This is a genomic window from Paenibacillus sp. JT22N7, from assembly GCF_059383875.1.
In genome coordinates this window covers 173,014-230,684 of sequence record NZ_JBXENY010000002.1, presented here as the reverse complement: position 1 = coordinate 230,684, position 57,671 = coordinate 173,014, and the positions used below count along the sequence as shown (strand labels likewise).

45 protein-coding genes (2 of these 45 only partly in view) are annotated in these 57,671 nt (G+C 45.1%); 5 read left to right on the top strand and 40 right to left on the bottom strand.

What is annotated here, in order from left to right; all coding sequences use genetic code 11:
- From AC50Y5_RS05690 to AC50Y5_RS05675, 4 genes are all read right to left on the bottom strand, one after another.
- On the bottom strand, positions 1 to 4,244 hold the 5' portion of the coding sequence (locus AC50Y5_RS05690; protein WP_494859085.1) for an Ig-like domain-containing protein. 256 nt of this gene lie to the left of the window's left edge; the window shows 4,244 of its 4,500 coding nt (coding positions 1-4,244); its start codon is at positions 4,242 to 4,244; its stop codon lies beyond the left edge, outside the window.
- A 394-nt stretch (positions 4,245 to 4,638) separates the two neighbouring features.
- Positions 4,639 to 4,779: a hypothetical protein gene (locus tag AC50Y5_RS05685; RefSeq protein WP_155973113.1), complete on the bottom strand. Its 141-nt coding sequence runs from the start codon at positions 4,777 to 4,779 to the stop codon at positions 4,639 to 4,641.
- A gap of 30 nt (positions 4,780 to 4,809) precedes the next feature.
- Positions 4,810 to 6,366 (bottom strand): glycosyltransferase family 39 protein, encoded by a 1,557-nt coding sequence (locus tag AC50Y5_RS05680; protein ID WP_494859083.1) that lies wholly within the window; start codon positions 6,364 to 6,366, stop codon positions 4,810 to 4,812.
- A gap of 162 nt (positions 6,367 to 6,528) precedes the next feature.
- The gene (locus tag AC50Y5_RS05675) at positions 6,529 to 7,689 is read right to left on the bottom strand and encodes a leucine-rich repeat domain-containing protein (RefSeq protein ID WP_494859081.1); all 1,161 of its coding nucleotides are present in this window, start codon (positions 7,687 to 7,689) and stop codon (positions 6,529 to 6,531) included.
- Positions 7,690 to 7,996: 307 nt separating this feature from the next.
- On the opposite strand from AC50Y5_RS05675, the gene AC50Y5_RS05670 reads away from it, so the two are divergent.
- The 3 genes from AC50Y5_RS05670 to AC50Y5_RS05660 are packed head-to-tail and all read left to right on the top strand — an operon-like array spanning position 7,997 to position 9,270.
- Positions 7,997 to 8,392 carry a hypothetical protein gene (locus AC50Y5_RS05670; RefSeq protein WP_494859079.1) on the top strand — a complete coding sequence of 132 codons (396 nt, stop codon included), beginning with the start codon at positions 7,997 to 7,999 and terminating at the stop codon, positions 8,390 to 8,392.
- Between the two features lie 43 nt (positions 8,393 to 8,435).
- Positions 8,436 to 8,831 (top strand): hypothetical protein, encoded by a 396-nt coding sequence (locus AC50Y5_RS05665; protein ID WP_056034578.1) that lies wholly within the window; start codon positions 8,436 to 8,438, stop codon positions 8,829 to 8,831.
- A gap of 43 nt (positions 8,832 to 8,874) precedes the next feature.
- A complete protein-coding gene (locus tag AC50Y5_RS05660; protein ID WP_056034575.1) occupies positions 8,875 to 9,270 on the top strand; it encodes a hypothetical protein in 396 nt (131 codons plus the stop codon).
- 222 nt (positions 9,271 to 9,492) lie between these two features.
- Here the strand turns inward: AC50Y5_RS05660 and AC50Y5_RS05655 are convergent, their stop codons facing one another.
- From AC50Y5_RS05655 to lpdA, 5 genes are all read right to left on the bottom strand, one after another.
- Positions 9,493 to 9,855 carry a hypothetical protein gene (locus AC50Y5_RS05655; RefSeq protein ID WP_056034568.1) on the bottom strand — a complete coding sequence of 121 codons (363 nt, stop codon included), beginning with the start codon at positions 9,853 to 9,855 and terminating at the stop codon, positions 9,493 to 9,495.
- An 80-nt stretch (positions 9,856 to 9,935) separates the two neighbouring features.
- The gene (locus AC50Y5_RS05650; RefSeq protein WP_056034565.1) at positions 9,936 to 10,622 is read right to left on the bottom strand and encodes a nuclease-related domain-containing protein; all 687 of its coding nucleotides are present in this window, start codon (positions 10,620 to 10,622) and stop codon (positions 9,936 to 9,938) included.
- Between the two features lie 370 nt (positions 10,623 to 10,992).
- Positions 10,993 to 12,165: an ABC transporter permease gene (locus AC50Y5_RS05645; RefSeq protein WP_494859070.1), complete on the bottom strand. Its 1,173-nt coding sequence runs from the start codon at positions 12,163 to 12,165 to the stop codon at positions 10,993 to 10,995.
- Complete coding sequence (locus AC50Y5_RS05640) at positions 12,149 to 12,781, bottom strand: biotin/lipoyl-containing protein (protein ID WP_494859068.1); 633 nt, start codon at positions 12,779 to 12,781, stop codon at positions 12,149 to 12,151. Before AC50Y5_RS05640 ends, AC50Y5_RS05645 begins: the two co-directional genes overlap by 17 nt.
- A gap of 42 nt (positions 12,782 to 12,823) precedes the next feature.
- Positions 12,824 to 14,227, bottom strand: a complete 1,404-nt coding sequence (gene lpdA / locus AC50Y5_RS05635) for a dihydrolipoyl dehydrogenase (RefSeq protein WP_494859066.1) — start codon at positions 14,225 to 14,227, stop codon at positions 12,824 to 12,826.
- A 210-nt stretch (positions 14,228 to 14,437) separates the two neighbouring features.
- Here lpdA and AC50Y5_RS05630 point away from each other — a divergent pair, with 210 nt between their 5' ends.
- Complete coding sequence (locus AC50Y5_RS05630) at positions 14,438 to 15,004, top strand: TetR/AcrR family transcriptional regulator (RefSeq protein WP_056034553.1); 567 nt, start codon at positions 14,438 to 14,440, stop codon at positions 15,002 to 15,004.
- 116 nt (positions 15,005 to 15,120) lie between these two features.
- On the opposite strand, the gene AC50Y5_RS05625 is transcribed toward AC50Y5_RS05630, so the two are convergent.
- The 28 genes from AC50Y5_RS05625 to AC50Y5_RS05490 all read right to left on the bottom strand — a co-directional run bounded on the left by AC50Y5_RS05625 (position 15,121) and on the right by AC50Y5_RS05490 (position 52,434).
- The gene (locus AC50Y5_RS05625; RefSeq protein ID WP_494859064.1) at positions 15,121 to 16,065 is read right to left on the bottom strand and encodes a carbohydrate ABC transporter permease; all 945 of its coding nucleotides are present in this window, start codon (positions 16,063 to 16,065) and stop codon (positions 15,121 to 15,123) included.
- Positions 16,066 to 16,081: 16 nt separating this feature from the next.
- Complete coding sequence (locus tag AC50Y5_RS05620) at positions 16,082 to 17,056, bottom strand: ABC transporter permease (protein WP_494859062.1); 975 nt, start codon at positions 17,054 to 17,056, stop codon at positions 16,082 to 16,084.
- 93 nt (positions 17,057 to 17,149) lie between these two features.
- Entirely contained in the window at positions 17,150 to 18,853 is a 1,704-nt protein-coding gene (locus AC50Y5_RS05615) for a type 2 periplasmic-binding domain-containing protein (protein WP_056034550.1), read from the bottom strand.
- 102 nt (positions 18,854 to 18,955) lie between these two features.
- Entirely contained in the window at positions 18,956 to 20,662 is a 1,707-nt protein-coding gene (locus AC50Y5_RS05610) for a sensor histidine kinase (RefSeq protein ID WP_494859059.1), read from the bottom strand.
- Positions 20,663 to 20,722: 60 nt separating this feature from the next.
- A complete protein-coding gene (locus AC50Y5_RS05605) occupies positions 20,723 to 22,288 on the bottom strand; it encodes a response regulator (protein WP_494859057.1) in 1,566 nt (521 codons plus the stop codon).
- Positions 22,289 to 22,636: 348 nt separating this feature from the next.
- A complete protein-coding gene (locus tag AC50Y5_RS05600; RefSeq protein WP_056034540.1) occupies positions 22,637 to 23,536 on the bottom strand; it encodes a formylglycine-generating enzyme family protein in 900 nt (299 codons plus the stop codon).
- A gap of 126 nt (positions 23,537 to 23,662) precedes the next feature.
- Entirely contained in the window at positions 23,663 to 24,304 is a 642-nt protein-coding gene (locus AC50Y5_RS05595) for an endo-1,4-beta-xylanase XynA (protein ID WP_056034536.1), read from the bottom strand.
- A 346-nt stretch (positions 24,305 to 24,650) separates the two neighbouring features.
- Positions 24,651 to 25,364, bottom strand: a complete 714-nt coding sequence (locus AC50Y5_RS05590) for a DUF7832 domain-containing protein (RefSeq protein ID WP_056034532.1) — start codon at positions 25,362 to 25,364, stop codon at positions 24,651 to 24,653.
- A 16-nt stretch (positions 25,365 to 25,380) separates the two neighbouring features.
- Positions 25,381 to 25,905, bottom strand: coding sequence for a DUF3841 domain-containing protein (locus AC50Y5_RS05585; protein WP_494859705.1), 525 nt, complete (start codon positions 25,903 to 25,905; stop codon positions 25,381 to 25,383).
- A 164-nt stretch (positions 25,906 to 26,069) separates the two neighbouring features.
- Positions 26,070 to 26,474 (bottom strand): DUF3224 domain-containing protein, encoded by a 405-nt coding sequence (locus tag AC50Y5_RS05580; RefSeq protein WP_056034526.1) that lies wholly within the window; start codon positions 26,472 to 26,474, stop codon positions 26,070 to 26,072.
- Between the two features lie 71 nt (positions 26,475 to 26,545).
- Complete coding sequence (locus AC50Y5_RS05575) at positions 26,546 to 27,172, bottom strand: type 1 glutamine amidotransferase family protein (RefSeq protein ID WP_494859053.1); 627 nt, start codon at positions 27,170 to 27,172, stop codon at positions 26,546 to 26,548.
- A 117-nt stretch (positions 27,173 to 27,289) separates the two neighbouring features.
- The gene (locus AC50Y5_RS05570; RefSeq protein WP_494859052.1) at positions 27,290 to 28,252 is read right to left on the bottom strand and encodes a helix-turn-helix transcriptional regulator; all 963 of its coding nucleotides are present in this window, start codon (positions 28,250 to 28,252) and stop codon (positions 27,290 to 27,292) included.
- A gap of 258 nt (positions 28,253 to 28,510) precedes the next feature.
- Entirely contained in the window at positions 28,511 to 29,275 is a 765-nt protein-coding gene (locus AC50Y5_RS05565) for an ABC transporter permease (RefSeq protein WP_494859050.1), read from the bottom strand.
- The gene (locus tag AC50Y5_RS05560) at positions 29,268 to 30,194 is read right to left on the bottom strand and encodes an ABC transporter ATP-binding protein (RefSeq protein ID WP_494859048.1); all 927 of its coding nucleotides are present in this window, start codon (positions 30,192 to 30,194) and stop codon (positions 29,268 to 29,270) included. The genes AC50Y5_RS05565 and AC50Y5_RS05560 overlap by 8 nt, the downstream gene beginning before the upstream one ends.
- A 102-nt stretch (positions 30,195 to 30,296) precedes the next feature.
- Entirely contained in the window at positions 30,297 to 30,992 is a 696-nt protein-coding gene (locus AC50Y5_RS05555; protein WP_056034511.1) for a response regulator transcription factor, read from the bottom strand.
- Between the two features lies 1 nt (position 30,993).
- Positions 30,994 to 31,905: a sensor histidine kinase gene (locus AC50Y5_RS05550; protein ID WP_056034507.1), complete on the bottom strand. Its 912-nt coding sequence runs from the start codon at positions 31,903 to 31,905 to the stop codon at positions 30,994 to 30,996.
- A 361-nt stretch (positions 31,906 to 32,266) separates the two neighbouring features.
- A complete protein-coding gene (locus AC50Y5_RS05545; protein WP_494859045.1) occupies positions 32,267 to 32,500 on the bottom strand; it encodes a GNAT family N-acetyltransferase in 234 nt (77 codons plus the stop codon).
- Positions 32,501 to 32,783: 283 nt separating this feature from the next.
- On the bottom strand, positions 32,784 to 37,592 hold the full coding sequence (locus AC50Y5_RS05540) for an Ig-like domain-containing protein (RefSeq protein ID WP_494859043.1): 4,809 nt from the start codon (positions 37,590 to 37,592) through the stop codon (positions 32,784 to 32,786).
- 292 nt (positions 37,593 to 37,884) lie between these two features.
- Positions 37,885 to 40,938, bottom strand: coding sequence for an ATP-binding protein (locus AC50Y5_RS05535; RefSeq protein WP_494859041.1), 3,054 nt, complete (start codon positions 40,936 to 40,938; stop codon positions 37,885 to 37,887).
- Positions 40,935 to 42,083 (bottom strand): response regulator, encoded by a 1,149-nt coding sequence (locus AC50Y5_RS05530; RefSeq protein ID WP_494859039.1) that lies wholly within the window; start codon positions 42,081 to 42,083, stop codon positions 40,935 to 40,937. The genes AC50Y5_RS05535 and AC50Y5_RS05530 overlap by 4 nt, the downstream gene beginning before the upstream one ends.
- Before the next feature lie 103 nt (positions 42,084 to 42,186).
- Entirely contained in the window at positions 42,187 to 42,756 is a 570-nt protein-coding gene (locus AC50Y5_RS05525; RefSeq protein WP_494859037.1) for an SF0329 family protein, read from the bottom strand.
- 431 nt (positions 42,757 to 43,187) lie between these two features.
- On the bottom strand, positions 43,188 to 43,364 hold the full coding sequence (locus AC50Y5_RS05520; protein WP_200931613.1) for a hypothetical protein: 177 nt from the start codon (positions 43,362 to 43,364) through the stop codon (positions 43,188 to 43,190).
- 108 nt (positions 43,365 to 43,472) lie between these two features.
- On the bottom strand, positions 43,473 to 44,051 hold the full coding sequence (locus AC50Y5_RS05515; protein ID WP_494859035.1) for a DUF4256 domain-containing protein: 579 nt from the start codon (positions 44,049 to 44,051) through the stop codon (positions 43,473 to 43,475).
- Between the two features lie 242 nt (positions 44,052 to 44,293).
- Complete coding sequence (locus AC50Y5_RS05510; RefSeq protein WP_494859033.1) at positions 44,294 to 45,001, bottom strand: DNA alkylation repair protein; 708 nt, start codon at positions 44,999 to 45,001, stop codon at positions 44,294 to 44,296.
- A gap of 141 nt (positions 45,002 to 45,142) precedes the next feature.
- Positions 45,143 to 48,634 carry a glycoside hydrolase family 2 TIM barrel-domain containing protein gene (locus AC50Y5_RS05505; RefSeq protein ID WP_494859031.1) on the bottom strand — a complete coding sequence of 1,164 codons (3,492 nt, stop codon included), beginning with the start codon at positions 48,632 to 48,634 and terminating at the stop codon, positions 45,143 to 45,145.
- Between the two features lie 210 nt (positions 48,635 to 48,844).
- Positions 48,845 to 50,524, bottom strand: coding sequence for an ABC transporter substrate-binding protein (locus AC50Y5_RS05500; RefSeq protein WP_494859029.1), 1,680 nt, complete (start codon positions 50,522 to 50,524; stop codon positions 48,845 to 48,847).
- A 77-nt stretch (positions 50,525 to 50,601) separates the two neighbouring features.
- Positions 50,602 to 51,474, bottom strand: coding sequence for a carbohydrate ABC transporter permease (locus AC50Y5_RS05495; protein ID WP_494859027.1), 873 nt, complete (start codon positions 51,472 to 51,474; stop codon positions 50,602 to 50,604).
- 15 nt (positions 51,475 to 51,489) lie between these two features.
- On the bottom strand, positions 51,490 to 52,434 hold the full coding sequence (locus AC50Y5_RS05490; protein ID WP_494859025.1) for an ABC transporter permease: 945 nt from the start codon (positions 52,432 to 52,434) through the stop codon (positions 51,490 to 51,492).
- Between the two features lie 527 nt (positions 52,435 to 52,961).
- Here AC50Y5_RS05490 and AC50Y5_RS05485 point away from each other — a divergent pair.
- Complete coding sequence (locus AC50Y5_RS05485; protein WP_494859023.1) at positions 52,962 to 53,570, top strand: transglutaminase-like domain-containing protein; 609 nt, start codon at positions 52,962 to 52,964, stop codon at positions 53,568 to 53,570.
- Positions 53,571 to 53,647: 77 nt separating this feature from the next.
- On the opposite strand, the gene mutT is transcribed toward AC50Y5_RS05485, so the two are convergent.
- From mutT to AC50Y5_RS05470, 3 genes are all read right to left on the bottom strand, one after another.
- Positions 53,648 to 54,046 carry an 8-oxo-dGTP diphosphatase MutT gene (gene mutT / locus AC50Y5_RS05480; protein WP_494859021.1) on the bottom strand — a complete coding sequence of 133 codons (399 nt, stop codon included), beginning with the start codon at positions 54,044 to 54,046 and terminating at the stop codon, positions 53,648 to 53,650.
- Between the two features lie 15 nt (positions 54,047 to 54,061).
- Complete coding sequence (locus AC50Y5_RS05475) at positions 54,062 to 57,220, bottom strand: DEAD/DEAH box helicase (protein WP_494859019.1); 3,159 nt, start codon at positions 57,218 to 57,220, stop codon at positions 54,062 to 54,064.
- Between the two features lie 84 nt (positions 57,221 to 57,304).
- A protein-coding gene (locus tag AC50Y5_RS05470) for a hypothetical protein (RefSeq protein WP_056034461.1) crosses the window boundary here: on the bottom strand, positions 57,305 to 57,671 show its 3' portion. 20 nt of this gene lie beyond the right edge of the window; the window shows 367 of its 387 coding nt (coding positions 21-387); its start codon lies beyond the right edge, outside the window — the gene reads right to left on this strand; the stop codon is at positions 57,305 to 57,307.

Genomic DNA, 57,671 nt, shown 5'->3' with positions numbered 1-57,671 from the left:
CTATCCTGTGGATGGAATTCATTGCTGCCTGATCCTGTTGCTAAGCCTAGCTGCTTGGCAATGCCCAGCGCTTCATAATAGTAGGCGTCCGAATCTGCATCAGCGAAGTTTTCTTTAAACTCGGTTGTCAGCCCTAACGTCTTCACCAGCAGAACTAGGTAATCGGCCCGAGTGATGTTGGCGGCAGGCATATAGGTCTCAGCCGATGTGCCGCCAATGATCCCCTTGGAGGCCATCACCTCAATTGAGTGCCTAGCCCATTCCACTTTGCCTAAGTCTGCAAAGGTTTTGTGAACATAAGCCACTGCGTAGGAGCTAAAATGCGACGTTTCAAAGGTCACCGTTCCGCTAACCGCATCATAGCGTCCGCTTGGAACAGCGATGGCGTTACCGCTGCCGTCCATATACCAAATGACGATATGCTCTGGATTTTTCAATTCTTCAGCCGTTGGTGCGTAAGGGATCGTGATTTTAACTGGCGCAGCTGGATTGTTCCACGGCGTCGTTACGCCATTCAGCGCCAATGTAAGCTCAATTAGCGGGCGGTCGCCAATCGCTTCAGCCCCTTTAGCGGACAATCCTTTCTTATCGCCAACGCCGATCGTAAGGCTTGCGATTTTCCCATTCGTTTCTGCCATGCCATGCAGCATGTTAGCTGGAATGGCTATACTGCCTACACGAGTTATGAAAATGAGTTCACCAGCGGCTTGCGCCATGGTCAGTGAATCTGCTGGCACTTCGAGCGTGTAAGATTGTATAGCAGGGATATTGGGCACAGTCATAACCGTCGTCTCGCTGCCGGTGAATATCTGTTTCGCCAGCTCGCCAATGGAAATGACTGCGCGCCCTGCTGCTGTATCAACCTTGACCGGCAGCGTTGGAAGCGTCGTTCCCCCGCTTCCTGTAACGGTTACAGAGTATGCCGGTGGCACCGTACTGCCTCCACCGTTACCATTGCCACTATTACCGCCACTACCATTGCTTGGTTGGTTTACCGTCAGTGTCACGGTATAAGTGTCCGCTGAATCTGTAAATCCATCGTTGGCTGTGAAGACCAGCGTCACAGTCCCTGCCAATGTTGGCGTGTACGTGTAATTCTCGGTTGCCGCTACTGCCGCCATACCATCCACCGACACCTTGTACGTCAAGCCATCGCCATCTGCATCTTCAAAAATGTTAGCAAGATCAAGTGTATATGGCGTATTCACTGTCACAATTGCGGTTGCTGTCGCATCCACATCTGCTTGGCGGACAGGCACCGTGTTGACCGTCAGCTCCACCGTATAGGTCTCCACCGAATCGATTGTTCCATCGTTCGCTGTAAAGAGAAGCGTTACTTGGCCTGCTGTTGTCGGCGTGTACATATAATTTTCCGTTGCAGCAACAGCGGCTGCTCCATCTATGGATACCTTGTACGTTATTCCATCGCCGTCTGCATCTTCAAAAATAGCAGCTAGATCGAGCGTATAGGACTCGTTCAGCGTTATAACGGCATTAGACGTCGCTCCAACGCTCGACTGACGTACTGGCATCGTATTAGCTGTAAGCTCCACCGTATAGGTATCTACAGAATCTATCACTCCGTCGTTCGCCGTAAAAACAAGCGTGTATTCGCCTCCCGCTGTCGGCGTATACATGTAATTCTCTGACGCAGCTACTGCCGCCGCACCATCCACCGACACCTTGTACGTCAAGCCATCACCATCCGCATCCTCAAAAATGCTGGCAAGATTAAGTGTATACGGCGTATTCACCGTCACAATGGCTGCTGTCGTTGCAGCTACATCTGCTTGGCGGACAGGCACCGTATTAGCCGTGAGCTTCACCGTGTAGGTGTCCACCGAATCGTTCGTTCCATCGTTCGCTGTAAAAAGAAGCGTTACTTGGCCTGCTGTTGTCGGCGTGTACGTGTAATTTTCAGCCGCTGCTACCGCCGCCGAACCATCCACCGATACCTTGTACGTCAATCCATTTCCGTCGGCATCTGCAAAAATAGTGGCTAGATCGAGCGTAAACGGCGCATTTACTGTCACCGTCGCTTCGACTGTCGCATCCTTATCCGGCTGGCGGACAGGCAGCGTGTTCACCGTCAGCTCTACCGTATACGTGTCCGATGAATCGCTCATGCCATCATTAGCGGTAAAAACGAGCGTAATTTGACCTGCCGCTGCCGGCGTATACGTATAATTCTCTGCTGCTGTTACTGCCGCAGCGCCATCTATGGATACGTCGTAGGTTAATGTATCCGCGTCTGCATCTTCAAAAATAGCGGCTAGATCAAGCGTATACGCTGCATTTAATGATACAGTCGCAGTTGTCGCTGCAGCTACAGCCGCCTGTCGAACAGGCGCTTGATTCACCGCCAACTCCATCGTATACGTATCGTCCGAAATATCTTCGCCATCACTTGCCGTGAAAACAAGCGTTACTGGACCTGCCGTATTTGGCGTGTAGGAGTAGGCTGCGCTTGCTGCTACCGCTGCTGCGCCGTTCACCGCTACGTTATAGCTTAGCGGGTCGCTGTCCACATCTTCAAAGATCGTCGAGAGATCAAGCGTATAAGGCGTGTTTAGCGTTACTTTGGCAGTGTCCGCCGCATTTACATCCGCCTTGCGATTAGGCTTATTGTTAGGCGTCTCTATTACGGTCAAGTTGAAGGACTTTATCCGGGTTTGCCCTCCCGATTTGCTGATTGTAGCTGTCAAAGTAACGGCATGATCATCATCGGTTGCCCTTGTCACTTGGCCTGTGCTTGGATTAATGAGTCCGCTCACCGATGCGCTCCATAGGATAGTTGAACCCGCAGCGCCGTTTGTCGGGAGTTGAAGATCCGCTGTCACATTATTTTCCGAGCTATTGGTTCCCTTAATCAAATCCCAGGTTAAATTCACATAATCCAAAGCTGTGGATTCTTTCGGCGTATAAGTCTGCCACTGGAGAGAAGGATAAGTGTACCCTTCCACTACTCTCCATACATTGTTGAAGTCCCAAGCGGAGTAGGTCGCCTGCTGCATAAGCTCTCCGTCATTTTTAGCTGAGCCTCCGGCCGAGGTGGCAGCACTTATATAATAGTAATAGCTGTTTGTAACATTGCCGCTAGGATTGTAGCCAATCAGACCGCCAGTGGCATCCCTTCCGCCACTTGCAATACCCACGCTGTAGCTGTTGCTGACATCTCCCATATTCATTCCAATGAGACCGCCTACAAAGACCGAGTTATCGCCGCTGGCACTTCCTGTGCTGTAGCTATTGTTAATCGATCCAGCTGACTTATAACCAACCAAACCACCGACCATTCCATCTGTATCGGCGTCTGTATTGCCTGTACTGTAGCTGCCATTGATATTGCCTGCATTTCTGCCGACTAGCCCCCCGGCAACCGAGCTATTTTTGCCACTGGCATTACCGGAGCCGAAGCTGTTATTAATGGTTCCGCTTGATGTATTGGAGCCAATCAGACCGCCCGCTGAAGATGCATCTCCCGTCGTTACCGTACTGCTGCTTTCGCTATCGCTAACGGTTCCCGCGTTCATGCCAACGAGACCGCCAGCATAAGCCTGAAGATGATTTGCATTTACAGAACCGCTGGCGCTGCTGCCCATGATTGATCCAGCATTCACACCGACCAGGCCGCCCGCACTAAAGATATCAGCGCCACTAGTAATGACGCTGTTGCTTGAGCTATTGATGATCGTCCCTGCGTTATTACCAACCAGACCCCCTACCGAGGTAGGATCGGTGAAAGAAAGGAGACCGCTTGCCTTGCTATCCGTAACGGTTGCACTCGATGCGGTGTAGCCGACCAAACCTCCGACATGCGCATTATTTCCTGTAGCCGTAATATTGAAATCGGCCAGCGTCATATTTTTCAGTAAAGCCCCGCTACCTAATTCTGAAAACAAGCCCACAAAGATATCCGCTGAATTCATATTCAGATTATAAATGCCAAAACCATTGCCGTCATAAATACCGCGAAAAGCCCCGAGCGGCGTCCAATTTCCAGTCAAGTGAATATCCCCTGTCTGCTGAAAATAAGCTCCTGCTCCCGGAATATTGACGTTGCTTAATTCCGCCGCGCTTGACACTTTATAGGGATTCGCAAGCGTGCCGTCTCCCCCTGAGAAATTCACCGTATCTTCGGCCGCATACACGACTTGGGGCATCCCCGTCGTCAGCAGCATGCCTGAGAGCATACTGATGACGATAAGCATAACCGCCGCTCTGTTCCATACTCTTTTATCCATTTTATGGCCTCCCGATTGCTTTTTTCTGTTTGTTAAAGAACGCGCCAAGAAATCAGCATCTTAATAGCGACGCCTTAGCGTATCCATATAATTATACTAAGATCCAATAAAAGAATAATAAAAGAATTTAGGGATAAAATGCGAAAAACCGCGGAGCACTAGGCTTTCGCGGTTTTTGTTTAATGGGGGATATTTTATTATTGGCGCTTCCCAGGCCAAATCTCCCCCATTATTTTCTTCTATAGAACTTTTCCCAATCGTAAATAATTTCTACGAGTGAAAATTTCGACTGGTATCGTTCATTTTTTTCCCATTCCCTAATTGCTTGTTTTCTTGTTTGATAAATTTAGCAGCTTGGCGTTTTGCCCAACGCGTTTCTGGAGTCGTATGATCGCTATTGACGCCCGCCATTTCCCCTGGAGCCTGCGTCCGATTGGGTTATCGCTTGAGCGGTAATGGCCTCGCATGAGGCAAGCACCAGGGAGCAGCTGAGCATAACGATAATTAAAGCAAAGCCATATCTTGTACTGCGCATCTTTAGCTCACCTCTTCCAGCTTATAATCGTTATCGGAGGAAATATTTTTTCCACCCATACTCATAAAAATCCTTAAAGCCCATGTAGGATAACACAATCAGCAATGGATACACGGGGTAGATATATCGGGACTTGATTTCCCATAACAAATAAAACCCGATGAATCCTAAAATGACGAGAATTAAAGAGGTTTCTTCGAATCGCTTGCCTTTAATTCCACCAAGCAATCGGATGAAAATCCCGACATACATTAGAAAGCTCATCACATACAGCATCCAAAGCAGCGCCGTTCTATAATTTGAATCAGCTTTAAACAAGTCCGTCGCCCATGTCGTATAGCTGTAGCGCTCCAGATTAAAGCTCCTTCTCCCTCCTGTATCGGACGAGCCATCGTTGCCCATGCCGTACCGCTCCATCTGGTACGTTCCTTCCGTCCACGTCCAAACGATCTTTTTAAAATACATTTTTGTTAAATCGCCTATACTCGCCTCGGAGAGCTTATTGCTAATCGACTCCTTAAACAGCTCTACACTGTCCGCCTTATTATAGCCCGCGTCTCTTTGATAAATATTGTAGCTTTGCCGGCTATCCCAAAACCCAAATGTGTTTTTGTTAATGCCCATATTCAGCCACATGTAGATTGGCGCAGAATTTTCGTTGACCGATTCATCTACGACATTCGCCCCTTGCAATACCGCATTTTGCGTCCAGGCCGGAACATTAAACAGCGCCGCCATTAGGAGCAGCGAGGCGATAGCCTTCTTCACTCCGATTTTCCTTATGTTGAAAATAAGGCTCAGCAGCACAGCGATCAGAAAAATGACGCCGATGCTTCTGAAATAGTTGCCAATGGCCAGCAAAATGGCCGCGAGGATGATCGTCTTAAGCGATTTTGTTCGGATAAACCTCACCGAGAAATATAAGGCGCTGGTCAGAAAAGCGGTAGCGATTACATCGTTATAAATAAAATTGCTCATAAACAGTGCCGGAATATAGGTCGCGCCAAACACTAGAACGCCATAGTCATTTTCCTTGTACTTGCTATTCAGCTCTCTATAGAGCAAGTAAATCATTAGTGTAGTAACGAGCGTAAACATAATGTTAAAGATTTTGATGACCAAATAATTATCTGGAAATAGCTGCAGCAGTGTTTTTAAGTATAGGACGATGGAAAAGTTAAACGGAAACATATACAGATATCCGCCGGTCTGAAAGGTGGAATAATCCTTTTGATACAGCATATTCATCGCCAGAGAAAGCACCGTCTCGGAATCATCCGTAGGCAGGCGGGGAAACAGGAAAATGATCGCGATTTGGAGCGCACACGAAAGCAGCAGCGTGGCAGGAATAACGATTTTCCAGCTGTAATTGTTTAGCTTCAAGCAAAGCTTGTATAGAAAGATGCTTAAGGCGAGGACTGTCCCGATGATCAAAATAAATAAAACCAGCTGCTGCTTTCCCAAGTGTGGCGTATCGCCGTATTCGTAAAAATGATATTCCGCCCTCACAAAAAACGACGACGCGATAAAAAGTCCGATAAAACAAGCAAGCATCACATACAATATTTTTTGAATGCCCTTAACCATGGACAACCTCCTTTACAGCATGAATATAGAAGCATTATAAGTCCCTAATCTGAAAATCTCATGAATAGACAAAATAAAGACGCTCCAGGGGCAAGCTCCCGGGGCGTCTTGTTTGGCAGGTGTATGGAATTTGATTTGTGTTTCGAATTCGAATAATCGTTATTAATAAACTTCATAGATGAGCTCGCTTTCCATTTCAAGCTTATGATTAAAAGCCGCGTAAATGTATAGCTGCCCCGCTGGACTGTCGCCAGCATCGTAGCCTAAACGAAAAGTGCGGTCTCCGGCAAACTCCAGCCCGGACAAAACGAGCTCATTCACATCCTCATCAGGATGCATGTCAGCAATCAGAGCCAGAGCGCTATCACATAACTGGTCAAAGCGCTCCCACGCTTTTTTGATAGTGGACGACAGCCATTTCATGTCCGCTTTGGTGGCGACAGCCACACTTATGGCAAGCTCTTTCTCCTTATATAGAAGCGTGGTGGAATAGGATGTAAGCGAGACGTCGTATACGAAGGTTCCAACTCCTTTGATCGTGTGATCGGGCTCGACAATGAGATTGCTCGAATAATCCAGCCGCGCAAGCTTTGGATTATGGCTCGTATCCAGCTTCGAGATTTTATTTTCCGAGCAATAAAGCTCGGCTAAAAGTGCATTATGGCTAATATCCAAGTCTTTAATATGATTATTAAAGCATCTTAAGCTTTGCAGCGCTGGATTGTGGGTTACATCCAATTCCGTAAGATGATTGTTGTTGCAGCGAATTTCAAGCAGGCTCGGACAGTCCTTTACGTTCAAGCTTATTAAATAATTGTTTCCGCAATCAAGGCGTGAAAGCTGTATATTTTGATCCAAATTTATATTAAAAAGGGCATTGTAGCCGCAGTTTAGCTCCTCTAGCTTCGTGTTCTGATTGATTTGCAATTCCGAGAGGATATTCCAATAACAGTCCAGCTTGACGAGCATGGCGTTGCGGCTAATATCCAGCTCCCGAATTCGGTTGAACCCGCAATCCAGAACTTCCAGCTTCCTATTGCTCGTCAAATTCAAGGCATGAATCTCATTTTTGTTGCAGTTAAGCTTTCTCAGATTTAGATTGCTGCTGATATCTAGCTCCATCAGGTTATTGTATGAGCAATCCAGCTCTTCAAGAGACGTAAAATGTTCAATGCCCTTCAGACTTGAATATGTTTGGCTTGCGAGCTGCAGCGATACGATTTGCTCCACATCGCTCGTCTGAATCCATTCGCGATTTTCACAATAATTTTCTAAAATATATGTTTTGAATCGTTCATCTATAAAATCTTCTGTAATATTCATAGCGCTCCTCCTTGAGGCAAAATCCTAATGAATGTAGTCGATTAGTGGCTGCCAAAACTCCAATAGACAGACTAAATCTATCATAGCATAAATTTGGATATTTCCATTCCCAAAACTCGACAAAACCCGTCATTTGCTCCTTCTTCTCTACCATTTACAACGGTATTTTAATAGGATATATTGGAATGGTTAGAAATGTTAGCGCTAACATTAAGTGAGAGGGGATTGATGCGGACCGCTTCGAAAGGCTTAGTTTGTATCTAACTTAAGCTTTAAAATAATCCTTTTTTGAGAGGACGGACCTTTTATGAAAAAACTAAGCGCAAAATTATTCGTACTTGTTTTGGCAATGTCTCTTATGTTCAGCATGACGGCATCGGCCAGTGCTAATGTCGTAGCCTATGGAATGACCTATTCCGATACGCTCACAGCTGGGCAAACCTCTGCCTATTTTCTTTCTAATGCTAAAACATCTGGTACAAGCGTTAAGGTAACAGCATCGGCAGCAAATGCCATTCAACTGCATTACTACTGGACCTACAACAATACAACATTGGACCTTGGCACATACGTCGTAAACAGCACAAATTACAATGGTGGTGCGGCTTACTACAGCCCTGGCACTTTGACTACAGTAGTAGAGCGCGTTCCAGGATCGACGACTCCTTTACCTTCCGTATCTTACTCCATTACTTTCAATTAATCGCATAAGTTAATAATCCATTTTTTGAGAGGACGGACCATTTATGAAAAAACGAAGCGCAAAATTATTCGTACTTGTTTTGGCAATGTCTCTTATGTTCAGCATGACGGCATCGGCCAACCCTACTATCATAGCCTATGGAATTACCAATTCCTATACGCTCACAGCTGGTCAAAGCTATACCTACATTCTCCCTAATGCTAAAACATCTGGATCAAGCGTTAAGGTAACGGCAACGGCAGCAAATGCCATTCAACTGCATTACTACTGGAGCTACAACAATACAACACAGGACCTTGGCACATCCATCGTAAACAGCACAAATTACAATGGCGGCTCGGGCTACTACAGCCCTGGCACTCTCATTACAGTAGTAGAGCGCGTTCCAGGATCGACGACTGCTTATCCTTCCGTATATTACTCTATTACTTTCAACTAATCGCACAAGTTAGCCATCCATTTTGGGAGAGGACGGACTATTTATGAAAAAACGGAGCACAAAACTATTTGTTCTCGTTTTGGCAATGTCTCTTATGTTCAGCATGACGGCAGCGGCTAATCCTGCTATCGTCGGCTACGGCGGTCTCTATTATAATACCCTTGCTGCTACTCAATCCTATGCCTACATCCTCCCTAATGCTAAAACTACAGGTACAAGTGTCACCGTCACTACAGCCGTTCCTAATGCACTTCAACTGCATTACTACTGGAGCTACAACAATACGACGCTCGATCTAGGAACGACCATCGTTAACAGCACCTATTACAACAGCGGTTCGGCCTACTATAACCCTGGCACTCTAATCACAGTAGTAGAGCGCGTTCCAGGATCGACAACAGCCTATCCGTCCGTATCCTATAGCATTACCTTCAAATAATAGGATTGGACATCGTCATCATTTCTAATTATGCTTGACTTTGTCATTGTAAAATATGGAGTCATACAAATGAACAAGAACACGCGGATACCATTGGGTACCTGCGTGTTCTTGTTTCCCACTCCATGTTCTCTAAATACCATTGTAAATAGAGCTATATCAAACCTCTCCTTTTTTAAGGTGTTGCTCGTATCCTCTGGACTCAAGTCTATCATTTAGGCTCTAAATGATTTCCCCCTTCCAATCAACAACGATTAATCGCTCCTTCTTGTGAAAACACCATTCAATAATTGTCTTTACTAATTCTGGTGTGATAATCGTATCCTCCCAGATTGGAGTCTGTACCCTCATCCAGCCTTGCCAACCGGATCTATCTAATCCTTCAAATTCCCGTCCCTTAATAACGATGTGGGGTGTTTTGGGATTCTTGGACTGACCGACTTCATATGAAACGATCCACTTTTTATCATCTGAAACGATATTTAGCTTTATTTGCCCACAATCGTCATAGTCCGGCTGGACATACCAATAAAATAATCTGGCGTTACATACAATCTTTCTTCTACCTTTTTTATTAATGCCCATTAATCACGCTCCTGTTATTCATGATTTGCTCATAAAGACCTTGCTTCATAGAATACCTCTGATTATTTATAATGAATCTCTTAAGTACTTTTCTTCACCTTTTCAATATGCTCTGCCCTACTATTTAAATCGGTAATGTTTAACCTTCTTACTTTCTCGTAGATAGTTTGTACGCTTTCCTTCGTCACATTCGCTGTCGGATTCTCGGCTTTTAGTCGATTTAATTTCCGGTTAATAAACTCAGATAATTCCACATCATATACAATCAGCTCGTCAGAATGAATTTTGCGCAGCTCGGGATCAATGCTGAATCGACATCTCATGGTAAAAGAAATCACTGAAATATATCTCAATGTTCCATATTCCTCTAAATGCGATTCCAATGCTTTCATATGCCCGTAGTTTTGTCTAAGAGGATTATACATTTTGAAACGATTGCTCACGCTCCAGTGCGTATCATTCCGCCCGCCCTTAATCTCCCCGTTATAGTTTTTCGTTTCAATGACGAATAGTCCATAGGGAGAAATAACGAGATGATCCACCTGGGAATAACCTGAGCGTGACTTAGGATTAGAGATTAGCAAATCACTTAAATACTTGCAGTCTTTTGGCAACTGATCCAATTGAATATTTATTTTATGCTCGCCTAATTCGCCAATACGAGTCGCTTCTATCTTTTTTCGCTGCGGTGGTTTAGACGATTTTCTAGGTACAACGGGCTTTTCAGACGACTTCTTTTTAAAAAAAGCCAAAAACTTATTTAACATTGTACAGCTCCTCTTATATATGACTCTCGGAAATTGACTTTAGGCTTTAAATCATCGATATCCAAGATATGTACATCACTTTATTTCGAAGCGCTAATCCCATTTTTAAAATTCCATTTATATGTATTATATCATCTTGCCTATACAAAGTTTTGTTTGCCTCCTTATACTGTGAGAGATTCTCAATAAGAAAACTGGAGAACGCCTAGAGTGACTCGTAATGTCCATGGAAGCGGTCTAAGCTTTTTAGCGAGTTCAGATGCAAGCTTGTATTAGGAGCAAAAAAAGAGAGGCTCGATACCCCTCTTTACGATTTACTTCAATACATCCCTATTTTATTGTCCTGCTCCACTAGCTGCGCCCTAATTGATTAACCTCTGCTCGGCACAACATCTGAAGTCATCCTCGATTCCCGGCTGGAATCTGTTTTCCCAGCTTCCTGCATTACAAGTAATCCAATTAACAAGGACACAACGCCGATAATGATCAGCAGCGCCCCCAATTCCTGACCGTAGGCTGTTAGCTCCCCCTCGCGAAAAGCCATCCCGCGGATGAGGCGGTTAAGCCAGTTCAAAGGCAATGCCCATGCGAAAATTTGAAAAGGCTCTGGAAACGCAAGCGGAGTCAGCTGAATTCCCGTAGCAAGAAACGATGGATACAACACCAAGCTGGTTCGTAAACTGATTTTGGACTGGTCTTTGGCAGAATAGCCAATCAACATTCCCACGAGTGACAAAGCAAAGGCATAAACAAGCAAGGGGATGATAAAAACATAGGGCTCCGCTTCAAACCGCATGGCCCCCACCTGTTTTAATAATCCATAGCACAGGAGCAGGGATAGGGAGCTCAGAACAGCGTAAGGTACACTGCGCATCCACAGCTGCAAAGGCGACTTTCCGTTGGCGAAGAGCTTTCCCTCCTGACGCAGGCGAGACACAATCGAGCCAGCAGCACTTGTTGTAATCATTAAAACGACTATATTTACAAAGCCAAGCACCATAAAGCCGACATAGCTTGTGGTCGGATTAAACAGCATGCGCTGCTGAAGGGACAACGGTGAAACAAGCCCCTTGGACGTTTCGGCATCCATCCCTTTTTGCAGCAGACGGGTCATGGAAACGGTCGTATTTTCCGTTACGATGACTTCCTGAATCGCGGTTCGGATGCCAGTCAGCCCTGAGGGCATCGTATTATCCATTAAAATGCCGATATTCGTTGATATTCCCTGCAGCTGACGCTGCTCCAACTGTTTGGGAAGCATGATGACCGCTACAGCCTGCTCATTAGCCAGCAATGCTTCTGGGGCCATACGGCTGGCGTACACGTTAGTGACTTTCATGTATGGGGAAGCATTTATTTTGGAAATGATCTGCCGGGAATATGCACTGTGATCCTCATCAATGACGACAATAGGCGATTCACTGATCTGGTTCTGCGAAAACATTAATCCAAAAAAGATGGCCGCAATTATCGGACCGATAAAGATCATGCGAGCATACTTGCTGCCCGCTACGTGCTTCCACTCGTCAATCAGCGAATTCATCAAGTCTCACCTCCGCGGTCATGCCCGGAAGCAAATCAGCATTTGATTCCATAGCTATTCGAACAAGGAACATGCTTAAATCAGCTTGCCCTTTCTCACGACTCATACGCAGGTTGGCAAATTGAGGCGCAGCTGCAATGGAAGCTACAACACCATCGATCTGAACTTGACGCTCCACATATGGAAAATGAACCTCTACCCTTTTATTGACCTCAAGCTTATCCATTTCACTTTCCTGAATGTATAGATCTGTATAGAAGGTATTCTTTTGCAAAATCGCAACTGGCATGCCTTGTGCCAGCTGTTCCCCCGGCTTTACAGCGACTCTGCTGATCAATCCGTCATCCGGCGCAAGCACATCGATTTCCCCTTCGCCAGCTGATTTAACCTTAAAGAGCACATCTCCCTGTTTTACGGAATCGCCTGCAGCTGCATTAACCTTTACAATCATCCCTGGACTCTTGTCATAAAATAGGGTCGTTTGCTCCGCCTCAAGCACACCTTGCTTCCTGCTCTCAGCCTGACTGACAGCATCCTTTCCTTTCATCGCAAGAAGCGAACCTCCCACGATAAGCACCATCGCAATCCCGATATAAAAACCTGCTTTTATTTTCATTGTTGTATCTCTCCCATTTCCATTTCCATTTTCTATTTGCTGTTAAACCTGCTGCTCTTTTTTACTTGTCATCCTCATTTTTCTGACCGCGTTTTCGGCAGCCTCCATAATCACTTCTCCCAATGTAGGATGGGGGTGAATCGTCATAGCCAAGTCTTCCACGGCTGCCCCCATCTCGATCGCAAGGGCAAGCTCCGATATAAGGGTGGATGCCTCCACTCCAACGATTTGCGCACCAATGACGATTCCTGAAATCGGGTCCGCCACCACTTTGACGAAACCTTCCGTTTCCTTCAATGCCAATGCTCTTCCGTTGATTGCGAAAGGGGCTTTACCGACAACAATCGGGATGGCTTTTGCCTTTGCCTCCGTTTCACTTAAGCCCACACTAGCCAGCTCTGGATTGGAAAAGACGACGAGCGGAATCGCTTTATAATCGACCTCGGAGGCATAGCCTGCAATCGCTTCGGCCGCAACTTTCGCTTCATAGGAAGCCTTGTGTGCAAGCGCCGGACCAGCCGTAATATCTCCAATTGCAAAAATATGCGGGATAGCCGTTCTGCACTGTTTATCCGTACTGATCAGTCCTCTGCTTGTCACTGGCAGGCCGATGCGATCCAGCCCTAACTCGCCGTCTGTATTTGGTTTTCTGCCGACAGTGACTAATGCATATTCCGCTGCAACCTGATGCTGCTCTTGATTTTTAGAATAATGAAGCGTAATGCTCGCGGAATTCTGTACCATTTTCCCCGCCGTCGCACCCGTTACGATATTTATCCCATCAGCCTTCAACTGCTTGACAACAGGGGCAGCAAGCTCCGCCTCGAATCCCGGCAGCACTTGTTCTCCTCCCTCCAAAATCGTCACCTTTGTGCCAAATTTGGCATACATCTGCCCAAGCTCAATCCCGATATACCCACCGCCGATGACCACTAAGCTAGCAGGAACCTCTGGGAGTGAAAGAGCCTCTGTGGAAGACAGCATACGCCCGCCGAACGGAAAGACTTGCAGCTCAATCGGACGAGACCCCGTTGCCAGTATGGCGTACTTGAAAGAGATGAGCTGCTCCTGTCCAGCTTGTTTGATAAGTGCTGTATGTTCAGCAACGAAACGAGCTTCCCCCTCCAAAATGCTCACATCGGCAGTCTTTAATAGATAACTAACTCCGCCTGCCTGCTTGTTCACAATTCCCTGCTTGAAAAGCTGAGCATTCTTAAATGACGCTGCCGCATCTGCATGATAGAACTCTTGGAGCAAATCATGGCGATGTGATTCTGCGATCAACGCTTTGGATGGAATGCAGCCAACATGCGTGCATACTCCCCCAAGCTGACTGCGTTCAACAATTGCCGTCTTCATTCCAAGCTGTGAACAGCGCAGCGCCGCCACATAACCTCCCGGACCTGATCCAATGACTAACGTTTCTACCGATTCAAGCTTACTCATATCGTGATACCTCCTATTGAAGTTGCCTCTCTAAATATGATGATCGTAATATATTATAATCATCATATTTTAAAAACGTCAACAGCCGCGTTTAGCCTTTTTGGAGCTAACCGCTAGCTTATCGCTAAATTGACAGGCTTAATTATGACGATTATAATATTTTAAAGGATGGCATGATGAAGTTAATGATGATGTTATGGGGTGATTACAATGCCGTATCCCAAAGGCCATAAGCTTAAAGTAAGGAATAAGATCGTTGAAAGTGCTGCCCAGGCTTTTCGCACCAATGGTATCCACGATGTAAGTGTTCCGTTCATTATGAAGGGGGCCGGATTGACCCATGGAGGGTTTTATTCGCATTTTGACAATAAAGAGCAGCTGGTCGCCGAAGCGTGCCAGTATGCCATTAGCGATACGATCGCACTGCTGCAGAACATCGCTGATCAGGAGCTTCAAAATCCCAAAATCAATACGGTCATTGATTATTATTTAAGTCCGTACCATCGCGACAAAACGGAGATGGGCTGCATTCTTCCTGCCCTTTCCAGCGAAATATCCCGTTCCTCCGAAGAGGTTCGGCAAGTATTCACCATTGAATTGGAGCGGATGATTGCTTTTATCTCCAATCTGGCGGAAATCGACCTAACCAAAGGCAGCGCCCTGCTGAGCACTATGGTCGGCTCCCTTGCTCTTGCACGTTCTGTTCACAATCCTGAAATGAGCGACAGCCTTCTCTCGGCAGGCAAACAGTATGCCAAAGCGTTGGTTATGGCCTAGACTTGTCCAAGCTGCTAAGCACAAAAAAAACACGCCCATAAATGGCGTGTTTTTTTGTTCAAGTAGTTGCTCCCGGCATTGAGGCGCACGGAAGCACTTAGACTCCAATTGGGAGCTTACCCTTTTACCCCGCCTACCATCATGCCTTTGACAAAATATTTCTGCAGGAAAGGATACACCATAATAATCGGCACCGAGGCAACAATCGTCATCGTAGCACGAACGGCCATAGGCGTAACCATATTTTGCTGTGCTCCGCTGGCTCCTTGAATCATCCCATCCATGCTCGATGTTCCGGTGGTCGTATTGGAGTTTTGCAGAATTTTCTGCAGTTCATATTGCAAGGTGCTTAAATTGCTGTCTGATGAATTATATAGAAATACGTCGAACCACAAATTCCATTGGTATACCCCGGAAAATAAAGCTACCGTTGCAAGCACGGGTACCGTTAACGGTAAAATAATACTGAAAAAGGTTCTGTAATCTCCTGCACCGTCAATTTTTCCCGATTCAAGGATGCTTTCCGGAAGATTCTCAATAAAGGAACGAATGATGATCAGGTTGAACACGCCAATGATTCCCGGAAGAATGTATACCCAGAAGCTTCCAATCATCCCCATATCTCTCATTAGGAGATAATTTGGAATTAGGCCGCCGTTAAAATACATAGTCATAATAAAGGCCACCGTGATGAATTTGCGGAGCACATATTCCTGTCTGCTGAGCGTAAAAGCCAGCATGGCCGAGCAGAAGACGGTTACGACAGTTCCTATGACCGTTCGCAGGACTGATATGAGAGTCGCATGAAAAATAGTCGCCTCTCTAAAAATGTAGCTATAGTTAGCGATTGTCCACTCTCGTGGCAGCAGGTATATTCCGCCTTTTATTGAATCCTGTGCACTGTTGAGAGAAACCGCAAGTACGTTCAAAAATGGATAGAGAGTAATAATCATCAAAAAAATCATGAAGATGTAGTTGCAAATGACAAACAAGCGGTCACCGGTGGAAGAGCTCATTCGATGCTTAATCCGTTTATTCTTTTTGACAGCTACGATTTCCATTCGTGCTCCTCCTTTTCTAATACAGCCTGGCTTCTCCCATGCGTTTCGCGGCGTTATTCGCTATAAACAATAGGATGAAGCTGACCACGGTTTTGAACATGCCTGCTGCAATAGAAAGAGAGAAATTGCTCTGCGCAATCCCGTATTTCAGCACGAATATATCTATGTTCTCGGAATAGTCAACATTCATGCCGTTGCCCAGCAAATACTGTGGTTCGAATCCCGACTCCAGCAAATAACCGATATTCATAATTAGCAGTATGATTACAACAGATTTAATACCAGGCAATGTAATATAGATCATTTTCTTGAATCGATTCGCACCGTCAATCTCTGCAGCTTCATATTGCGTAGGATCAATCGTCGTCATTGCCGCCAGATACACAATTGTATTCCATCCTATGTCTTTCCAGATAGAGCTTGCTCCGAAGATGGTCCAGAAATACTCTGGAATGCCTAAGAACAAAATTTCATTGCCGCGATCAATAAATCCCAACCCGACTAACAATTGGTTGATTGTTCCGTCCGGCGACAAGGTCGTTTGGATAATGCTCGCTGCTACCACCCAGGATATAAAGTGTGGCAAATAACTCACGGTCTGAACGACGCGTTTAAAGGCGATATTGCGTATTTCATTTAGCAGCAAAGCAAGTGTAATCGCTGTGATGAAGCCAAAAATCAAATTAATCGAGCTCATAGCCAGCGTATTGCGGAGAACTCTGAGAAATCGGTCATCCCCAAACAAAAATTTAAAATGCTCAAACCCAATCCACGCTTGCTCCATAAATTTTTTAGCCGGCTTATAATCCTGGAAAGCGATGGTCCAGCCCCATAGCGGTAAATATTTAAATATAATCAGCCATATTAAAAAGGGAACAGACATGATGGCGAGGGCACGCTGTTGAAACAGCTTTTTAAAGAAATGCCTGATTCGGTTCTCGTATTTATTTCCCTTGGATTGGGAAATGGCCAATACCGTATTTTTGTCCACCTGTATTCTCTCCTTCCAAAACCACACGGGTAAAGCAAACATTCAGAAAGGCCAGCCTCAACCGATGCAGTCTGGCCTTTCTCATAAAAGGGATTACTGGTTCGCCATCGCAACCTTCTGCTTCACTTGCTCCGTTGTCCATTTCTCATAGCCCGCAGTGTCCAGCTTGCCGAATTCCTTCATATACTCCTCCCATACAGCATCAAATTTATCCGGAGTTGCCATTACCATTTTCGGGAAGTATTTCTTCGTCATTTCATCCTTGCTTGCTTCCCATAGCTGTTCCGGTGAGTTTTGCTCCTTCGCAAATCCCCAGGCAGGAAAGTAAGGACGGCTGATCGGCTCAGCGTACAACTGGCTATAGGTTTGCACCCCATACTTCTCCAGAATGAATTTATCCTTCTCCGTCAGTGTCATTTGGAAAACCTCTGGCTGGCTGGCAACATTTCGCGCATTTCCGTTAGCCAGTGTAGAGGTAGCATTATACATTGGCCAGTTCCAGCTGTAATATTTGAAGCCAAAGCTCTCTCTGAACGTCTCATCAATTTTGTCAATTTGCTCTTGAGTACGATAGTAGCGGCCTTCTTCATTTACTTCATAGGTTTCGCCCTTGATTCCCCATGACAACAGCGTCTGATTCTCTTCTGTGAGCATATTGTCAAAGTACTGGATGATTCGGACCGGGTCCTTGGCGCTGACCGTAATCCCGATTCCGCGGTTGGTTACTAGTCCGCCCGGAGGGTCCAGATAAGCATCCGGGGTATTTTCATCAAAGGTAATGGGCAGCGGGAAGTAATTATATCCGTCCAAGGAAGGATCTTTTCTTGCCGCATCCTTCAGGACATTAAGCGCATTATCTACCTGCCAGCGGTAATCGAAAAAGCCGAGTACCTTATGGGAAGTTAATTTGGCGATATACTGGTCGTAGTTGTCCACAAAGGACGCTTTGTCAAAAAGTCCATTTGCATTCAGTTTATTTAATTCTTTCAACCACCTCTTAGTAGCGTCAGAACCAGCATACGTTTTTGCTTCCCAAGTGCTGGTATCTACAGTAACGTTGCCGTCATTCGGGTAACCCATAAGGTGCATAGGCGGATTGGAGGTGGCAAAAAAACGCCAGTCATGTGTAAGTGATACTAATCCAGTCAAATTTTCGTCCTTATGCTTATCTCGGTAATTCGTGATTAGCTCGACGTACTGATCCAAAGTTTTGATCTTGGGATATCCGGCTTCCTCCAGCACACGACGCTGCACCCAGAAAGCTGCTCCGGCTTCCGGCTCGGGAATAAAATCGTTCACTTGCGCAGCAATAGGGAGGAAATAGATTTTTCCATCTTTAGCTTTCATTTGATTCAGCGATTTTCCATAAACCCGCTTGATATTCGGACCGTATTGCTCAATGAGATCATCGAGCGGTATAAAAGCGCCTGCATTCAGCACTTCTTCTATTGCTGCATCCGGGATTAGCACATCAGGGTAATCGTTAGCGGCAATCATCGTTCCAATCTTTGTATTTAAGTCGCCGACTACAAACTCCAGCTTGAAATTCACGCCGGTTTGATCCTCAAGGAGCTTGCCGATTGTAGTTTGATTGGTATTGCCATCCTTCGAACCGGCTACCCCGTTGAAAATTTTAAATGTTACTTTATCCTGCTTGGCTCCTGTAGTTGCATTGCCACTCTGCTCCGCCGTTCCTGTATTCTCCTTCGTATTATTGTTGCCAGAGCAAGCTGTAATCACGGATAATGATAATACTGCTGTTAAACAGAGAAGCCAAATTCTATTGATTTTGTTCATTGCTTTTACTCCCCCTTTTATATGAATGGTGTGTTACTCCCTTAGTATAAAAGCGTTTTCATTTCATCGTTACCCTTTAAATTATGGTTTATTCTTTGAAAACTATGGATTCGATGGAATTTTCAGCACGATTCTTGTTCCTTCACCAGGGCGGCTGTGTACTTCAAATACAATTCGGTCGCCATAAAGCATTTTGCCCCTGTAAATTACATTCTGTATCCCAATCCGGTCGCCAATAAGTTCTTCCGCCTTAAGGTAGTCATACAGCCTGCTGACCAGCTCCCCGTTCATGCCGATTCCGTTGTCTTTGACTGAGAAAACGACAAAATCCTCCTCAATTCCAATCCGGATATCAATTCCCCCGCCTTTTTTCAGCGGTTCAATCCCATGAATGCTAGCGTTCTCCACAAAGGGAAGAAACACCATCTTCGGGATTACACAGGCACGGGCTTCAGGCTCCACCTCGACATGGTATTTCAATTTGTCTTCGAAACGATATTTCTGTATTTCTAAAAAACACATGATAAAACCCAGTTCCTCCTCCACCGTTACCCATTCCTTATTCCAGGTTAAAGAGCTGCGTAAAATCATCGCCATACTTTGAATCATTTTGGCTGTCTCCTTCTCATGCTTAAGCAGACTTCGCATCCGTATCGTCTCCAGCGCATTGAACAGGAAATGGGGATTAATCTGACTTTGAAGAGCATTCAGCTGCGCCTTCCGCCGTTCCAGCTCAAGTGATTTTTTCTGGATAGCCGTCATATACACATCGTTAATTAATGTCTTTATCTGCATAATCATATTGTTGAATTCGAGTGTCAGCTGACCGATTTCATCACGGGCTTCCCCATAATTGATCATCTGAAAATTCTGTGTTTTTACTTTCTTCATATGCTTTAGGATTTCAATAATCCGTACGTTAATAGACCTTGTAATAATTAAGATGATTATAGTAGGAAAAATCATCATCACGCATCCGGACCAAACAATGAAATAGCGTGACTTCAACTCCTCCTTAATAATCTCATGCTCATTAATGGTACCCACGACCTTCCAGCCGCGCAGATAACTGATGCTGCCATATCCCTTCTCAAATTGAATGAGATTATCCGATTTCAGGGAGCTGTACAGATGCTTGGTATTCGCCTGCCAGTCGATTGCCCGGTTGGTTGTGTATTCTATTCGGTCTCCTGGACTCAGCAGGTACATATCTCCCTTTACATTCAAATTAGAAAAAATCTCCATGATATCAATCGTCTTGAAATCAAGTTTAATGAGCTTCTCCTTGGCCATCCGATCCGCAAAATAATCCATTCGCCGGAGCAGCGAAAAAGATTGAAATTGGCCCTCCGGGTCTTCGATGCGAACGAATACAGGCTGGGATGACGCATCCTTCAGCCAAAGCTTATACCATGCTTCTTCACGAACCTCATCGGATAATATGCCGATATTTCCTGAATTCAAAAGCGTGGGATTGTCTACATATATCGTTTTGTTCTGAAGAGAAGAAGAGAACGGAGAGTAATTGTTCAGAATCGATCTTAAATAGAGATCATAGGCCTCTACATAGTCTTCCGTATGCGTGAAATTCATATTTAACACTTCATTGGTTTTGTAATCCGCATAAAAAAAGGAGGATAACCCTACACCTTGATCAACCATTAACTGGAACTCATTTTTAATTTGCTCCACGGCACGGTCAATATCATTGATTCTTTGTTCTTTTACATTCTCGGTAATAATATTATAAAAAATCGCATTCGTCAGAATGATTGGAGCAATGACACCAAGGAAATATACCAAAAACATTTTGTTCCTCAACCGGATATTATTCAGAAAATGCATAGCTTCCCCTTCCCCCTCCTCGCTTTAGCGCTTACCGATTCGGCTTCTATATTCCGTAGGGGTCATCTGTCCCAGCTTTTCAAATTGGGTCACGAAATAATCCGCATTTTTGAAGCCCACCTGCTCGGCAATTTCATAGATCCGCATGTCGGTCTGTCTTAGAAGCTTCTTGGCTTCCGTAATACGCAGCTGGAGCAAGTAGTCATTGAAATACATCCCATAGTTTTTTTTGAATATTTGTCCGAGATAGGCAGAACTCATGTAAAACTGATTAGCCATACTTTTCAGATTGAGATTTTCATGAAAATTTTTATCTACATAACACTTAATCTTATAAAGCACGCCACTTCCATAGCTTTGATAGAGACTCTGAATCAACCTGGCAGCCTCCAGCGCAAAGGCTTCAAATAAGGCCCGGAGCTCGCTAAATGTGATGTTATGATCCTGCCAGTTCATGATAGGCATAAGACTTGCCAGCCGCTTTTCATCGCCTTCCATACTTCTAATCGTATTCAGCACACTGTGGACACATTGAATCGTGGCCGCTTTTATAGCTTCCTGCGATACAGCCTTTTCTGCAAACTCCGCAAACATCCGGTCGATAACCAAAACAAGCTTTTGCTCGTTGTTCTCTTCAATGGCTTCAATGATTGTACGGTACACCTCGTCCTTGATATGGACATAACGGAGATCCTTATCGGCAATATCGGAATGCAGCAGGATTCGCTGGGTGTGCCTGAAGTATTTATATTGCACGGTCTCCTTAGCGCTGACGTAAGAATGCTTCAATAGCATGAAGGAGCTTACCGTTCTGCCCACATAGGCTTGAAGGTCTAAGGAGAACAGATTACTGAGCTGAAGCAGACAATCTGCCATGAAGCTCCGGGCATCACCATTATGTCCTCTTAAGTAGAGATCAGGTATAATAAATCCGAATGCGCGCCGATGCTCGTGCACAATCGGGGTTTCCGAACAAAGCTGCTGAACCGATTGCTGGATTGCATTTTTGAATTCTGCCTTAGGAGGCATAAGCCTGTCTCCCCACGGAAACACATTATTAATTTCCAGCAATACGTACATAAACTCCTTCGCTCCCATTCCAGTCCAATGCTTTTCCCAGACCTCAAGAGCATCGTCCTTGGCTTCACCACGAATGAGCGTCTCAATCAGTTTCTCTTCCTCGTGAATAATAAGCCTCTCTTTTAGCTGTTTCTGTGCAGAAAACTTGTCGCGATATTTATGAAGCGCTTTCACAATTTCGTTCTCATTAATAGGCTTAAGCACATAATCCAGTACATCGTACCGAACCGCCTGCTGGGCGTAACGGAAGTCATTATAACCTCTGATAATAATAAATTCGGTTTCAAGCTTCGCCTCCGTTACGGCTTGAATTAGCCCGATTCCGTCTAAAATTGGCATACGGATATCCGTAATGACAAGATGCGGCTGCTGCTTGCAGATAAGATCCAGAGCGTCTTCTCCGTTGTCTGCCTCACCTATCACCTCAAAACCACTGCTTGCCCAATCCACCATTTCAATCAAGCCCTTGCGGACAAATAATTCATCGTCGACAATAATGATTCCGTACATCGTAATCTCACTCCCTTACTGAAGCTCATTCCAATTAGATACTAACTATAGAATATAATTTTCAAAAAGAATATCGTGAGTTTTCCATCGACTACTTGCTCAAAATCTTCCTCTATAGGTCGGAACATTTTCATATATGTACAGAATGAGCAGAACATAAAGCAAGACTGGGGTTATTATATCAGAGCGTACTAGGAGCACATAGTCTTTACATAAGAGAAGCAAAGGAAAGCAAAGGGTCATCTTTCCTTTGCTTTCCTTTGCTTCAAAAATCGTGGCTTGCCAGGCTCTATACACTTGCGAACTTCGGCCTGATTCTGCCTAATATATGGTATCCACTTTCCGATTTTATTGGGCCCGGCTCACACGAAAACCCTGATCTGGGCCAATCCCATTTGCCTCAAACTTTCCCCGATAAGATAACTCGTTGTTTCTGACGTCGCCGATCCAACCGCCGCCCTTTACAACCCGGAAAGAACCACTCTCGCTATCCAAGTCCCCATCTCCGTACCAGTTCCAGCACCATTCCCTTACATTACCTGACATATCGTAAAGGCCTAGCTCATTGGGTTTATGGGCACCGACAGATTTTGTTTTATTTTTGTTGCTTTCTATAATAGTCCAGTTCCATTCTCCTGATAAGTATTTGTCTCCAGCGTTTTTCCAATACCAAGCTACTTCATCTACATTATTGCTCCCGCTGTAGGTGTAACTGTTGCTCACCTGGCCTCCACCTGCGGCGTATTCCCACTCCGCTTCCGTCGGCAATCGGTAACCACTCGCTCCCTCATTGATCGTTACTGTCCATTTTAGATTATCGTGATCACTCTTATTATTCGGATCTTTTTTATTTTTGTCTATCTCGTAATACGGTTTCAGGCCCTCTTTTATACTTCGTTTATTACAGTATTCAACAACATCATACCAACTTACCATTTCTACCGGTAAATTGTCGCCCTTGAAGCCCGAGGGGTTGCTTCCCATAACCTCAACCCACTCTTTTTGAGTTACCTCATATTTGTCGATATAAAAGCTCGATATAGTTACACTTTTTCCATAAAAGTTGGACTTCGTATTCACAAAAATCCCACCTTCTACAAAGACAAGATTATCATTGTTTTTATTGTTTTCATTATTTTCATTGTTTTCGGTCTTCTCAGCCTTCTCGGTCTTTTCAGGCATTTCTTGCGAGCAAGCAATGACTACCAATAATATTGCTGGCAAAAGGAAAATAAATCGTTTTCTCATTACTATTTCTCCTTTAAACGAATAGGAAAAGGATGCAGGCAAATATCTATTGTTGAAATAGATAAGGCCGCCAGCTGTGAGACCGGCAGGCCTTAGCAAGCAATATTTATAATGAAATGATGCCTGTTACCACACCGTTACATTAGAGCTGCCGCTGCTTTGATACCCCTCTGTCGCAAATACCTGGTAAGTCCAGCTGCTCCCCAGATACATTCCTTTACTTTGCCATGCATTAACGTGGTTGCTGAACGTGATCGCGGAGTTGACCCCAGTTGCTCTCTTCGACTGGCGGACACTCCAATACTGAGGGAAGGTTTGTGTACCGTCGATGGATGGCGCGTTGTATCGCATAGTCGTATAAATGTCATATGTGCCTCCGTCGCTGGACACGGTTCCTTTATACGTTCCGGTAGGACGATACGTGCCCCAACTGTCAACGACGTAATATTCAATTAGCGAGTTTCTTGTCCACCCGTAGAGAGTCAAATATCCATTGCCAGACGGCGCCCAGACGCCGGCATTATAGTTAACTGTCCGGTTTGGCGATCCGTTAATCCAGCCTTTTCCAACAACGAAATTCCCGACATTTGACCATGTAACACTATAATTGCCGCCGGATCCATTGACAGCATTTACTGTTCCGCCGCCATCAGTCCAATTTTGCCAATAGTCTGTCGCTGCACTTGAGGTTGCCGAAAACAAGCCCAAGCTCATAGAAGCTGCAAGGCATACCGTCAAAATTTTCTTATTCAGCTTTAATTTGAACATAAGATACCTCCTCATTTTTTATCGTTATTTGCCTATGTGTTATGGTTTCTTCTCTATGCAGCACAACACTTATCCTGTGTCATGTCTCGCCATCATCTTACTATCACCTCCTTCTTAAGGTAAATTATAGCAAGTAAGCGCATACATTAATACATTGTAAATTATAGGTTTTCCCTTCATTTTCTAAGCTTATTATTAACTGAGCAGGCTGTGTCGCCGATTACAGATCTGACCTCCATGCCCGTTGCCTTGCTTTTCTCGGTCGCCATGGCTATATGCGTTTTGTATCAAAAAAAAAAGGAGTCGGCACTTTAATGCCCTCCTTTTGCACCGTAAAACTACATTACTAGCCTCCCGATTTTTTGCGACGTTTCCAGTCCTGATAACGCTCCGTAATGATCGGCTCGATGATGTGATAGTTTTCAATCGAATCTTCTACATGGTAGATTGTCGGCAAGCCGGCCGCCAATCCATTTGTGAAATCAACGGCCGTATAGATGTCGTTTTGGATATTAAGATATTCGCGGGCAAACGCATCTGCCTCATCCGACAATTCGTTCGAGCTAAGCACGCCATCCCAGTTTTTACGATAAAATTGAGCTCCGGTCATCTCATCCCTTTTGACAAGCTCAATTTCCGCTGCATCTTCTTTGCGGCTTCGTTTGCTGAGCAGATCATTTTTGATTATCCAAGCTATGAACATGCCCGACGGAACGTAAGCTTGGTGGTGCTCCAACTCTTGCGGAAAATCGCCATCGTAATGCCATTTCGCTTTGTCGTAGACGTATTTTTCTTTTTCTGCGATCTGAAATAAAATATCTCGCGGTTCTTCCACAAAACCTTTATCCCTCAGTTCATCAGCCAATTCGTTCAGTCGATCGATCGCTTCCTGTTTGACGGGATACGGCTCGTATGTCGGGTTCATCGTCTTCTTGTCGGGATACAGCCGGCCTTTAATGATATTAAGAATATAAACTTCTATTCCTTCCGTAATCGTTAAATGCCGATAGTCTTTAAACGTCTTTCCCTGTTTGGTTAAAACCAGCTCGATCTTGCTCACCTTATCGATCACCTCATCATATTTCAGGTTGCTTCCTTGTCACAAAATGCTCAACCTTATTGACTCTTCCTATATCAATCCTACCTGCAACCCCCTGAAAACATCTGCTATCCGTTCCATGCCACTCAGGATCACGCGGTCTATTGAAATCGAATATTCGATTCCAGCTTTCTTCCTTGCTCATAGACAGCTTTCCTAAATAATAGTCATCCCACTCTTTTTCGTTATCAGCATAGAAACTATCATTTAGAACTAAATGCCAATCATCAAAATCAGAAATTAATACCTCTTTATCATAGAGCTCTAAACGAATTCTTACACAAGAGGTGTAGCTTCCAAAATGACCTGACGAACGCATATCCGGCTTTTCTACCCATAGCCAAATAGGACTTTCTCCAGCATAATTAGGAAGCCTTTCTTTCATTTTAGTCATCATCCACTGATATTCCTGTGGAAACATGGCATGTTTTTCAGAGCCTTCTAGATACCCTTGATTCTCAAAAATGTTCCAAATTTCTTCTCTTTGAAGCGTCCAATATATGCCGATTTCCTATCTCTCCTATTTTTTAAAATATGGTGATGACGTAATTAGTTTTATTTATGAATCCATGTTGTAAAATAAGCATACCAATTCCCACCAAATTAATATATAAATAAGTCGGAAAATGAAAAAAAGAACCTCCTGTCCAGGAAGTTCCCCGATTACTATTTTGTTAATTCGAAATCTAATACCAATTCACTCGTGTGACCGAGAAAATGATAGTTATAGCTTCCGATTAATTTTTCCAGCTCTCCTGTGCCGTTAATGATTTGAGCGGGGCTATCAAGAGTACCGTTATCAAACATACCGTTTTCACAAGCTGTAAACGTTCCATAATGTCCATCGTAATGACCTTCAAAGTGCAGGAACCCCGCAATTTTGGATTTGGCCTTTTCAGCATCCTCCATATGACTATCTAAGTAATACAGCAAATATTCTAAAGTTGCTTTCCCTTCCAAAATACCTTTAATTTCGTATTCAACTTTTGCAGTATTAACGGGGAAGTTGCTAAGATTATTTTCAATGGGTTGTTCCTCCCACTTTGTTACAGTAAAAATGGCTGTTTTCATATCATCACTCTTTCCTCAAAATAGTATCATTAAAATTAGTTTGAAATTGAGACAAGACAATTCTTATATCTTCACAGAATGGCATTCATCAACTCATAGAAATACTTGGATTCCTGCGTCTTATTTAGACTATACCAGGCATCTAATGTTTCTGATGAAAACACATCGAGCGCTCTCAAGACATGTACAGAAAACTCCAATGGTGCTATACCAGATGCAGTGATCAGTTTTCCATCCGTTACAGCTGGCTCCATATTGTAATATTTTTCGCCCGTATAATTGGGACAGATCATTTTAAGATACTCCAAATCATTGCTTGTATGCCAGCGTGAATCCAGTAGCCCCGTCTGGGCAAGCCCGATTGTAGCCCCACAAATCGCTGCCACTAATGTCCCTGCCTTTAAACACCTTTCCGCCGTTTCTAAAATGGGTTGGTGAAAGGTTTCTGTCCAAGTATCTCCACCGGGTAAAATCAATGTATCCGTGCTTTCGATGCTGCACTCATCCAGTCTGATGTCTGGCAGTATTTTCAATCCGCCCATTGTCGTTACAGGCGTCTTGTCCATTCCCACAGTAATGATTTTGGACGGAGCCAGCCCTTTTTTATAATATCTTCCCGAGTTCAGTTCGGCAGTTAAATAACCGATTTCCCAGTCTGACATCGTGTCAAACACATAAAGATAGACCGTATTCGTCATTTGCAAGTTCCCCTTATTTTACAAGTCATCAAGGAATACCACCCATCCATGCATCGGCAATCCATGATTATCCTCATTATAAAATAGCTTCACTGACAGCTGCTGTCAGTGAAGCTATTAAAGCCGATAATATTCCATTAACTCCGACGCAACAGCAACAAGCCTGTCCTTCAAACTCTGTGGTTCGATGACTTTAATGGATTTCGCATAGGATAGCAGAAAATAAGGGACATGTGTCTGAATGGATGTTTCCTCAAGTAAGAAGATGGCTTGATTGGCTGTCCGCTCTTGCAGATGATGCCCCAAAAACCAATGCAAGCATAAGTCATCCAATGCCTCTGATCTGCCTTCAATCATTAAAGAAATTAACCCGTCCTTGCCCACTAAATCAGGCAATAGCTTCTGCATGAAAAATTCACGGGCTGAAAATGCTTCAGGACGCTTAAATAGAAGGGGAGTCCGCTTGATTTGCACAATCCGATCTGCCCGAAAACTGCGAATCTCCTCCCTTAGGTGGCAAAATCCAACCGTATACCATTTATTGTTCCAGTTAACCATTCCATAGGGGTCTATCACCCTGTTCTTAGGTTGTTCTTCACGGCCTGTGCGATAATCGATTTCTACAGCGTATTCATTTGCTACAGCCTGCTCCAATTCCGCCAATATCGGCTGAACCGAAGGGTATCCGCTGCGGTTTATCACTTCAAAACCGGCTAACTGGCGGCTAAGCATACTTTCCTGCTCCTCATTTGAATACATTCTCAATTTGGAGGTCGCATTGCCTAATGCCTCGCTTAAAGGGTATCCGGCTTCTTTGGCAAAAGCAGCCGCATGAAGGAGCGCCTTTTTCTCTTCCATATCAAATAGCAGAGGGGATCTGATAAATTGATTGAGCAAGCGATACCCGCCATTATGACCTGTGTCGGATATGATCGGCACTCCACTAGCACATAATGCATCTATATACCGATAAACGGTCCTTATATTTATTTCCAGCTTCTCGGATATTTGTTTTGCAGTCATTTTCACGCCCGAATTCAGCATCCAGAGAATGGCCAGCATATTATCGTTTTTTGGCATAACAGGAACCCTCAGTTTCTATATAAATCTCAAAATAGTCTTACCATGCACCCCACATGTGCGGAGTACCACAACCCAATCAAAAAACTGCACCTCTGTCCGTTTCTTAATTAAAAGTATGGTGGAGCTAGGCGGAATCGAAGCGCCAACTAATCTAAGCCCCCGTGCTTATTCTAACTTCAAGTATTCATTTTTTTCTTGGGGAGTGCAACCAACCAGTTCGTCCTCCCATCATTGTTAGTTGCACAGCCCTAAATACTATTTCAGATCCTCTTTGATCTTATATCTGATGGCTATAAATGAAAATATAACTATAAAAACAATCGACACGCTAGCTACATGAACAAGATCATTTATATTATCAAAATCTCTTGCGCTTAAGATCGTATTAACTATTAAGAAAGAGGACAAATGAACGTCATCAATGATGGATTCCAAGACAGTTACAATCATTCCAAAAACATTCAACGATAGAACAAATCCAACTACAATACTAGCAATCAAGCTTTTACTAATAATGGAGATGCATAAGATTACAATTGAAAATGCCCAATGAAGTAAAAATTGGCCGATCAACAATTTCGCAAAATAACCCCCATCTCCAATCATTGCATGGTTAAAGAAAATTGATCTTCCGATCATATCCGCAGCGATCATGACAATAAATGTAAGCAAAGTGAATAGGCCTGCAATTAATATTTTTGAAATAACAGTGTACATCCGCGCACGCTTCATCGAAATGTAATTTTTATAAAACCCAGAGTTATGTTCACTCATATAGAAGTAAACAACGAATACAGCAATATAAATCAGCGGCCACAATGGGATTTGAGACATCATGACTTGGATGAACTGACTTTCGTTCATCGAGCTGATCAGCATAACCCCACTTTCTCCGGGCTGCTCGTATTTTCCCAACATAAATATACCGAATATTTGAAAAGCAAAAAAAATTAACAGTAATATATAAATCATTTTATTTGATTTAAAACGGTGAAAGTCCATTTTGAGAATATTAATCACGGCTCCCACCCTCACTTTCTATCCGCGCCAAAAAATATTGTTCTAGGCTTTGTTTATGCTTGATAATCGAATGAACAGTTATGCCGCTTTCAACTAAGGTCTTGATGATATGTTGGTTCTCAAGATGAGCATCATATACATACACCACACGCTCACTAATGACTTTGTAATGATTAATATGCAATTTTTGTTCTAAGATGGGAACAGCCGAGCTTGCTTTATCCACTTCTATTTCAATACGATCTTCGCATTGAAGCAGCAGTTGCTCCCTTGAATGGTGTTCGATGATTTCTCCTTGATGTACGATTGCATATTGCGTCGCTACTTTCGACAACTCTTCCAAAATGTGACTTGAAATAATGATGGTCATTCCCGTTTTATTCAATTCCAAAATCATGTTTCTAATCTCAGAAATTCCTTGCGGGTCCAAACCGTTGATCGGTTCATCCAAAATCAAGACATCTGGGCTTCCAATTAATGCAGCTGCAATTCCAAGCCTTTGCTTCATGCCCATTGAATAATTTTTCACCTTGGTCTTGTTCGAACCTTCCAATCCGACAAGCTTCAGCAGCTTGTTAATATGCTCTTTCCGATTAGTCAATCCATAAGAGATCGCGATTAATTCCAAATTTTCATAGGCAGTATGATGGGGATATAACCCTGGATTTTCAATGAGTACGCCTATTCGTTCAAAATAAGGGTGATTATCCGTCACTGGACGATCAAATAATTTAATTTCTCCTGAAGTCGGGGATATCAATCCAGCAATCATCTTTAGCAAGGTGGATTTTCCTGCTCCATTTTGGCCTATCAAACCGAAGATTTCACCTTTGCCTATTTTAAACTCTACCTTACGCACTGCTGTTTTCCCTTTAAATTGTTTGGTTAATTGACTTACTTCAATAATTGCTTCAGCCATATTCGCACCTCCTTGTCAATAAAATAACAAAAAGAAGCTAACATATCGTCAATAAAAGATTAAGAAAGTTCAAAGAAGATTAGGGCCGGTTTAAGGCACTCCCTATGGTGCCAGCCTGAAACCAATGCCCCAAATGGTGTCAATATAAGCCTCCTCGTCAACCCTTTTGATTTTATTGCGAATATTGCTAATGTGAACGGTAATGGTTTTGTCCTCACCTATGTATATATCTTCCCATGCAAGCTCATACAGATCCTGCTTTGTAAACACTCGGGTAGGATTCTTAAGCAGCAGCTCAAGGATCTTGTATTCCTGTCTTGTAAGTTTCAAATCAGCTTGATTGACGCTAGCGTTCATCGTTCCGCTATCTAAAAGTAGATTTTTATGTCGATAGCGAGTGGCAGAATCCGTTCGGGAGGTTCGTTTGACATGTACATTGACTCGGGCAAGCAATTCCTCCACCTCAAACGGTTTCGTAACATAATCAGCGGCTCCCAACTTAAACAGATTTAATTTATTATCCAATTTGTCCTTGGCCGATAGAACTATAACTGGTGTGTCAGAGCTTAATTCTATTCTTAGCCGATGCATAAAATCTTCCCCCGAGAAGCCAGGAAGCATGAGGTCCAAAATAATAAGCTGATACTCGTGATGAGTGACGTTCATGATTCCCTCACTGCCAGAATACGCTTGCGTGCATTGAAACTTCTCTTTTCGAAGCACATCATAAATAATATTGTTGATATGCACGTCGTCCTCGACAATTAGAATTTTGGGGTGGTTCGTGTCATTGTACACGTCAACTCTCCTTTACGATTTTCTTAAAAGCTAAGCTGATGCAAAACTGCTCATCGTTCAGGTCAGCTTGCACATAACCATTCATTTTCTCCATCAGTGATTTCACGATAAAAAGTCCCAGTCCTGAAGATTGGTTCGTACGCGACGGATCTGCTTTGTAAAAGCGAGTAAATATGTTGTCAAGGCTCAGCAGATGATTTCGCTTCAGTACATTGGAAAAATGAAACAAAACCTCGTCCTGCTTCTCCTCATAACGAATGCTTAGAGCACCTTCACTGTGCATAAAGTAATTTTTGATCACATTCTCAAATACTCTTTCCAACGCACTTTCATTTCCCACTATAAATAGCGGTGCTTCCACCATGCAGATGTTTGGTTCATAGCCACATCGCAAAAAATCGTCGATAAAGGTAAACAGACGTTTATTTAACACTTTTATCACATCAACTGGCTCAAGCTCCAAGATGTAATCTGGGTTTTTCAGTTTCGTATATAGGAACAGCTCGTCAACAAGTGTAATAATCTGTTTCATTCTAGTCTGTGCCAGACTAACATACTCTGTTTTTTCTTTAAGATACTCGGATCGTTCCGCCAATTGCAGATAGCCGTCAAGTGAAGTCAGCGGGGTTCGTATATCGTGGGACAAGCTCATAATGGTCGCGTGAATTTCTTCCTTTTGTTCGATAAAATCTTGCTTCAACTTTCGTTGATCACGAAGCATTGCATTACATAAATCGATTAACCGATGAATTTCTTTTGGCTTAATTTGTGTTTGTATCATTTTGAATGAATGATGGTCTGATATAAAAGATAATTGGTTGCCGATATCCTTAATTTGGTTTTTGTAATACACAAGGTAAACGGATTGAATGATTAAAGCAGCCAGTATGACGATTAAAACAATATAAAACATAGAATCACTTCCTTTCTGACACTTGAACCATCTCGTTCTCCTGTATTTCAACTCTCTAACTCTTGGAAATTTGTACTTGAAGACTATATTCAATAATTTATAATTATATCCTTCAATAACGGTCTATTTCGACAACATTCAAATTTATACACTAGTTATTGTCTCAAGAAGGTACCATTAAAGCAATAAACCACATAATAATAGTTTATACAGTACATGTAGCCCAGACAGTATACTGCCGGGCTTCAACTTGCAGGAAAATGTGGCTCTTAGCTGCTAAATTCTTACCAACAACACACAGCACTCCACATGACTTGAGTGTCAGTCACTGTAACTTAGTTCGCGATTGATATCTGGTTTGCTAGAGGAAATATTCCATTTGACGGTCATAAGGCTCGTATTCGGCTAACTTCTTATCAATCTCTACGGCATCGATGCATCCGACATTCGTGTAGAACAATTGGGACTCCTCTGATGAATGCGCCGAAATATACAGTTTCCGCGCTCCCATTGCTCTAGCCTTGTCAGCGCATCGCTCAAACAGCTTCTTTCCTATTCCCTTACTTCGATGCTCGTAGGAGACATGGATCTGCATCGTATTCTCCTCGCTTTTACGCTTTTTAACCGAACTTCATAACACCCTGAAACAAAGTGCTTAGAACTAAACATATTTATTGTATAGGAATCAAGTGCATGAAAAAAGAGGGATCATCCACTCATACATCTCCCATTTATTTGTCTACATCCCGTAATCATACCATGATTCCTAACATAGTTTATTGGCAGAATGACTTGTATTTGCTCCAGAAAAATAAGAAATCCTGCCATCATCCAGCAGGAAGCTTGATAGATGGCAGGATATTCTAAGGAATGGCTGCTTAAATCAGATCCGATTTTTGCAATAATCTCTGGATGATAGTTGCAACCTCGGCTCGGGTCATGTTCCCCTTCGGAGCAAGTAAAGCCCCGTTTCTTCCAAATACAAGGCCAGCCTGCACATTGTCCGCAACGCTGCTTTGTGCCCATGCGGCTACTTTCGCTGCATCTTCAAACGGACGAAGGGCATTGTCTGCCGATTGCTCAAGCAGCGTGTCCTTCAGCCCAGTTATCGCCATCGCTTTAGATAAAATAACCATTGCTTGCTCTCTCGTAATTTTGCCATTCGGCCGGAACGTGCCGTCTTCAAAGCCGCTAATAAGCCGGTATGAATACGCCGTATTGACCGCGCTGCTATACCAATCGGACGACAACACATCCGAGAATGGTGTTGCTCCATTTTCCAGCTTGAGTCCTAATCCGCGAACGATGATCGCTGCAAATTCGGCGCGGGTAATTTCCAGATCAGGACTGAACATCCCGTTGCCCGTTCCGTCGACAACCATCCGGGACCCCATGTCGTTAACGGCATTTTTCGCCCAATGATTTATCATATCGCTAAATTCGAGCGGATGCCATACGACCGCATACTCGCTGTTGGTCAAGCTATTGATTTGAGCCTCATATTTCCCGTTCATATTTCGGATTTTAGTCGGCACATGGCGTACGGAGCCATCCGGCTCAACGACAACTCCTGTCGTAATCTTGCCCGGATCAACGCCATCCGGAATCGCAATCGTTCTCTCCACATAAGCGTCAAAATTCGTTACTTCGAAGATCTTATCTCCATATGCAGCTCTCACCGTAAAGCTCAGCGGCTGGCCGACAAGGGTGAATTGGCCTTTGGCTGCTGCGTTCTCCACAAGCTTCAACGTATCCGTTGTCGGGATGGCAATTTCAATCTGCACTTTAATGTCTTGCAAGGCTATTAATTCGCCAACCTGCTTGGATATAGCATCGATATTGATTTGGCCTGCTGGAAGCGTGTATGTTGCATTTTCGGTTTTGAACACCAGAACAGCTTGCTTGTCCTCCATGTTTTTCACCATTTGGCCATTCAGCTCTCCAACGAAGATGTCGGATTTTTGGTCAATCGGAATCGTGACTATGGCATGCTGCCCTTCCGCAGCAAGTCTCTCATCCAGTTTTTTCTGATCCACAATCACCGTTATTTCGGTTTGATTGTTTCGCTTTGTAACCGTAGCGGTACCCGCATTCTCAACTTTCCCGTTAACCAGAATATTCACACCGTTGTTTGCAGTGTTCGTATTGCCCGATGTCGATGGAGCAGAAGGCTGAGATGGCGTATTTGATGCTGTTGGAATGACTGTATTCGATTCCGCAGAAGCAGCGCTCCTGCCCGCATCATTAATCGCTTTTACCGTAAAGGTGTAGCTTGTTCCATTCGTCAAGCCTGTGAGCGTAATTGGACTTGCTCCTCCGATCACGCTGATATTTCCCGGTGAAGCGGTCACTTCATATCCTGTAATCGCACTTCCGCCATTATCAGTAGGAGCCGTAAAGGTTACGACAGCTTGTCCGTTGCCCGCTACTGCGGATACGTTAGCTGGCACTCCCGGGATGGTTGATGAAGTCGCGCTTGTTTGGTTCGAACCCCCGCTCAAGCCGCCTACGTTTTCTGATTTTACTACAAAGTAATAGGTCGTACCGTTGACCAAATTTTGTGCGCTGTAAGTAGGTGATGTGACAATCGCCACTTCAACGAGGTTATTTGGGTTAGGATCCGTTGCCATGTAAACACGGTATTGGACTGCGTCCGATACTGCACCCCAGTTCAACGTAACTTGACGGTCGCCGCCGACGGCCACAAGATTTTGCGGATTTTCGGGAGCATTCGGCAAGTTCACAACTTGCGTAACGTTAAATATTACAGGTGTCATATGATCCGCAGTTACGGTTACCGTTGCCGTGTAGGTGCCTGCTGGCAAGCCATCTTTTGCATGAATGTCAAAGCTTGTTGATGCGCTGCTTGTTAAAGTAGAATCTGGCTGTGTCACTACAAAATCATCAGCGTTTGCGCCACTAAGCGCTGTCGACAGGTTCAATAAATCTCCAGTTCCAGTATTCATGACTGGAATGGTTTTAGTCTCTTGGGTACCTGATTCGTATCCCTGAACTAGTGCAGCTAACGTTTGATCCGTGATTGCAGCGATTGAATAGGAAGCTGCTGCTGTGACGGTAATCGTCGATGTTCCTGTTTTGCTGTTATCTATCGTTGACGTTGCCGTGATCGTGTAATCGCCAGGCGTGGCATCCGCCGAAACGGTTACATTCCCCGTACTGTCTATCGACACCTTGTTGTTCACGTCATCGCTTATCCAAGTGACCGTCGTCGCCGCTCCTCCTACTGCATCTACCGTAGCTGTTAGCTGCTCGCTTCCTCCTTGTACGACGCTTGCGGTGCTTGGACTCACGGTTACGCTGTTGATGGCTTGCGCTACTGTGACGGTAATCGTCGATGTTCCTGTCTTGCTGTTATCTATCGTTGACGTTGCCGTGATCGTGTAATCGCCTAGCGCGGCATCCAATGCGACAGTTACATTCCCTGTGCTGTCTACTTCCACCTTGTTACTCGCGTCATTGCTTGTCCAAGTGACCGTCGTCGCTGCTCCTCCCACTGCATCTACTGATGCTGTGAGCTGCTTGCTTCCTCCCCGCTCAACGCTAGAGCTATTCGGACTCACGCTTACGCTATTGATGGCTGGCGCTGCCGTGATCGTAATCGTCGACGTTCCTTTTTTGCTGCTATCTACCGTTGACGTTGCCGTGATTGTGTAATCACCCGGCGTTGCATCCGCTGCTACGGTTACATTCCCCGTACTGTCTACTTCCACCTTGTTGCTCGAGTCATTGCTTGTCCAAGTGACCGTCATCGCTGCTCCTCCCACTGCATCTACTGATGCTGTGAGCTGCTTGCTCTCTCCTTGCACAACGCTTGCAGTGCTTGGACTCACGCTTACGCTGTTAACTGCTGGTGCGGCCGTTACGGTAATTGTCGACGTTCCTTTTTTACTGCTATTCACCGTCGACGTTGCCGTTATTGTGTAATCACCGGGCGCTGCATTCGCTGCTACGGTTACATTCCCCGTGCTGTTCACCGTCACCTTGCTCGCATCGCTGCTCGTCCAAGTCACCGTCGTCGCTGCTCCTCCTACTGCATCCACCGCAGCCGTAAGCTGTCTGCTTCCTCCTTGCACAACACTTGCGGTGCTTGGGCTCACGCTTACGTTGTTGATAGCCGGCGCCACTGTGACGGTAATCGTCGACGTTCCTTTTTTGCTGCTATCCACCGTCGACGTTGCTGTGATTGTGTAATCACCCGGCGCGGCATCCGCTGCTACGGTTACATTCCCCGTGCTGTTCACCATGACCTTGCTCGAGTCGCTGCTCGTCCAAGTCACCGTCGTCGCTGCTCCACCTGCTGCATCCACTGTAGCCGTGAGCTGTCTGCTTCCTCCTTGCACAACGCTTGCGGTGCTTGGACTCACAGTTACGCTATTAATTGTCGGAGGCACAGGTGGCACATAACTGGACGTCCGAATTTGAACAACCGATCCGTTCGTCTCCTGCCACCCAACATATAAAACATTGTTTAACGCTGCTGCCGCAGGATATTGTGCAGCTCTGGAGACATTTACATTCAAACCATTGACTCCGTTTCCATCTACGCTCGTCCAACTCGTACCGTCATACTTTTTGACCCGGATTTGAAAAGCCGTTCCATTGTATTCCGACCACACTGCATATAAAGCGTTATCGAGTGCCGTTAACACAACATAGTTTGCTCTGTAATCAGTCTGCTTGTTTATACCGTACATCCCGTTGCCGTCCACACTCGTCCAAGTGCTTCCGTCGTATTTCTTGACTCGAATTTGATTATCCGTCGTTTCGGCTATTTCGTCCCACGCCAAATATAAGGCATTGTTGAATACAGCCAATGAAGTATTGGCTCCGGTTTTTGCCACATTCACATTCAAACCGGTCGTGCCACCGCCGTCAATGGACGTCCAATTCGCCCCATCATATTTTTTGGCCCGAACTTGAACAGCGCTTCCGTTGGTTTCATACCACGCCAAATATAAAGAACCATTGTATTCAGCCATTTTAGGGGCAGCCGCGCTCATTGAAGTATTTACGTTCAAACCGTTCATACCGCCGCCGTCAGCGCTTGTCCAAGCAGTGCCGTCATACTTCTTTATTCGGATTTGACTTGCGTTGTTGTCGTTAACCTCACTCCACGCTGCATACAAATCATTGTCGTGTACAAGCAATATAGGGTTTGATGCTCCTCTTGAGGCATTGACGTTTATCCCATTTGAGCCATCATCAACGCTCGTCCAGCTCGCGCCATTATATTTCTTCACCTTTATTTGATTAATGCTGGAGACTGAGTTTCTTTCAACCCACGCGACATATAATTCATCCTCAAAAACAGCCATAGCAGGGGTAATCGCCGCTTTGGAAGGATCTACATTCACTCCATTTGCCCCGTTACCGTCGACGCTCGTCCAGCTCGTGCCGTTATATTTCTTAACACGTATTTGGCTCGCCGTTCCATTCGTTTCCTGCCATGCTTCATATACTTCGTTATTGAATACAGCTAATGCAGTGTAGTTGCCATCTCTTACAGGGTTCACGTTCAAGCCATTCGTACCGCCGCCATCCACCGGCGACCAGCCGGCTGCTGCCCAAGCCGTACCTCCGCTTGCTAGAAGCGGCATTAAAAGCATAACGGCAAGTAAAAGATGTACCGTTTTTCGGATTTTATCGTTATTTCTACGCTTATTCATTACTGGGACCAATCTTCATCTTCCTCTCCGCATTTTCATTCTGTCACATAGCCCACATTATCTAGCTCAGCATATAGGAAATCACCTTAAAAAAACCTTAAAAATCGACAATTTTCTACATCAAGCGTAAACGGCTGTCGCCGTCCTCTGGCGGCAAAGCTGATGTTTCGCGATGAAATAAGCCCAGTATAAGTGTAGAATTTATACTGGGCTTATATTTAAAAAAACAGGCCTCATCGTAAAACGATGAGAGCCTGTTGCGAGTTCCTATAGCGTTAAGCGGAACAGCCTGTTAAACCCGCGAGGCAGGGATGCATATGATGACTTTCGTGCCGCGACCTAGTTCGCTTTCCAGTTCTAACGAAATCCCGTATTCATATTTCAAGCGCTTGTTAATATTCCGCAAGCCGACCCCCTGCGACTCATCCGGCTCGGCTCGTTCAAGCAGCCTCTTCAATCGTTCAGGCGCGATCCCTGCTCCATCATCGGCTACAACAAAGTGCCAATTCCCATCCAACTTTTCCACCGTCACTGTCACTGTGCCGCCTTCAATTCGATCGCCAATGCCATGACGGATTGCATTTTCTACAAGCGGCTGCAACAAAAGCGGCGGCATTTGCAAGCTATAGGCAGCTTCCTCAATTACATATTCGAAGCGAATACGCTCTTTGAAGCGAGCTCGTTCAATCTCCACATACGTCCGAATGAGACTAAACTCTTCTGAAAAACCTATGCGTTCCTCCGCGTTGCTGAACCGAAAGCTGCCTCGCAAGTAATCGGCCAGATCAACAATCATCTTCCGCGCGCGCTCCACATCCGTATAGCTTGATGCCACAATACTATTCAGCACATTATATAAAAAATGCGGTTTGATCTGCGATTGTAAAAACGCCACTTCGAGGTTAACTGCCCGGCCCAGCGATTCCTTCATGGCGAGCAAGCTGCCGATTCTTGCCTTAAGCTCCTCGAGATCAAACGGCTTCGGCAAATAATCGTTCGCCCCCGCTTGGAAGGCTGCCACCTTATCTTGAGGCTGATAAGCTGCCGTCACCATTAGAACGGGCAGCTCCAGCAGCGAATATCGTTTGCGAATCTCCTGGCACACTTCATAGCCAGACATGCCTGGCATCATTAAATCAAGAATAACGAGATCGATTCTGCCCGATTGATCCAGCTGTTCCAGCGCCTCATACCCGTTCTTGACCGCGATGACGTGATAGTCGAGAGCTTGAAGGGCGTCTATTAAAACTTTTAAGTTCACATACTGATCGTCGACGATTAGTACCGTATGCTTCCCGCTCAGATTGGAATAGTACGGCGTAACGAAGGAATAATCGGGTTCCTTGAGCATAGCCTGGGGATTTGACTCGGATGAGGGCCATGACGCTTCTCCCCGCTCTTCGGCAATCGGAAGCGTGAATGTAAAGGTCGAACCGACTCCCGGCGTGGAAACAACCGCAATAGTTCCTTGTTGCAGCTCGACCAGCTGCTTCGCAATTGGCAGCCCTAATCCAAAGCCGCGATGCTGTGCTCCCTCAAGTGATTTGAATGGTTCAAAAATAAATGGAAGGTCCTGCGGCTCAATGCCTTCTCCTGTATCCTTCACCGAAATTTCGAGCCTTCCTCCCCGCTCTCTTCCGGTAATGATGATCTCCCCGTTTTTTGTATGCTTAATCGCATTATCCAGCAAATTTCCGATAATTTGACTCAAGCGGATTTCATCGGCAAAAGCAGAAGGCAGCTGCGCCGGCACATGGTTCACAAGCCCAATCTGGTTTTCCGTGCACAAATAGGAATAAAAGCGCACTTGCACCTCCGCTACCGAACGAACGTCGAGCTGTACCGGAACCACTCTCATTTCACCCTGTTTCAGCTTGGATAAGTCCAAGATGTCATAAACGAGCTGCGAAAGCTTCCTTGTAATGTCGGTAATCAACTGAAGCTTTTCCCGTTGTTCCGCATTTGGCGGATGTACGGCATCGCTTAACATGGAGTGAGAAATATTCATTACACCGTGAAGCGGTGTCTTGAATTCATGCGAGGTTCGAGCGAGAAAATCATCCTTTTGCTTGTCCGCTTGCAGCAATTGCCCGGACAGCTCCTCAATTTTTTGGAAAGCGTTCGAGAAACGGAGCGACATCAGCAAGGCGAGCATCAGCAAAACAAGAAAAGGCTCAATCGGAGGAAGCAAATAGATCGGCACGCCAAAATAAATATTCATATTCTGGTTCAGCACTAGCGCATTCAATGCCATTGCCGCTACGGCTAAATACCCGCTGCCCGCTACTTTGTGTAGTGCCGTATATACGAATACATACGTGGCGTACAGCAACGAAATCGTAACATAAAGCGACGTCAATTGGCGAAAAGGTCCTGTTGAAAGCTGAGAGGCGAAGCCCATATTAAGCAAGGCAAGGATCACCCCGAGAACCAGCCCGCCTTGATTGAGCCATTTAAAGCAGTAGGGCCGGAAAGCAATATATATATAAAGGAAAAATCCTAGACTACCACCAACAGACGCGACCATTTGAATACGGAAATAAAGCCAGAACGGCAATGGGCCAACCGCATTGAATAGCACTCTTTCGCCGCTGATACTTGTAAATATGGCGATACATAGGCACACTGCGCCAAATACTGCAAGTGACAAATCGCCTCTTCTCTGCGAAAACAATCCAATAAAATACAATCCAATAATCAGGAAGGCAGTTAACGAAACCCAATCATGAGCAGTCGCCTGATCGCGAAGTTCGGCAATTTGCTCAGCCTTGCCTAAGAGAAGGGATTCACCGATCCCGCTGCCAACCCGGAATTCGTAGTTGGCTACCTGTACCAGAATTTCATTCCACCCTGGCTGCAGTGTGAAATAGCTTACATATGGTTTATTAAGTGCTTTGTAATGCTCTTGCTCAGCGGGATTCCCGCTTGATCCGACGATTTCGCCGTTAACAATGAGCCGACTGGAAATTAGGATCGACGCTGTTTTCAAGCCGTAGACTGCACCTGCATCATCCATCTGAAGCTGCAAGCGATAGGTCGCCATGCCAAGGGTGTCCATCTGCTTTGACCATGATCCAGGAACCTGAATCAGCGCCGGTGACAAATCCCCCGTAGCGGCAGAAGGGAGAGCAGGCTGAGGAGTGAGCAATTGATTCGGATAAAATCCCCACTGTCCGTCCAGCCGAACGACCCCATCCTCCTCGAATTTCCATGCGGTCAAGTCCATGACCCCATTTACGGCCGCTGGCATAGGCTTCTGATACATAGAGGAGTAAGTCAACAACATCACGTAGGTTGCAATCAATAGAGATAAGGTGATGAGGGCCGCGGAAACTTTTTTTCTCATTCTGCTTGCCGCTCTGTCTTGTCTTTCGTTTTCTCAATTAACCGCAATGTCTCTTCCTCCAGCTCAGCTCCCAATTGCAGGCGCACCGCTTGTTCCAATTGCAGGCAGACACGATACGCCTCATTCCGATTGCCAATCTTCAGATGCAGCTTGATCAGCTCACGTCCGTCAATCTCGGAATCAGGGGCCAGCGACAATAGGTTTTGCAAGCTGTCCACCGCATGCGTACGATTGCCCTGACTTTGAAAATACGCATGCCATTTACGAAGCACGCGGACATACGAGGCCTTGATCTCGAGCTGTCTGGCGGTGGCCCAACCGAAATCGCAGGCTTCCATATATTCGCCTTTGTACATCTGGTTCATTTTATCGTAAGACCTTTCATCCATTTCCGCTTCAGCCAATGTGCTGCTCAGCAACTGCTCAAATTCGATTACATCGACCGTTACCCCGTCCAATGCAGCGCCGAACCCTTGATCCGCTTTCGTAATATGTATCGGAATATGATGTTCCGCCAAGCTTTTCCGTAAATAGGACAGGCACGTATACAAATAAGTTTTCGCCTTATTCAGATCGTAGCCCGGCCATATGGCCTCAATGATCGATGCGGTATTCACAGTCTTTCCGGCATAATGGATCAAAAACGCGCAGAGCTCCCGTTCCTTCTTCGTTTTCCAGGTCAGCCCCTTGTTCGTGTCACCCGGCAATACTAGCTGGAAGCCTCCCAGACATTTGACGGTTGGGGTCATGCTTGCTCTTTGGCGTGCCTGAAAAACGGACTCGGATAAAGATTGTTTAATGCGCGCAACCGCATTCTGCAATCTTTCTATTGTAAATGGCTTCAATAGATAGTCGGTCGATTGAATTTCAAATGCTTCGACCGCATATTCTGCATATGCCGTTGTGAATACGATCGGCATATGCGGGAACATGCTCCTGATTATTCTGGCAGCTTCCGTGCCCTTCATTCCAGGCATCTGATTATCTAGGAAGACGGCATCTACGGGAGTATAACTTAAAGCCTCAATTGCTTGAAGCGGATTGATATATCTTCCTGCTACCTGAACACTCCCGATTTGTCCGAGCAAAATGCCCAACAAATCCAGCGCATCTTCTTCATCATCAATGAGCATTACACGAATCATCGGTTCTTGTCTCCTTAAACATTTTTGCAAATATCCTTTTCTGCACGGAGAACACTAACTCAAATAAGCACAATAAAGATGGAGTTGAATGAGTTATATATTTTTAAAATGTACTAAGCCGTAATTCATAAAAATACTGCACAATGGGATGTTTTAGCTTTATTTTATCGGTCATGTTTAACATTCGTTTTTTTCCAACGCGTCTGTCCACCAAAGCTAAAACATTCAATAAAATATCATGGCTCTCTATGCTTTCCTCTATAGAAGTGGATAAAAACTTATTAGCTGCAACGATAAAATTGGATTTACTTAATGAAGCTTGAGCTGACATAAGCTCCTTTGCATATTCTGTTATTTTTCTGCTTCTTGCAATTACGATTAGACGATCCTCCGGAACGGTACCCTTCGTATCTTTTCTGACTGCTTCCATTTCTTCATGGCTGATCGGAATTTGAATAGCTGAATCATTTTTAATTTCCAGCTCCGTCTGATACCATCTGATTGGGTTAGCTGTATCACTCATATTGAGCACGTTCTTTTTATCTACCGCAATATAGCAAAGTCCGGCTTTATCAGGCAAATATCGATAGCTGGTTGAACGGTATTCGACCCTTCCATTTAACGCTGGACAGAGAAAACTCTCCAGATTCTGTTTCATTTTGCTCCAGGACATGTAATCCTCCTATGTTCTCTATTAATAACTGCCTCTTAAGGCAGTGGCAGTCTTTCTATCATCTATCATACAATAAGCAATCCTCAATCCTCTATGTTCAAATAAAAAAACCTCCACTGCTACGGGAGGAGATTAACATAATTCTTGCTATCAACGTGGTTTGCCTTGCAAACCATCCTAATGTTGACGGAAGAATTTAAAGTTGCCAAGGCAGGAGAAAATTACAAAGCAAGTCAAGCCTGATGCCTGCCACTTAATTTTCAACTCTAATCATAATAGCAAGCAATCATTTAGACATCTATTTATACGCGAGTAAATGTTCACACTTCCCTACTAAATTAAAAGAAGAACAGCCCATAGAGTACAGGTGTTCTTCTCACTTTAAGTATCTTTTTTTATTACCGGCAAATACATACCTAATCGGTTTCTGTTCATCCATGAGAGGCATCCAAATTCGCAATCGGGACAATATCTCCATTGTTGTATTCCTTAACAATTTGGCCTTCCGATGTTTTATATACAATATATGTGTCGTTAGCTTTTGCATCCAGCTTAGCGCGATCTCCTGTGAGCTTAATAAGTTTCTCTAGATCATTAAATTTATCCATGGGTTTCCCCTTCCTTGATATCCTTTAAAGCAACTGGCTAAATGTGGGGAGAGGTCAACCTATTCCTTGCTATCTAATGTAAAAAACAATCGCCCTTCACCTGCAAGGCTAGACCCTTAACCAGCCCCGGAACCCTCTAGCGCCATAATAGGATTCTGCTCCATTGTGATACAAGAAAATCGTGTTATAGCGACGATCACAAAAAACAGCACCGCCGAGCTCTCTAATATTAGCGGGTGTTTTCACCCAACTGGACGTTTTTAAATCGAATTTTCCAAGCTCCTGCAGCTGCCGATACTGTTCTTCTGTTAGAAGCTCAATACCCATGTCTCCTGCCATTTCCATCGCACTATTTTGCGGCTTATGCTCTTTGCGTGACTCCAGAGCTTCACGATCGTAGCAAATGCTTCTTCGACCTTTAGGACTTTCCGCCGAACAATCATAAAAAATGAACTCGCCCGTCTCTTTGTCATAATCAACAACATCCGGTTCACCACCGGTCCTCTCCATTTCATGAAGCGACCATAGCTTTTCGGTTTGAGCTTCAAGCTTTGCTTGTACATTAGCCCATTCAAGATCTTTATGCCGATCCCTATTTTTATCAAAACGGGCTTTCAAGGCTTTAAGTAATTCCTCACGCTGCTCCGTAGATAGCTCCTTTGCAGGGCTGTTTGGACTCGTTGTCATCTTCATTTCTCCCTTCAACCCATATCGAGCTTGCGCATCAGCTTTGGCCGAGACATCAAGGATTTTCGTAATAGGAGGATGCGAATTTTTAATTGGGCAATCCTGTTGTTATGCCTCCGCCCTTACATGTGCTTCTTCCTTTCATTTGTCATTCGATGCGCGATTTCCTGCCTCTCCTCCCGTTTCGCATCAAGGCCTCAACTCTCGCTTTTCCGTTGAGACCTGAGACAAGCCGTGCTTTATCAGCACCTTACGTATTTGCGCTTGAAGCCGATCTGCCCTTTATCGACAGCCTTCTGAATATTGCCAGCTGCGTCGAGCTGCTTGCTCTTGGACTTCGCATCCGTCACCTCCACAGGCCCGATAGCTGCGGCGGTTTCGACCGCCTTGGCATGCAGCGGCTCATAGGATACCGCTGTCGTATAGACGAAATAATTCATGGCATATTTGGTGCGCTCAGGAGCATCGTGAATCGTATCGCGGACCGTTGCCAGCATCCCAGCCAGCTTGTTCTCGGAAAATTCACTGTCCGGGCGGCTGCCAAGCAGCCAGCAATAGCAGCTCCAGCCTGCCGACATGCGCAGCTCCTCGCCGCTTGAAATCCATTTATCGGCCACCTCTTGTGCAATATCCGTTTCCGCCAGCGTTACCGCTACGACGTAATCAGACAGCATAAAGAAATAGGCAGCGTCCAGCCAGCGATCGAAGTCAGCCTCCGTCATCGCCTTAGGCTCCGCAATAACGCCGGCAAAATACATTGCGTCGTAATTTCCGGTCGCATAAAGCTGCTCGGCCAGCGGCTGATTTTTTTTCGTTTTCCGGGCAATCGGCTTCATCGCACCTGTCGCCACGCCAAACAACGGCTCATGAGCTCCATTGGAAACATATATTTTTTTGGTGCGCTCCTTGCCGAGAGCTTCAAGCTCCTGCATAACCTCTTCTACATTCATCCGAATCCCTGCCTTCTGCTCTATAGTAAAGTTTGCTACGCTATCGTCTCTTCCTATTCAGCATCCCCGCTATACCCCTGTTTTAATATGGAACGCAGCTAGTCCAATGACTGAAATGAAGTTTTATTCGTGCTTCCTCTATTATAGATGCAAAAAGCGAAACCAGCCAAAGTCGAAGCTGCTGCCCGGCAGGAAGATGAAGGTCACTTTTTGCAGCCCTGTTATCTGCTCCAATTCAAATGTCCGCTCTTCGTATCCCTCCGATTTCTCGAATTCGACGAGCTGATTGCTTTCGCCGTTCTCGCCAGCGAATCGAATATGGATCGTATTTTTGTCAATTGGCGAGCTCCCACTGATGACTAGCTTCGAAGCGCCCTCACCCGCAAAATCCATATGGGCAAATTCGAGTGAAACATTATTGCCGATGCCTTCCACACGCTCATCTGCGAAGGTAAAGGTATCGCCATAAACCCGATCGCAGGAGGCTGCCGCATTTTGTTCGAAAGCCCTATTCTGGCGTTCAAAAGAAAACCCTTTTATATGCACCTTCTGGTGAAGCACGAAGCAAATCGACGTAATGCCGCGAAGCCTCTTGGTCAGACGATAGGTTTCTTCCTGATAAACGTTCCACTTGGACGGCTTCTGATAAATGACGTCGGCAACTAAGCTGCTTCCCTCCACACCGGGCATCCCTTCCCAAATTTGCAGCGCATACGCCTCGCTGGACAAAGCGAAGATCGGCATCGTAATGGTATCGGAGCCATAAGGGCCGAAGTCGATATCGTGGAAGCCTACTTGCGTCTCGCCATCTCGGCTTGTCGCTACACCTCTTTCGTTGCCGTTCCCAACATCGCCTTTACTGTAATCGAAAAGCCCCGCCGAGATGAAGCCATATGGATCCTTGTAGGCAGTTCCGAGACCTGCTGCCTTAAACTCCAGCTGGGAAATCAGCTTCGTCTTGTCCGTGCCGTTCTTACTCGTACAACGAAGACGGAAGGCACCGTCGCCGATAGCGGATATTTTCGCCTCAAGCCCATTCGCTTCGACCTTGGCAATATTTGAATCAATCCCTTCGTCCGTTACGGCACGCCATTCCACGTCTCGATACGACGTATTTTCCGGCCATAGCTTAGCTCGAACAACGATTTCCTTGGTCGATTCATCTATGATTTGACCAGAGTCGCTAATCATTTCGATTTTACGAAGCGGCGTTTCTTCATCCGCTCCCGTCACGCATGCCAGCTCTTGATTGCTCGTATTTGCTGAAATGCCTTTCAAGCTTACATCGTTCACATCGATCACTTTGCTTGCAGGGTGCGACTCAAATTCCGCCACCTGAGCTTGCATCCCCTTGGAGGACACCTCGATTCGGATTTTCCCCGGCTCAAGCGTCGACCCGATGATCGCCATCAGCTTGCCGCTGAATAATCTTCTGCTTGTTCCCTTATACGGATCAAAATCCGTGCTGTCGCCATTATCAAGCCCAAGCAATCGGCCTGCGCCTGTCACCTCGACGTGAACACGATTGTTCGCGTTGTCTACCGAATGGCCCTGATCATCCAGCATACCAATTTCCACAAAAATCAAATCCGTACCGTTCGCCGTCAGCACCGCTTTATCAGCCTCGAGACGAAGCTTTGTCGCTTCCCCGAACGATGTCCGAACATCGGTTGCGATCACGTTGCCATGCTCGTCATAGGCGATAGCCTTCATTTCCCCTTCCGCATAAGGCACCTTCCACCAGCCCACAAGCTCCGTTCCATGCTCGTGATCAATATTGTAAGCTCCAATCGTATCTCCATTAAACTGCAATTCAATCTTCGGGGCATTCGAACAAACCCTGACATCAATCATTTGCCCCGCATTAAAATCCCAATACGGGAAGAGATGCACCATCGGCTTCGTTTTATAATCTGTCCAAGCGGCCTGATAGATATAATAGGAATCCTTCGGGAAGGTAGCCGTATCGATCTGGCCGAAATAAGCGTTTTTCGTATGATACGGTGTCGGCTCCCCGATATAATCGAATCCAGTCCACAAAAACTGGCCAAGCGAAAACGGCGTATCCCGCTCCGCCAAAATACAAGCCTCCGCCGACTTGGCTCCCCAGCTTGTCGAGCTGTTCCCCAGGGCCGAGCATTGCTCATCATCGTCGGCAAGGATTGATTTTTCGAATGGGAAATGATAAATCCCCCTGCTCTGGACGACCGATGCGGTCTCGCTGCCGTAGATGATCCAATCCGGATGCTCCTCATGATGCTTGTGATAATATTTTTCCGCATAATTATAGCCAGCAACCTTTACAATATCGGCGCATTTCTGCGCATTTTCCCACGGCATATAATTCGAGCCAATCGTAACCCGGGCATTCTGCTTCGGATCGAACTCCAATACATAGTCCATGAGCATTATGGTCATTTCCTGCCCTCGCTCGTCCGCATGCGTATCGTAAATCTCGTTCCCAATGCTCCACATGAGCAGGCTTGGATGATTCCGATCTCGGAGCACCCAGCTTTTTACGTCAGCATACGCCCAATCCTTGAAAAATCTTGCGTTATCGTAAGCCGTCTTGGATCGCTCCCACATATCGAACGCTTCCGTTACGACGAATAATCCCATCTCATCCGCCAAATCCATCAGTTCTGGAGCTGGCATATTATGCGCTGTGCGAATGGCGTTCACGCCCATTTCCTTCAGCAGCTCAAATCTTCTTCGCAGCGCATAGATGTTGAACACCGCACCTAAAGCACCAAAGTCATGATGCTCGCAAACCCCATTCAATTTCAGCTTTTTCCCGTTGACCTGAAGCCCCTGCTGTGAATCAAGAACGATGCTCCGGAAGCCCAGAGGCTGCGTGAGCGTCTCCAATACTTCATATTCATCTTCGTCTTCGCAGCGCTCTTCCCCGCCCAATTCCGGCAATTGTCGCTGCATTCGCGTGACGATCTGATACAAATTCGGTTCGTCCGTGCTCCATAAGAGAGGATCATTTACGGTTAACGTTTGGCTATTTTTCGTAACAACGCCGCGTCCAGCTTCTATCCGCTCCGAAGTGGCTGCGACCGTCCTTCCTTGGAAAAGGATATCATGCGACAGCAGCACATCTTCTTCAATATGTACGTCTGTGTCCACTTCCACCAACCAGCTGCCACCACTGTCGCCCTCATGCAGCTTGGTTGCAACATAAACACCGCCCGTCACAATGTGATTGTTGTCCCGCTCCTTGAGCCAGACGTTGCGGTAGATGCCTGCTCCCGAATACCAGCGGCTGTTTGGGCTCTGATGCACCACTTTCACGACGATTTCATTTTCCCCATCGATGACCGCAGCCGTGATATTGTGCTCGAAGGAAGCATAGCCGTTTTTCCATTCGCCTACAGCCTCGCCGTTTACGTATACGGTAGAATCCATGTACACGCCGTCAAAGCAGAGCAAGAGCTCACGATCACTCCGCGACCTTATAAACGTCTTGCGATACCAGCCAATACTATTCTCGTAAAGCGCCAATGTATTATAAATCAACCAATCATGAGGAAGATCCACCGGTTCAAAGCAAAGTCCGGCATGCTCGGCAACGTCCAGAGCGCTTTTGGCAAATTCCCATCCATCGTTGAAAAGTATTTTCGTATTCATGGTCCAACAGCTCACTTTCATAGGTTTTGAGATAGACATGGTAATGGCTCAAGGTGAAACGGCTGTCGCCGTCCTTGGAGGAGCGGCGTGTTTCATTCCGAGAAATATAGGGATAGGATAAAGAAATGATACCCTTTCCTATATTTTAAAAAAAGGGCTAGGTGCAGCCTCCTTAGGAAGACTGCACACCGAGCCCTTTATTTTTAGCAATTAATAGCCTAAGACGCTTTTCGTCTTCTGGAAAATATCATTTGCCATATCCGTATAGCGCGTGCTGCCATTCGCTTCAACCTGAGCCTTATAATTGTCCCACTTGTCAAAGCTTTCTTGGCCAAGGATAAACTTTAATGTCATCGTCTTGACGTAATCCATAAGCGGCGTCGAGATTAATTTCATTTGTTCATTTTCCTCCGTAGTGGCCATGATCGGTGGTGCCAGCTTGCGCTGCTCTCGTGTATCCTGAACACGCTTCACGAAGTCCTGCTCACCTTCGGTCATCTTGGACATTCTCAGCTTCTCAGAGCCGCCATAGGCGAACATCCCACCAGCAAAGCCGTAATCCACGTTCAGCTGCTTAGCTGCGCCTTCATTCATCCCGTTGTAATAAATTTCCGGATTCAGCACGACATTTCCTTCCGCATCAAGCGTATACGTCTCGCCTTCTACGCCCCATAGGCTGAGCATTTGTCCTTCATTGGAGTACCAGAACCAGTCTATGAAACGAAGCATTTTAATAAAACCTTCCTCGCCCAAATCATCAAGCGCGTTCTGGCTGATCATAATGCCGTTTTCCAAACGGGAGGTCTCGACCTGGAGCTGTCCTTTTGGCCCGCCGGGCTGGGTAATCATATATAATTCGCTGTTCGGATCCTGCATTTTGCTCTTGAAATCAGCCAATACCTGATAGATCCCGCTTATTACGTAAGTGTCGCCTTTGAAAAATTTCGCTTTTGCCACATCGTCTTCTTGTGTAAAGGTTTCAGGGTCCATAATGCCTTCGGTAACCAGCTTATTAAAATAACCAAGATACTCTTTAAAGTCATCTGAGCTATCGGCAAATGAGAACTGCTGCTTGTCATGGTCATAGCTCAGACCGTTAGACAATGCCCATCCTCCGGTAACGCCATATTGCACGCCGGTAATGCCCAGAGCCGATTCACCCTTGAATTGATCGGAGATGACGTATTTTGCACCCGTATGCTCTTTAACCTTCTTCATTGCTGCGTAGAAATCCTCGTACGTCCAATTTCCTTGCTGGCCCTCGACGTCAACTCCCGCCGCTTCGAACACGTCTTTACGTATAATATAGGAATAACCGCCGCCAGCGATCTCCCACATGCCTGGAAGGACGTAATATTTTCCGTCTTCCTTCAGCTTGGCTTTCAAATCCTCTTCCATTCCCCAATCTTTGACGGCTTTCATATAGTTCGGCATGTATTGCACCCAATCGCTGACGGGTACGATTTGGCCCGTTGCCACGAAAGCGGATTCATCATACGTCTTAGGAATAATATAAGGCGCATCGCCACTATTTACCAGCAAAGACTTCTGATTTTCATATTCGGTTCTAGCTGTAATCGACAAATCGAAGGTCACATTCGTTTTTTCCTGAATCGCGCTCCACAGTCTCCAGTCCTTTTTATAAGGGTAATTCTCATGGTCGCTGTACATCATGGAGTAGGACACCGCTTCATTGGAGTGGAACGTCTGGTCTTCCCCAAAGGTATAATCCTTAGCTTCGCCTGCTGCTGATTCGGTCGTGCCTGCCGCGTTCGAGGCTGCGGGCTTGTTATTGCCGCCCGAAGTCCCTTCGCTTCCAGACGTACATGCCGTCATAAACACGAGCAGCAGCGCCAGCAATCCCATTACAAATGATTTACCAAATTTCATCGTTTTGCCTCCCCTTATTGGTTCGAGCTTTTTTTTATATATAACAGAAACGCCTGAAGCGCCCCCCATTATATCGCTTAACCTTTAACAGCCCCAATCATCATCCCCTGCACAAAATACCGCTGTACAAAAGGATAGATGCAAATAATAGGCAGCGAGGTCAGAACCATAGCTGTTGATTTGACGCTTGCCGCGATTTGGCTTGTCTGCTCGGACGTAGCCCCGATTTCAGTCGGACTGACCGCGTTGTCGATAATTTGCTTCAAATACAAGGCAATCGGCCATTTTTCCTTCGACTGCAAATAGAGGGATGGTCCAAACCAGTTGTTCCACATGCCGACGATGACGAACAGCATAATAGTGACTAGAATAGGCTTGGACAACGGAAGAATAATTCTAGTGAAAATGCCGAACACGCCTAAGCCATCGACGCGCCCCGCCTCCTCCAACTCACTGGGCAAGCCAGCGAAAAATGTCTTCATCAAAATCACATTGAACGCGCTGATCGCCCCTGGAATGACGATGGCCCAGATCGTATCTCTCATTTCTAACGTTTTTGCAATCAGAATATAGTTAGGGATGAGACCGCCGCCAAAATACATCGTAAACAGCACGAACGGTATGAAAAATTTATTGAGGCGCAGCTTTTCTTTGGAAAGCGGATAAGACATAACAGCCGTTGCAGCCACCGCGATTAACGTTCCAATGACCGAATAAACAATCGTATTCCAGTAGTAACGGAAGAAGTCAGGCTTGCTCAAGATGACCTCATAGGTTTTGGTCGTAAATTCCACCGGAAAGATCGTCACCTTGCCCGCATAAATAGCGGCTTCCGAGCTGAAGGACTGGGCCACGAGATAGACGAAGGGATATAAGGTAAAAATAACAACCAGAATCATAAACAGTCCGTTTAAGATGTTAAAGGTGCTAAAGCCCGAGGTTCGTTTCACTTGAACGGCTCCTTTCTACCACAAGCTGGATTTCGTCGTCCGCTTCGATACTGCATTTGCGGTCGTCACTAAAATTAAACCAATAATGCCTTCGAACAACCCTACCGCCGTCGCATAACTAAAGTTGCCGCCGGTAATACCCATGCGGTAAACATAGGTGGAGATAACGTCAGCTGTTTCATAGGTTAGCGGATTGTACAAAAGCAAGATTTTCTCGAAATTCGAGCCTAGAATGCTGCCGATATCCAAAATCAAGAGCACCATGATCGTCGGCAAAATGCCGGGAATCGTGACGTGCATTGCGAGTCTTAATCGGCTCGCGCCATTGATTTTCGCCGCTTCGTAAAGTGCCGGATTAATGCCCGTCATCGCCGCCAAATACAGGATCGTTCCCCAGCCTAGACTTTGCCAGACGCCAGAGGTGACGTAGATCGCCGGAAACCATTCTGGCAAGGAGATAAAAGAAATTTGCTCAAAGCCAAATGAGTTCAATACGCTGTTGATCGGTCCCGTTAAGGAAACGATCTCCTTCACCATCCCCGCCACGATGACCATGGATATAAAATGGGGAAGATACGATACCGTCTGCACAAACTTTTTCCACTTTACCCTCCGCAATTCGTTCAGCAGCAGCGCGAATATCAACGTAATCGGAAATTTGACGAGCAGATAACTCACGCTGAGGTTCAGGTCATTGAAGAAGGCTCTCCAGAACGTCGGGTCCTTCATAAACATTTCGAAATAAGTGAACCCGACCCATTCCGAGCCCAAAATATTCGGCCCGCCCCTATACTTTCGGAAAGCAATAATGTTCCCCAGCATCGGCGCATACTTGAAGATGAGGAAGTAGATTACCGGTATAATAAGGAACGAATACAGCTTCCATTCCTTTTTCACATGTTTCCAAAGCGGAGTTGGATCTACAACCTTGGCTCGTGCATGAGCTGCCACTAGCGTCATCCCTTCCTTATGAGAATTTCTACTTTGTGTGTTATGAAAATGAATCTTTATACAGCTTGATGCTGGTCGTCCATCCACCCTCCCTAAACGCAAACCCCCGAAACGTTATTCGGCGAACGTTCGAATTATCTTTTCAACTTCGTAACCGCTTTCACTAATTGGAGCAATAATGGATGGCGAATGTACCGTGCAGCTCGCTATCTTCACCTGCACATTATGAACCTCCGAAGCTTATGAGCTCCCTGTTCCGTCCCTCCATCAATTTATCGAAACCGCCCCCGATCATCAATGTTCAATAACCAAAAAGGATGCCCAATTACGAAAAATAGACGATTTACAATTTGAAACGGATTGACCGTTTCCCGAATTTGCGGATTGTGACATGGAAAAAGACGACTTCCGGGGGTTCGGAAGTCGTCTTTTATTCAATTTACCTAACTTCAAACCAAAACTTATATTGAATAAACATTCAATATAATGCATAATTATAAAACCGCAATGCAAATAAACATTTGAGGGGAAACAGAATGACATTTACATGCGAATCCAGTAATCTGGATGATTATTTAGAAGAAACTACAGAGGTTGATTATGGTCATTTTTCGATAAAAGCTTTAGCGGCGGAACTATATAGTCAATCATTAAATGAAATGGATTATGTTAAAACGGCCTTTGAATTTGTTCGTGATCACATCTCTCATTCAGTGGATATTCAAAGTTCTCGCGTTACATGCAGAGCATCCGAAGTGCTTTTCTTCAAAGAAGGAATTTGTTATGCAAAATCGAACCTTTTGTGTGCTTTATTAAGGTGCCAAGGAATACCGGCTGGGTTCTGTTACCAACGTCTAACCTTGGGAGATACACCTGATACGGGTCACGTTATCCATGCGTTAAACGCTGTTTTTCTTAGGTCAATTGGAAAATGGATTCGTTTAGATGCACGTGGGAATAAATTGGGGGTAGATGCTCAGTTCTCACTAGAAGAAGAAAAATTGGCTTTTCCAATACGTGAAATATACGATGAAATCGATTATCCGGTCATTTACACGAAGCCCAACACAAAAACAATCCACTCATTACTTCAACATTCAGATTGTACTGCCATGTATCTACATGATTTGCCTTCAAGCTTGTAGGAGTAGCTTCTATACAGCAACAAAAATATGACCGCCTATACCTAAATGGCGGTCATATTTTTGTTCAAGAATCAACATTAAGCCATTCCATTCATCCCTTGCTCCAGCATCTCAACAAACTTAATATCGGCTGGCGCGAAGCTATAGCTTTTCAGCTCCTCACGACACACCCAACGATAATCATCATGATCGACTAAAATAATTTCACCGCTTACGTATGAAGCTTTATATGCGACTAACCGGATATGAGTAGCTCCATAAAAATGATCATTCACACCAAACCATTCCTGAGGAAGAATTTCAATTTGCATCTCTTCCAGCAGCTCTCTGTGGAGACAGGACTGCGCCGATTCTCCCTGCTCGATTTTCCCGCCAGGAAACTCCCATAGACCTTCCTGCGATTTTCCTTTTTTGCGCCGAGCGATTAAGAGCTGATTCTGTTCATTGCTTATAATTGCCGCTGCCACCTCGAGCATTCCAATCCCCTCCTCCTAAACAATCGCTTTATTCGCTGCTGGTACTAAGGCAGGAGGCATTTCCTTCTTCAAACGCCATACAAAGCTCATCGGCTTATTTCCTTCATGTCTAACATACTCCACTTCCCCTAGAAACATAAACGGCGACGTAAAGTTATGCTCTTCCTTGTATTCCCGAACGAATAAGGCAATGCGATGGCCAAGCTGCTTATGATGAATATATCTTTGAGCGGTTTTCGTCTCCTCCGAGATGCGGCTCTGTGTCTGCCAATGGAACAATCGCTCGTTGATCGCATAGTCTTCGTACAGGGTGGACGGCGAGAAATCCTTATCTGATTTATTGAGCGTAATAAAGAAAATATCCGTGCTCTTGTCCTCCAAATACTTCACGCCTTCACGGAAGCTTGGCGCCTTATCTTCGTTCCAAACCCCAAAAGCGGCTAATATTTGATTGGTCGAATACCTGCAATGCAAATCCAATGGACACGCGTATGGAAAAGCATTGGACTCGTCAACAAAGTTTATATGCTTCTCATTATAGGATAAAATATCAATGATTTCTTCCCGGAAGGCTGGGCAGGAAATAATGAATTGAATACCCTGCTCCATACTTGTAAAGCCTTGTTTGTTCGGCTCAGATGAGTAGAACGTGTAGTAGAAAAGATTCAGCATAAGCTGCTCTTCGTCTGTAGCCACGATTTTTTCACCGGATAGGTAAGCAATGAGGAATTTTAATAACCTACGTGAGTTAAGGCTTAGCAAGGCAGGCAATCGTTTGACTAAATAATCCTCCTGCTCCATTTCAAACGCATCTAGAACCTCTGCTTCCACCATCAAGCCTCGAAAGGAACGTTTTCCTGTTCTCCCGCCATAAAGCTCCTGCAAGGTCATCCCATGGTAATGGACAAAATTCTCAAGGCTCAGCTCAAGTCCTGTGTCCCCTTCAAAATATTTCAGCTTATAAATCAGGCTTCGTCTATTTATCGTTGCCTGCTTCAAATTTTGTAGAATAAAGGTTTTGGCCAGCTTCTCTAGCTGAATAAAGCTGCCCTTCGGCAGACTCGAAAACCCATGCTCGACATAATGCTGGACAGAATGCTTCGTTTTTCCCAAAATCGCTCGAAACTTATCTTGAAAATTGTAGTCCTTATGCGATTGGCCAATAAAATCAAGAACCGTCAAGCATTCCTTCCCTTCCGCCAAGCGGAGGCCCCTGCCTAATTGCTGCAAAAACACCGTCAGACTTTCCGTTGGACGCAGGAACAAAACCGTATTCACTTCTGGTATATCGACACCCTCATTATATAGGTCTACGACAAAAATCATTTTCAGCTCGCCATTAACAAGCTTATGCTTGACTTGATTTCGGTCTTGTTCACTTGAACCACCATGCAACGCTTGCGCTGGAATACCCGCTTCATTAAAGACTTTAGCCATATATAGCGCATGGTTGACGCCTACACAAAACCCAAGACCCAACACAGCGTCTACATCGGTCACATATTTTTTCAAGCTGTTAATGATTTGTGTGGCTCGAATTTTGTTGTTCGTATATAGGTTTTCTAGCTCCTGCAGGTCGTAGCCACGTCTTGACCATTTCACTTGAGACAGATCCACATGATCGCTCACCCCAAAATATTGAAAGGGACTAAGCAATTTTCGATCAATCGCATCCGTCAGACGAATTTCCGCAGCAATCGTATCGTCGAAGTAATGAAGCACGTCCTTGCCATCCATCCGTTCAGGCGTTGCCGTTAAGCCCAGTAAGATGCTCGGTCGGTAATGAGCCAAAAGCTTCTGATAGGTTGGCGCCGCCGCATGGTGAAACTCATCCACAATAATAAAATCGTAGTAGTCTGCTGTTGTATGCTCCGTTAACTTAAGCGTATTAAAGCTCTGAATACTTATAAAAAGGTGATCAATAGACCCTGCCTGATGACTCCCTACATGCAGTTCACCAAAGTTCAAGTCCTTCAAAACAAAACGAAATGTGTCCAGGCTTTGCTTCAAAATCTCCTCCCGATGGGCCACGAATAACAGCCTGGCTCGGGCATTCCGCTGAGTAAACCGTCGGTAGTCAAAAGCAGAAATGACCGTTTTGCCTACACCTGTAGCGGCGACGAGTAAATTTTTCCACCTGCCGTATAATGTTCTCTCCGCTTCCAGCTTCTCGAGAATTTCCTTCTGATAATCGTAAGGCATAATATTGAAAGCAAAATACATCGTTTCTTGATTCGGATCATTTTTATCCCGTTTTCCAAGTGCTTGCTTCAGCCGTTCTTCATGCTCCGGTTCGTTAGCTGAATAGCTGGTAAACTCACGATCGTTCCAATAGCTCTCGAAGGTCGCTTCGATTTTTTTCAACACGTCGTAGGAATCCTTCTCCGTTACCTTCAAATTCCACTCTAATCCACTTGTAAGCGCTGGGTTTGAAAGATTGGATGAACCGACATAAGCGGTCGTAAACCCCGTATCCCTTTTGAAAACATAGGCTTTGGCATGCAATCTTGTACGACTGCTATCATAGGAGATTTTGATTTCCGTATTAGGCAGCTTGCTTAGCTCCATAACCGCTTTGAAATCTGTCGCTTCCATATAGGTAGTCGTAATCACTCGCAGTCGCCCGCCTCGTGCGGTAAATTGCTCAAGCTGCTCCATGAGACAACGAAGTCCACTCCATTTGATAAAAGAAACGAGAAATTCAATGCGGTCCGCCGTTACAATTTCCTGCTTTAATTCGTTTAACATATTGGGCTCGGCATGTGAACCTGTGAAAAGCGAGCTTTGGGATAGCGGCGTCGTTGGCCGCACAACCTTATCATTTTTGATTGCGCGATGAGAATTTAGCTTGGCATACACGTAGGTAAGGATTTCCCCTTGCTCGTGCAGCTCCAGCTCCTCATAATCCTGATGATCGAGGCTATTTCTGAGCGAGGCTATCATCTCATTGCACGCTCGAACCTGCGCTAGTACCGCTTCCTCGTCGCTGCTCGAGCTCTCACGCACCAGCTTTAAGGCTCTGCGAATGACCGTCGCGATATAATTGGAAAGCAGCTTCCGAGCTTCCTCCGGATCAAGCGGCTTCTTGCCAATATCATAGGCGGACGGATCTAATGCCCCCAGCTGCCTCAACGTTCCGTTATTAATGATCTGTTCATAAAGACCTTGCTTCATGGAACACCTCTGTGTGTTTAAAATCAGTCATTAAGCATGGATTTTCTAACTTATATTTCTTGAGGTTCTCAGATAAAAACTAAATTAGTCCATGAACATAGTTGAACATATAGATATGTCTATGGCAGGTGCATCTAACCCTACAAATTTAAAATTTATCACACAAAAATCATACATGTAGGATACAAATGTAAACTGCTCATACGTTTTAAACTCAGTATCTCCAAATATTTTCACTACATCATCAATAAGTACCGATTCATCACAACATATTCCGATTCTATAAATTAAATCATCTATAATTTCAAGTTCCATATTATTAAATGAATAAATGGGATACCCCGTATCGTCTATTATTCTAATATCTTCAAATCTAGATTCATCAAATTTACTGCCTAGGGGAACCCCTTCGAACGCCCTATCTTTCAATACATCTTTAATTTTATATAAA

Excerpts from the sequence above, each read along its gene's own strand:
- AC50Y5_RS05630 (WP_056034553.1), top strand. The coding sequence starts at position 14,438 with ATGCCGTATCCCAAAGGCCATAAGCTTAAAGTAAGGAATAAGATCGTT.
- AC50Y5_RS05500 (WP_494859029.1), bottom strand. The coding sequence starts at position 50,524 with ATGAAATTTGGTAAATCATTTGTAATGGGATTGCTGGCGCTGCTGCTC.
- AC50Y5_RS05615 (WP_056034550.1), bottom strand. The coding sequence starts at position 18,853 with ATGAACAAAATCAATAGAATTTGGCTTCTCTGTTTAACAGCAGTATTA.
- AC50Y5_RS05550 (WP_056034507.1), bottom strand. The coding sequence starts at position 31,905 with ATGTTTTATATTGTTTTAATCGTCATACTGGCTGCTTTAATCATTCAA.
- AC50Y5_RS05560 (WP_494859048.1), bottom strand. The coding sequence starts at position 30,194 with ATGGCTGAAGCAATTATTGAAGTAAGTCAATTAACCAAACAATTTAAA.
- AC50Y5_RS05655 (WP_056034568.1), bottom strand. The coding sequence starts at position 9,855 with ATGGGCATTAATAAAAAAGGTAGAAGAAAGATTGTATGTAACGCCAGA.
- AC50Y5_RS05525 (WP_494859037.1), bottom strand. The coding sequence starts at position 42,756 with ATGTCCTGGAGCAAAATGAAACAGAATCTGGAGAGTTTTCTCTGTCCA.
- AC50Y5_RS05645 (WP_494859070.1), bottom strand. The coding sequence starts at position 12,165 with ATGAATTCGCTGATTGACGAGTGGAAGCACGTAGCGGGCAGCAAGTAT.
- AC50Y5_RS05540 (WP_494859043.1), bottom strand. The coding sequence starts at position 37,592 with ATGAATAAGCGTAGAAATAACGATAAAATCCGAAAAACGGTACATCTT.
- AC50Y5_RS05685 (WP_155973113.1), bottom strand. The coding sequence starts at position 4,779 with ATGCGCAGTACAAGATATGGCTTTGCTTTAATTATCGTTATGCTCAGC.
- lpdA (WP_494859066.1), bottom strand. The coding sequence starts at position 14,227 with ATGAGTAAGCTTGAATCGGTAGAAACGTTAGTCATTGGATCAGGTCCG.
- AC50Y5_RS05535 (WP_494859041.1), bottom strand. The coding sequence starts at position 40,938 with ATGAGAAAAAAAGTTTCCGCGGCCCTCATCACCTTATCTCTATTGATT.
- AC50Y5_RS05650 (WP_056034565.1), bottom strand. The coding sequence starts at position 10,622 with ATGTTAAATAAGTTTTTGGCTTTTTTTAAAAAGAAGTCGTCTGAAAAG.
- AC50Y5_RS05595 (WP_056034536.1), bottom strand. The coding sequence starts at position 24,304 with ATGTTCAAATTAAAGCTGAATAAGAAAATTTTGACGGTATGCCTTGCA.
- AC50Y5_RS05670 (WP_494859079.1), top strand. The coding sequence starts at position 7,997 with ATGAAAAAACTAAGCGCAAAATTATTCGTACTTGTTTTGGCAATGTCT.
- AC50Y5_RS05490 (WP_494859025.1), bottom strand. The coding sequence starts at position 52,434 with ATGACGCTAGTGGCAGCTCATGCACGAGCCAAGGTTGTAGATCCAACT.
- AC50Y5_RS05515 (WP_494859035.1), bottom strand. The coding sequence starts at position 44,051 with ATGACAACGAGTCCAAACAGCCCTGCAAAGGAGCTATCTACGGAGCAG.
- mutT (WP_494859021.1), bottom strand. The coding sequence starts at position 54,046 with ATGCTCGAGGTGGCAGCGGCAATTATAAGCAATGAACAGAATCAGCTC.
- AC50Y5_RS05625 (WP_494859064.1), bottom strand. The coding sequence starts at position 16,065 with ATGGAAATCGTAGCTGTCAAAAAGAATAAACGGATTAAGCATCGAATG.
- AC50Y5_RS05640 (WP_494859068.1), bottom strand. The coding sequence starts at position 12,781 with ATGAAAATAAAAGCAGGTTTTTATATCGGGATTGCGATGGTGCTTATC.
- AC50Y5_RS05530 (WP_494859039.1), bottom strand. The coding sequence starts at position 42,083 with ATGATTCGTGTAATGCTCATTGATGATGAAGAAGATGCGCTGGATTTG.
- AC50Y5_RS05545 (WP_494859045.1), bottom strand. The coding sequence starts at position 32,500 with ATGCAGATCCATGTCTCCTACGAGCATCGAAGTAAGGGAATAGGAAAG.
- AC50Y5_RS05575 (WP_494859053.1), bottom strand. The coding sequence starts at position 27,172 with ATGACGAATACGGTCTATCTTTATGTGTTTGACACGATGTCAGACTGG.
- AC50Y5_RS05660 (WP_056034575.1), top strand. The coding sequence starts at position 8,875 with ATGAAAAAACGGAGCACAAAACTATTTGTTCTCGTTTTGGCAATGTCT.
- AC50Y5_RS05570 (WP_494859052.1), bottom strand. The coding sequence starts at position 28,252 with ATGCCAAAAAACGATAATATGCTGGCCATTCTCTGGATGCTGAATTCG.
- AC50Y5_RS05680 (WP_494859083.1), bottom strand. The coding sequence starts at position 6,366 with ATGGTTAAGGGCATTCAAAAAATATTGTATGTGATGCTTGCTTGTTTT.
- AC50Y5_RS05610 (WP_494859059.1), bottom strand. The coding sequence starts at position 20,662 with ATGTTTTTGGTATATTTCCTTGGTGTCATTGCTCCAATCATTCTGACG.
- AC50Y5_RS05665 (WP_056034578.1), top strand. The coding sequence starts at position 8,436 with ATGAAAAAACGAAGCGCAAAATTATTCGTACTTGTTTTGGCAATGTCT.
- AC50Y5_RS05605 (WP_494859057.1), bottom strand. The coding sequence starts at position 22,288 with ATGTACGGAATCATTATTGTCGACGATGAATTATTTGTCCGCAAGGGC.
- AC50Y5_RS05475 (WP_494859019.1), bottom strand. The coding sequence starts at position 57,220 with ATGAAGCAAGGTCTTTATGAACAGATCATTAATAACGGAACGTTGAGG.
- AC50Y5_RS05485 (WP_494859023.1), top strand. The coding sequence starts at position 52,962 with ATGACATTTACATGCGAATCCAGTAATCTGGATGATTATTTAGAAGAA.
- AC50Y5_RS05580 (WP_056034526.1), bottom strand. The coding sequence starts at position 26,474 with ATGAAAACAGCCATTTTTACTGTAACAAAGTGGGAGGAACAACCCATT.
- AC50Y5_RS05675 (WP_494859081.1), bottom strand. The coding sequence starts at position 7,689 with ATGAATATTACAGAAGATTTTATAGATGAACGATTCAAAACATATATT.
- AC50Y5_RS05505 (WP_494859031.1), bottom strand. The coding sequence starts at position 48,634 with ATGAATACGAAAATACTTTTCAACGATGGATGGGAATTTGCCAAAAGC.
- AC50Y5_RS05600 (WP_056034540.1), bottom strand. The coding sequence starts at position 23,536 with ATGAGAAAACGATTTATTTTCCTTTTGCCAGCAATATTATTGGTAGTC.
- AC50Y5_RS05510 (WP_494859033.1), bottom strand. The coding sequence starts at position 45,001 with ATGAATGTAGAAGAGGTTATGCAGGAGCTTGAAGCTCTCGGCAAGGAG.
- AC50Y5_RS05520 (WP_200931613.1), bottom strand. The coding sequence starts at position 43,364 with ATGGATAAATTTAATGATCTAGAGAAACTTATTAAGCTCACAGGAGAT.